This is a genomic window from Allobosea sp. Root483D1 (assembly GCF_001429505.1).
Taxonomy (GTDB): Bacteria; Pseudomonadota; Alphaproteobacteria; order Rhizobiales; family Beijerinckiaceae; genus Allobosea.
On record NZ_LMJW01000018.1, the window covers coordinates 412,671 to 460,887 of the forward strand.

Genomic DNA, 48,217 nt, shown 5'->3' on the forward strand with positions numbered 1-48,217 from the left:
ATCTCGACCAGCTCGGCCGCACCGCTCCGGCGCGCAACACGGAAGAGGACCAGCTCGAGATTCCGGCCTTCCTGCGCCGCCAGTCGAACTGAGTTGCCATATCCGGTTCAACCGGTTTAAACGAACGGCCCGGCGGAACCTTCCGCCGGGCCTTTTTTAACGCCTGAAAAACCATATACATCAATCAGATGGTTAAGGTTTTCTGGCTTTGTAAGCTCTGTTACAGAGCGAAAGAAAGCGTGATTTTGAAGCCTGCGTGCCTGCGCGTATCTTGCAGCGCATCACCGGGTAGGGGGATTCGGGATTAGTCCCGAGTTCGCTAGCAATCAGGGAACCGCGTCGGTCGTCGAACAGGTTGCGCCGCAAGGCGCCGGCCCGGAGATCGTCGCGCTTGAGACGGATACTGAGTATGATGGCTGAACGGCAGACGACCCTACGCTCGCCCGTGACCCTGCAAGGCATCGGCGTTCACTCCGGGGCTCCCGCCTGCCTGGCTCTGCGGCCTTCCACTGCGAATTCCGGCGTCGTCTTCCTGCGCAAGGGTCTCGAAGGCGGCCATGAGCAGCTGATCCACGCCCGCCACAACAAGGTCAGCGCCACCGAGCTGTGCACGGTGATCGGCGATCAGACATCCGGCTCCGTCGCCACGATCGAGCATCTGATGTCGGCCTGCGCCGGTCTCGGCCTCGACAACGTGCTGGTCGAGATCGACGGGCCCGAAATGCCGATCATGGACGGCAGTGCCGCCGAGTTCGTCTCCGCCATCGAGGCGACCGGCCTCGTCGCGCTCGGCGCGACCCGCCGCTACCTCAAGGTCCTGCGTCCGGTACGGATCGAGCATGGCCGCGCCTTCGCCGAGCTGGCGCCGGCCGAGAGCGGCTTCCGCCTCGATGTCGAGATCGACTTCGACACCCCGGCCATCGGCCGCCAGCGCAAGATCTTCGATCTCGACCCCGAGGCCTATGCCCGCGAGATTTCCCGCGCCCGCACCTTCGGTTTCATGCGCGATGTCGAGCAGCTCTGGAAAGCCGGCTTCGCGCTCGGCGCCTCGCTCGACAACACCGTCGCGATCGGCGAGGACAAGGTGATCAATCCCGAGGGCCTGCGCTACGCCGACGAGTTCGTGCGCCACAAGGTCCTCGATGCGGTGGGCGACCTTGCGCTCGCCGGCTACCCGATCCTCGGCGAGTTCCGTTCCTATTGCGGCGGCCATCGCATGAATGTCCGCATCCTCGAAGCTCTGTTCGCCGACCGCGCGAACTACGCGATCATCGAGGCGCAGCCGGTGTACGCCCACCAGGCGGTGCAGATGGCGGCCGGCCCGGTGCCTGCGGCGCTCGCGCCCGATCTGCACTGAGCAGGGTATTACGCGACGCCACGCCTTGCATTCGCCCGTTTCCTGTTGGAAACGGCGATCGCACTGCATGAAGCGCCCGTCACGCTTGGCGAAAAGGTTGCTTCTGAGCTAAAGCCATTTCGCGCGCTCTTCTCGAAGGGGCGTCACAAGGACGGATGAAGTGAGCGTCATGCGGCTGAAGACATTCAACTCCGGCGAATCGACGAGGGGCGGCAAGCGCCTCGCGCTGGCTTTCGCCCTCGCGGCTGCGCTCGGCGGCTGCGACACGATGAGCGCGCTCAATCCGTTCGACCGGCCCGAGACCTACAAGCCCGAAGTCGTGGCGGAGGTCCCGGCCGACAAGCTCTACAACGAGGGTCTCGCCCGTCTGCAGAACGGCGACACCGAAGGCGCGAACAAGAAGTTCGACGAGATCGACAAGCAGGCGCCGTTCTCGCCCTATTCGAAGAGGGGCCTGATCATGGCCGCCTATTCAAATTACGAGGCGCAGAAATACGACGACGCGATCACCGCCTCGAAGCGCTTCCTGGCGCAGAACCCGGCAAGCCCGGATGCGGCCTATGCGCAGTACATCCTGGCGATGTCCTATTACAACCAGATCCCGGACGCGACGCGCGACCAGGAGCGCACCGACCTGGCGCTGCGCGCGATGCAGGAGCTGCTCGACCGCTATCCGAAGTCGGAATACGTGATCGATGTGCGCGAGAAGATGCTGGTCGCGCGCGACCAGCTCGCCGGCAAGGAGATGAATGTCGGCCGCTTCTATCTCGAGAAGCGCAACTACACCGGCGCTGTCGGCCGCTTCCGCGACGTCATCACCAAGTACCAGACCACGCGCCATGTCGAGGAGGCGCTGATGCGCCTGACCGAGGCCTATATGGCGCTCGGCATCACCAACGAGGCGCAGACCGCCGCGGCGGTGCTCGGCCACAACTTCCCTGACAGCCCCTGGTACAAGGATGCCTATACGCTCCTGGAGAGCGGCGGCCTGCAGCCACGCGAGGATCGCGGCTCCTATATCAGCCGGGCCTTCAACGGTTTCACGCGCGCAGTTGTCGGGTTGACCGGTCTCGGCCGCCTCTAAGGCGGCCTGCTGGTGCTCCGGCAAGGTCATCTGCAGCCGGCACAAGGGGGCTGAGTCGCCATGCTCGCTCAGCTCTCGATCCGCGACATCGTTCTGATCGACCGGCTCGACCTGGGTCTCGAGGACGGGCTCAGCGTGCTGACCGGCGAGACCGGCGCTGGCAAGTCGATCCTGCTCGATGGTTTCGCGCTGGCGCTGGGCGCCCGCGGCGATGGTGGGTTGGTTCGCCATGGCGAGACGCAAGGCCAGGTCAGCGCCGTCTTCGACCTGCCGATGTCGCATCCTGCCCGCAAGCTCGCTCAGGCGCAGGAGATCGACACCGATGGCGACCTGATCCTGCGGCGCGTGCAATACGCCGACGGTCGCACCCGCGCCTTCGTCAACGACCAGCCGGTCAGCGTCCAGATCCTGCGCATGATCGGCGCTGCGCTGGTCGAGATCCACGGCCAGCACGACGACCGGGCCCTGACCGATCCGGCCCAGCATCGCACCATCCTCGATGGTTTCGGTGAGCTCGCGGAGCAGGCGGCTGGGGTCGCCCGCGCCAGTGAGACGCTGAAGAAAGCGCGCCAGGCCCTACAAAGCCAGCGCATCCGGGTCGAGACCGCCCGCAAGGAGGCCGATTTCCTGCGCCATGCCGTGGCCGAGCTCGGTAAGCTCGCGCCGGAGCCGGGCGAGGAGGAGGCGCTCGCCGCCAAGCGCCAGGGCATGATGGCGGCCGAAAAGGTGGCGCGCGACATCATAGAGGCATTCGAGGCGGTCGGCGGCACTGCGTCTCCGGTCGCGGCGCTGTCCGGCGTGCTGCGCCGGCTGGAACGGCGCTCCGCTCAGGCGCCTGAACTGATCGATCCTTCGATCGCCGCGCTGACCACGGCGGTGGTCGCGCTGGAAGAGGCGGGCGAGACTTTGCAGGCGGCAGCGCGTGCCGCCGAGTTCGATCCGCGTGTGCTGGAGCGGGTCGAGGAGCGGCTGTTCGCGCTGCGTGCGGCCGCGCGCAAGTTCGACGTTCCCGTTGATGCGCTGCCGGCGCTGGCCGAGACCATGGCGGCCGACCTTGCTGCGCTCGACGAGAGCGAGGGCTCGCTGAAGCGGTTGGAAGCCGAGCTGGCCGAGGCAGAGGCGGCCTATGTCGCGCTGGCGACAGTGCTCTCGGCCGGGCGCATCCGGGCGGCGACGGCGCTCGATGCCGCAGTCAAGGCGGAGTTGCCGCCGCTCAAGCTGGAGCGGGCGCGGTTCATCACGCAGATCGATAGCGATCCCGATGCACGCGGGCCGGAAGGCCTCGACCGCGTCGAGTTCTGGGTCGAGACCAATCCCGGCACGCGGCCCGGGCCGATGATGAAGGTCGCCTCGGGCGGCGAACTCTCGCGCTTCATGCTTGCGCTGAAGGTGGTGCTGGCCGAGCGCGGCTCGGCGCCGACGCTGGTCTTCGACGAGATCGACACCGGTGTCGGTGGCGCGGTGGCGGACGCGATCGGCGAGCGACTGGCGCGGCTGGCGGCGCGTGTGCAGGTGATTTCGGTGACGCATGCGCCGCAGGTCGCGGCCAAGGCCGGCCAGCATTTCCTGATCGCGAAATCGGCTGATGGCGGGGAGGGCGCGGACGAGCGCACCGTCACCCGCGTCTCGCCGCTTCAGGACGACAGCCGGCGCGAGGAGATCGCCCGCATGCTCGCCGGCGCCTCGATCACCGAGGAGGCGCGGGCGGCGGCCGGCAAGCTGCTCGATGCCACCGCGATGCGGGGCTGAGCTTGATCACGCCGGGATGAGTTCGTATCCGGCGCCGTGCTCGATCACCCGCCTGAAGCCCTCGATATGACCGCCCGAGACGAGCCAGCCTTCGCGCACAGCGCGCGCGAGGACGGCGCGGCGGGAGGCGAGGGCGGTGGTCGCGTCGAAATCATAGACGAAGCCGATCTCCGGCTCCGCTGCCTGCAGATCGGAGAGATGGAGCCCATCTCCCCAAAGCAGCAGGCTCTCTTCGCCTTCGATCAAATAGCCGCTATGGCCGACCGTGTGTCCGGGAAGCGGGACCAGTGTGATGCCAGGCCGTACTGTGCCGGCCGCGGCGGGGCTGATGCGGTCGCCATAATGCTTCTTCACCGCCGCCGTCACGGCGAAGCCTCCCTGCCGATTCTGCGGTGTCTGCGCTCGGTTGGCCTCGTCTCCGAAGAAAGCGAAATCCGCCTCGGGCACGATGATCGCGGCATTGGGGAAACGGGCGCGATCACCGTCAAAAAGGCCGAGCGCATGATCGCCGTGCAGATGCGTGATCAGGACATGCTCGACCTCATCGGGAGCGATCCCGGCTCTCGCCATGGCGGCGGGCGCATGGCCCATAGCTTCGCCCCAGGAGGGACCGGTGCCAGCATCGACGAGCGTGATCCCGTCGGCTGCCCTAAGGGCGAAGCAGTTGACGGGGATGCTGACCTTCGGCTTGCCCCAGCGCGCCACGGCCTCGTCGCGGGCGGTCTCTCCGCCAGCGTGGATCAGGACGTCGAGCGGCGCCTCGAAGATTCCGTCACGGAGCGTGAGCACCTCGTAGGAGCCGAAACGCCGCCAAGTCTCGCCCATGTCGATTGTTCTCATTGCCGACGCCTTCTTGCTTCAAAGAGCGCGAGTCGTCCCGGGCGACCGAAGGGGGATCCGGGACCCATTCCGGAACCTTATTCGGAAAGGCTCCGGAATCGATCCCGGATCGGCGCGGCTACGCCGCTTGTCTGGGATGATATCGTGATGAATGCCGACGGCCGAGTTCTCAGGATGAGGGCTGCGCATGGCTTGTTATCTCAGAACGCCGGCCACGCCATTCCCTTTTCCCGCGATTTCCTCTATGTGCAGCGCAATATCGCGGTGCCGCGTCCGGCGCCGCCCCTCGTTATGCGTGCTGCCGACCCGCCAGCTGCAATCTAAGGCCTGACATCCATGTCCTTCATTTCCACGAGTGCGCCGCTCGCGCGTGCGCTCGCCGACCGCAATTACAGTGAGCCGACGCCCGTCCAGGCTGCCGTGCTCGAGGAGACGGCCGCCGGCCGCGACCTGCTGGTCTCGTCGCAGACCGGCTCGGGCAAGACGGTGGCCTACGGCCTCGCCATTGGCGCCGACCTGCTCGGCGAGGCCGAGGCCCTGCCGCGGGCCGAACGGCCGCTGGCGCTGATCGTTGCGCCGACGCGCGAGCTTGCCCTTCAGGTTCAGCGCGAGCTCAACTGGCTCTACAAGCAGACCAATGCCCGCGTGATCTCCTGCGTCGGCGGCATGGACCCGCGCCGCGAAGCGGCCCTGCTCGACGAGGGCGCGCATATCGTCGTCGGCACGCCCGGCCGTCTGCGCGACCATATCGAACGCCGCCGCCTCGACGTGTCGGGCCTGCGGGCGGTCGTGCTCGACGAGGCCGACGAGATGCTCGATCTCGGCTTTCGCGACGATCTTGAATTCATCCTGAAGTCCGCGCCGGAAGAGCGCCGCAGCCTGCTGTTCTCGGCGACGCTGCCGAAGGCGATCATCGCCCTGGCACGCAGCTATCAGCGCGACGCCCTGCGCATCGAGGTCGCCGGCGGCGAACGCGGCCATGCCGATATCGAGTACCGCGCGATTCGCGTCTTCCCGAAGGAAGCCGAGCTCGCGGTCGTCAACCTGCTGCGCTTCCACGATTCGCCGACCGCGCTGGTGTTCTGCAACACCCGCAATGCGGTGCGTCATCTCGAGGCGATCCTGCTCGAGCGTGGCTTCTCGGCTGTGGCGCTCTCGGGCGAACTCAGCCAGAGCGAGCGCAATTCGGCGCTGCAGGCGTTGCGCGACGGACGGGCACGTGTCTGCGTCGCGACCGACGTCGCGGCGCGCGGCATCGACCTGCCGGGCCTGACGCTGGTCATCCATGCCGAGCTGCCGAACGATCCCGAGGTGATGCAGCATCGCTCGGGCCGTACCGGGCGCGCCGGCAACAAGGGCACGAGCGTGCTGCTGGTGCCGGCCTCGCGCCGGCGCAAGGCCGAGATGCTGATCTCCGAGGCCAAGATCGAGGTGAGCTGGGCCGGCCCGCCGACGCAGGACGAGATTCGCGTGCTCGACGAGCAGCGCCTGCTGAATGACCCCCTGCTCTCCGGCGAGGCGAGCGAGGACGATGCGCCGATGGTCGCGGCCCTGCTTGCAGGGCGCTCGACGGAGGAGATCGCGGCGGCGCTGGTCCGCGTCTATCGCTCGCGCCTGCCGGCGTCCGAGGAGGTCGGCGATCCCAATTTCGGTCGTGACGAACGCCGTCCCGTGCGCAGTTCCGAGGATTACGCAAGGCCGCGCGAGCATGGCGGGGCCGAGCGGCCGGAGCGCCGCGAGAAATCCGGGCCGCGCGGCGATACCGTCTGGTTCCGCCTGAACATCGGCCGCAAGGATGGCGCCGACCCGCGCCAGCTCCTGCCGATGCTGTGCCGGCGCGGCAAGATCACGCGCGACGAGGTCGGCGCGATCCGCATCTTCGACAAGGAGACCAAGGTCGAGATCGATGCCGAGGTCGCCGAGCGTTTCTACGAGCTCGCCAAGGCGGTCGACCGCGACAAGATCATCATCGAGCCGGTGACCGGCGAGGACGAGCGCCGCCCGGCCAAGCCCTTCGCCGAGAAGGCGAGCCACGCACCGCGTGCGCCCTATCAGCCCCGCGAGCAGCGTGACGAGCGTTCGTCCGCCCCGACGCGCAAGCCTTATGAAGGCAAGGGCAAGCCTTATGAAGGCAAGGGTAAGCCGTTTGGCGCCAAGCCCTACGATCCTGCACGGCGCGACCGCGAGCCGGCCTATGAGGAAACCGCGATCCTGCGGCCCGAACGGCCTTTCGACAAGAAGGCCGAGCACGGCGGCAAGCCGTTCGCCGGCAAGTTCAAGGGCGGCAAGTTCGAGGGTGGCAAGAAGCCGTTCGGAGCGCCGCAAGGTGGCGAGCGCCCGGCTGCCGGTGACGCAAGGCCTGCCGGCAAGAGCTTCGGCGATAAAAAGCCGTTTGGAGCCAAGAAGCCCTTTACCGGCAAGAAGCCGTTCGGAGCAAAGAAGCCGCGCCGCGACGACCGCTGAGGCGGGGTTTCTCCCTTCTCCCCCTGCGGGAGAAGGTGGCCCGAAGGGCCGGATGAGGGGGCGCTGAGCTACCCGTCATGCTCGCCCTTGTGGCGAGCATCCACGTCTTGAACACTGTCCTCGATTACGGAAGACGTGGATGGTCGGGACAGGCCCGACCATCCCGGCGAAGCGCTGCGTGACCCCTCACCCTAGCCCTCTCCCGCAAGGGGAGAGGGGAGCTGTTGCGTCTGTCATCTCGGTGATTGATGGCTCGAAATCGTTTCCGCGCGATCAGCGCAGGCCGAGGAACGACAGAATCGCCAGGACGACAACGACCAGGCCGACGATGTAGATGATGTTGTTCATGGTGGAGCCCCCTCCGGTTGCGGTGCCGTCGCATCTGCACGGCTGACGGTGCGTGCGATCTTGCCGCAGCACTCTCGCAACGCGATGCATGGCGGGATTGTTCCGGAATCGTCGTATCCCTGTTGCACTCGCGCGCCATCCGCTCCCACAATGCCCGCCCGGGCAGAGACTCGGACGGGGGAACGCTATGAAATCGATCGCGAGGGCGCTGGGCGCCGTCTTCATGCTGGCAGGCCTGGCTTTGCCCGCCGCCGCGCAGGACCGGCTGGTGATCGCCGGGCGCGATGCCGGCTTCGCGCCGGCCCTGGCCAAGATGGTCGAGCTTTATCAGGCCAAGAATCCGAATTTGAAGATCGAGCGGCTCGAGCTCGGCGGCGGCCCGCTCTATGAGCGCCTCGCGGTCGGCGCGCGTGAGAAGACCGCGGCGACCGATGTCGCGATGCTCGACGACATCTGGGCGCCCGAGTTCATGGCGCGCGGCTGGCTCACCGATCTCGGCACGGTCGGCGGCCTGCCGGGCGAGTTCGTCAAGTCGGCGATGGACGTCTCGCGCCATGACGGCAAGCTCTATGCTGCGCCCTTCGTCGGCAACATCGCGATGTTTGCCTATCGCAAGGACCTGCTCGCCAAGCACGGCTTCGAGCGGCCCAAGACCTGGAGCGACGTCGTCAAGGCGGCGCAGGTGATCCAGGACAAGGAGCAGGGCGTTTCCGGCCTCGTCTTCCGCGGCATCAAGGGCAACCCGATCGTCACTTCCTTCCTGCCGGTGCTGTGGGCGCATGGCGGCGACGTCGTCAGCGCCGACGGCAAGGCCGTGCTCGACACGCCCGCCGCCGAGAAGGCGCTGACCCAGTTCCTGTCGTTCAAGGCGCTCGCGCCGAAGGGCGTCGAGACCTACAACGCGACCGAACTGCGCGATGCGATCCAGCAGGGCCGCGCCGCGATCGCGGTCGAGATGTGGTCGTCCTGGGCCGGCACGCTCGACGGTAGCGCCTCGAAGGTCGCGAACCAGGTCGAGGTCGTCGCCACGCCCGGCGAGGTCAAGGGTCCCGCGCCGATGCTGGGTGCCTGGCTGCTCGCGATTCCCTCGGACTCGCCGAACAAGGCGCGCGCCGCCGACTTCATCCGCTTCGTCACCTCGCCTGAGAACCAGAAGCTGATCGCGCTCGAGACCGGCAACCCGCCGACGCTCACCGCGCTGTTCAACGACAAGGACCTCGTCGCCAAGTACCGCTGGTACCCGGCGCAGCTCGAGGCGCTGAACGTCGCCCAGGCCCGTCCGCGCATCAGCCAGTGGGCCCGCGTCGAGACCATTCTCGGCGACTATCTCCAGCTCGCGCTGATCGGCCAGATGCAGCCCAAGCAGGCGCTGACCGAGGCTAACGCCCAGATCGCCCGCGCCCTGTCGCGCTGACCCTAACGCGGGCCGTCTCCCTGCGAGCCGGCCCGCTTTTGTCTGGACGTAATGACCGCTTCACGCCGCCTGCTGCCCTGGCTCCTGTTGACGCCGGCGCTCATCATCTTCGCCGGGCTGACGCTCTATCCGCTCGGGCGGACGCTGGCGCTTTCGCTGTTCGCCACCGATTACGGCTTCGAGAACGCCAAGTTCATCGGGCTGGAGAACTTCCAGGAACTCTGGGACAGCCGCTTCTTCCGGCAGGCGGTGACCAACACCGTCGTGTTCACGGTGGTCGCGACCGTGCTCGAAGTCGCGGCGGGGCTTGGGCTGGCGCTGCTGCTCAACCGCGCCTTTCCCGGCCGCACGCTGGTGATGACGCTTTTGCTGGCGCCGTTCGTGCTCTCGACCATGGTGGTCACCGCGATCTGGCGGGCCTGGTTCCATTTCGATCTCGGCTTTCTGAATAACCTCTTGCGCACAGTCGGCCTGCCGGGCGTGCCCTGGCTGTTCGATCCCAATCTCGCGCTCTGGTCGATCGTGCTGGTCGATCTCTGGCAGACCGCGCCCTTCGCCTTCCTGATCATCTTCGCCGGGCTGCGGCTGATCCCGCAGGATGTCTACGAGGCCGCCCGCGTCGACGGCGCCGGGCCGTGGCGGCGTTTTCGCGACATGACGCTGCCGCTGCTCGCGCCCTATCTCTTCGTCGCGGCGCTGCTGCGCTCGGTCGACAGCTTCAAGCTGTTCGACAAGGTCTACGCCATGACCGGCGGCGGGCCGGGCCAGTCGACCGAAACGGTCTCGATGTTCGTCTACCGGCAGGGCTTCCGTTTCTTCGACATCGGGCTGGCTTCCGCGGCTGCGGTGGTGATGATCGTCGTCGCTGGCCTGCTCGCGGTCGTCTATGCGGCGTCGCTGCTGCGAGGAGCGGGCCGATGATCCGGATCATCGCTGCCTTCGGCCTTTGCGCGCTCTCGCTGATCCCGCTCGTCTGGATGGTCGCGACCTCGTTCAAGCCGCCAGCCGAATATGTCTCGACCTCGATCGCGCTCTGGCCGCAGGACCCGACGCTGGCGCATTACCGCGTCTTGCTCGACGGCGGAATGTGGCGACTCGGGCTCAACAGCGTCGTGGTGGCGTTCGGCACGGTCGCGCTCTCGCTGCTCGCCGGCCTGCCGGCGGCCTACGCGCTGGCGCGCTTCGAACTGCCCAAGCGCTTCGACATCGTCTTCCTCGGCTTCGTGCTGGTGATCAAGCTGGCGCCGCCCATCGCGCTCGCGATCCCGCTCTACCAGGTGCTGCGGGCGCTCGGCCTGCTCGACACCCATCTCGGCCTGATCCTCGCCAACCAGATCCTGGCGCTGCCCTTCGCGATCTGGATGCTGCTCGGCTTCGTCCGCGACGTGCCCTATTCGTTCGAGGAGGCGGCGATGCTCGACGGGGCCGGCTTTGTGAGGCGGCTGCTCCAGATCGTCGTGCCGCTGCTGATGCCGGGACTGGTCGCGACGGCGGTCTTCGTCGCGATCATGAGCTGGAACGAGTTCCTGTTCGCGCTGCTCTTCATCCAGACGCCGTCGAAATTCACCTTGCCGGCCTTCATCGCGACCTTGATCAACGAGGACGAGACGCTCTGGGGCAGGCTTTCGGCGATGGGGCTGATCGCCTCGCTGCCGGTGCTGCTCGCGGTCGGGCTGGTCAGGCGCGGGCTGACGCGCGAGGTATCGATCGACCAGCACTGACGGAGATCGTCATTCTCGGGCGCAGCGGAGCGCAGACCCGAGAATCTCCGGACGACGAGGCGCCCCCATCAGCGCCTCATCCGGCCTGAGATGCTCGGGTCAAGCCCGAGCATGACGTGGTGTGGCTTACCGCGGCACGACCTTGCGGTAGAGGTGCCAGCTGGCGTGGCCGAGGATCGGCATGACGATGATCAGGCCGACCAGGACCGGCAGCGAGCCGAGCACCAGCAGCGCTGTGATCGTCAGGGCCCAGTACAGCATTCCTCGCGGGCTCTTCTCGACGGCGGCCATCGAGGTCTTCACCGCGGTCGCCATGCTGACATGCCGGTCGAGCATCAACGGGAAGGAGATGACCGTCATCGCGAACACCAGGATGGCGAAGAGCAGCCCGAGCGCATTGCCGAGTATGATCATCGTCCAGCCGTTCGCCGTGGTCAGCAGCGGCATCATGAAGCCCTCGAGGGAATCGAGCGGGACATCGCCCATCAGCCAGCCGTAGATGATCCAGGCGCTGAACAGCCAGGCGAGGAAGACGCCGGTGAGCAGCGCGCCGAGCAGCGCGATCTGGCCGATGCCGGGCGAGTGCACGACATCGAGCGCATGCTTCCAGGAGGTGTCCATGCCGAGCTCGCGACGGCGGCTGATCTCGTAGAGACCGATCGCCGCGAAGGGGCCGAGCAGGGCAAAGCCGGAGGCCAGCGGGAACAGCAGCGGGAAGATATTGTAACTTACTGTCAGGCGGGCGAGCAGGACGCCGGCGATCGGATAGATCAGGGCGATGAAGAGCAGATGGCTGGGCTGGGCCATGAAGTCGGAATAGCCCTGCCTGAGGGCGTCCTTGATATCGGCGATGCCGATCTCGTTGACGGGCAGGGCATCGGCGGGCGCAGCATCGTTCGCCGCCATCTGGGGATGATGGATATGGGTATCGGCCATGGCGTTCTTCCCGGTTCCGCCCGGTTCGCCTTAGCGGTCCTGACGCGATCCTCCGGTCAAGACCTGCGAGGCGTCGAGCATTTCAGCGAGGGAAGCCTACACCCGACCCGCTCCTGCCACAAATCGGCGTACCCAAATCGTGAAACTGGAGCTTCGCAGGATACTTCCCCTGAACTAGAACTGCGCCATGGCCGACACTGTTCCCAACCCCGTCGAAGATCTGACCCCCGAGGCTGCCCGCGCCGAGCACCAACTGCTCGGCCCCGAGATCGCGGCTGCGAACGAGGCCTATCACAGCGACAGCGCGCCGATCATGGACGACGCGACCTTCGACGCGAAGTTCCGCCGGCTCACGGCGCTGGAAAGCGCCTTCCCCGAGCTCAAGGGCAGCGAGGCGCTTTCCGACAAGGTCGGCGCCAAGCCCTCGGGCAGGTTCGCCAAGATCCGGCATCGCGTGCCGATGCTCTCGCTCAACAATGCCTTCGCCGATGAGGACATCGCCGATTTTGTCACGCGCGTGCGGACCTTCCTCGGCCGCAAGGACGACCAGCCGATCGCCTTCACCGCCGAGCCGAAGATCGACGGGCTTTCGCTGTCGCTGCGCTATGAGAAGGGCGAATTGGTCAGCGCCGCGACTCGCGGTGATGGCGAGGAGGGCGAGGACGTCACGGCCAACGCCCGCACCATTTCCGAGATCCCGCACCGACTGAAGGGCAAGGACGTGCCTGAGGTCGCCGAAGTCCGCGGCGAGATCTATCTCGGCCATGCCGATTTCGCCGCGATCAACCAGCGCCAGCGCGAGAAGGAAGAGCGCGAATTCGCCAATCCGCGCAACGCGGCGGCGGGCTCACTGCGCCAGCTCGACGTCTCGATCACCGCGAGCCGCCCCTTGCGCTTCTTCGCCTATGCCTGGGGCGAGATGCCGGAGCTGCCGGCGCCGACACAGTTCGGCGTGGTCGAGGCGTTCGCGCGCTGGGGCTTCAAGACCAACCCGCTGATGGCCCGCTGCGAGAGCGTCGAGGCGCTGCTGGCGCGTTACCGGCTGATCGAGACGCAGCGCGCGACGCTCGGCTACGACATCGACGGCGTGGTCTACAAGGTCGATGAGCTCGCGCTGCAGGCCCGGCTCGGATTCGTCGCGCGGGCGCCGCGCTGGGCGATCGCGCACAAGTTCCCGGCGGAGCTCGCGACCACCGTGCTGGAGGCGATCGACATCCAGGTCGGGCGCACCGGAGCGCTCTCGCCGGTGGCGCGACTGAAGCCGGTGACGGTCGGCGGCGTCGTCGTCACCAATGCGACGCTGCACAACGAGGACTATATCCGCGGCTTCGACTCGAAGGGGCTGCCGATCCGGGACGGCAGTGACATCCGCATCGGTGACACCGTGACGGTAAAGCGCGCCGGCGACGTGATCCCGCGCGTCGAGGCGGTCGACCTGACGAAGCGTCCGGCTGACGCGCAGCCTTATGTCTTTCCGACGACCTGCCCGGTCTGCGGCTCGGATGCGGTGCGCGAGCACAATCCGCGCTCGGGCAAGGAGGACGCGGTGCGCCGCTGCACCGGCGGGCTGATCTGCGAGGCACAGGCGGTCGAGCGTCTCAAGCACTTCGTCTCGCGCGACGCGCTCGATATCGACGGGCTCGGCGACAAGCAGATCGAGTTCTTCCACGACGATCCCGATTTGCCGGTGCGAGAGCCGGCCGACATCTTCACGCTGGCTGAGCGCGATGCGGCGAACTTCAAGAAGCTGAAGAACAAGGAAGGCTTCGGCACGACCAGCACCAAGAAGCTGTTCGCGGCGATTGACGACCGGCGCAAACCACCGCTCAACCGCTTCCTCTTCGGGCTCGGCATCCGCCATATCGGCGAGACCAATGCCCGGTTGCTGGCGCGCCATTACGGCTCGTTCGAGGCGCTGCAGGCGGCTTGCCTCGCCGCCGAGAACCCCGAGAGCGAGGAGCGGGCGGCGCTCGATGCGATCGATGGCGTCGGCCCGACCGTGGTCGAGGCGCTGCTGCAGTTCTTCGCCGAGGAGCACAATCAGCAGATGCTCGGCCGGCTGCTGGCGCAGGTCACGCCGCAGCCGCTGGAGGCGGTGGCCTCGTCCAGCCCGGTCGCCGGCCAGATCGTCGTCTTCACCGGCGCGCTCGAACGCATGACCCGCGACGAGGCCAAGGCGATGGCCGAGCGGCTCGGCGCCAAGGTTGCCGGCTCGGTCTCGTCGAAGACGGATCTGCTGGTGGCAGGGCCGGGCGCCGGCTCGAAGCTCAAGGACGCCGCCAAGCACGGCGTCAAGGTGATCGACGAGGCCGGCTGGTTCGAATTGGTTGGCGGGTAGGACGATACCGTGCTGCTACCAACATAAGGTCGAAGGGCACGGGGAACCCTTCTCCCGTGTGGGAGAAGGGCAGGGATGAGGGCCTGCCCTTTCCGCAGAAGGCTCAACGGCTCCGTTGCATTCCAATAATCAGCGGCGGTCCCTCACCCCTACCCCTCTCCCATCCGGGAGAGGGATCCCGCGCTTGTTCAGGTCACTTTTAGCCCCGCTCCGCCGCCAGCGTGCAGATCATCCGCGCGACATCGTAGGACTTCTCGAAGGCCGGGACCGGCAGGAACTCGTAGCGCGAGTGGAAATTATAGGCGCCGGTGAAGAAGTTCGGTGTCGGCAGGCCGCGGGCCGAGAGCGCCGCTCCGTCGGTGCCGCCGCGCATCGGGATCTGCTTCTTCCTGATCTGTAGCGCCTCCAACGCGCCGAACAGCAACTCGACCGGGCGGTGGTCGTCACCGAGGCTGTCATGGATGTTGCCATAGGTGTCGCTCACCACGCATTCGACCCGGCCGGTCGGATAGAGCGCGGCGATCTCGGCGGTAACCTCAATGAGGCGGCGCTTGCGCGCTTCGAAGCTTGTCCTGTCGAAATCGCGGATCAAGGCGCCGAGCCTTGCCTCGCTGGCATTGGCGGTGATGGTATTGAACCAGACATAGCCTTCGCGGCCTTCGGTGTTCTCCGGCGTCTCAGCCCGGTCGAAGCGGCTGATGAAGTCCTGCGCCATCAGCACCGGGTTCACCAGCACGCCCTTGGCCGACATCGGATGGGTGCTGACGCCGGTGAGGGTGATTTCGGCGGCGGCGGCGTTGAAGTTCTCGATCACGACTTCGCCGAGCTCGCAGCAATCGATCGTGTAGGCGAAGTCGCAAGGGAAGCGGGCGAGGTCGAGGACCTTGGCGCCGCGCAGGCCGATCTCCTCGTCCGGGACAAAGGCGACGGTGATGTCGCCATGGCGATCCTGCGGGCCGAGATTGGCGAGCAGGGTCATGATCACCGTGATCGCCGCCTTGTTGTCGGCGCCGAGCACGCTGTTGCCGTCGCTGGCGATGATCTCGGCGCCAGCCCAGTCGCGCAGTTGCGGATGCTCGGCGACACGCAGCCAGATGTCCTGATCGCGGTTGAGGCAGAGGTCCTCGCCTTCGAAGCGCAGCAGCTGCGGGTGGATATCGGGCGAGAGACCGGCGTCGAAGGTGTCGAGATGGGCGATGAAGCCGATCTTCGGCGCACCTGCCACGGTGCCGCGCTTCACAGCCGTGACGGTGGCGCGGTCGTCGATGACGACGTCGTCGAGGCCGAGCGCGCGCAGCTCGTCAGCCAGCAATTGCGCCAGGCGCTGCTGGCCCGGCGTGCTGGGCAGCGTCGTGGCCTTGATGTCGCTTTGGCTGGTGACCGAGAGATAGCGGAAGAAGCGCTCGATCAGTTGCTGGCGGATGCTCATCTCGGCGTCGTCCGGCTAGTAGGGCAGTTGCCGGGACGATAGAGCGCTTTTCCTCAGGCCGCGACCGCCGGCTCGCCGATCGTGACGGTAAGCGAGCCGAGTGTCTCGATGCTGCCGACGAGGACGTTGCCGGGTAAGACGGCGCCGACGCCATGCGGCGTTCCGGTCATGATCACGTCGCCCGGCTCCAGCGAGAAGTAGTTCGAGAGCGTGGCGATGATCTCCGGCGTACGCCAGATCATCAGCGACAGGTCGGAATCCTGGTGGGCGACGCCATCGACCTCGAGCCTGATGCCGCCCGAGGCGGGATGGCCGACCTGCTCGACCGGGTAGACCGGCCCGCACGGCGCGGAATGGTCGAAGGACTTCTTCAGTTCCCAGGGGATGCGCGGCCCGTCCGGCGTGTTGAGGAGGCGGCGGCGGGTCATGTCGAGGCAGATACCGTAGCCGAAGACGTGGGACAGCGCCTGGTCCTGCGGGATGTTGTAGCCCCCGGACTTCATCGCGACCATGAGCTCGAGCTCGAAATGGAAATCGTCGGTCATCGGCGGATAGGGCACGGTGCCGCCATCCTGCACGACTGCGTCGATCGGCTTCTGGAAGATCAACGGGAAGTCGCGCGTCTCGTCGCCACCCATCTCGCGGACATGGGCGACGTAGTTGCGGCCGACGCAGTAGATTCGCCTGACCGGAAAGCGCGCCGACGAGCCGATGATCGGCAGGGTCGGTTGGATCGGGGCGGGGACAGCGAGATTTACGAGCGTGGTCATCGAGCGGCCGTGGCTAGGTGGCGAATACATCGAGCATAGGACGCGCCCATCCAGTGTCCATATAAATCTGCATATTTTTATGTCCTCATAATAAATATGAATTTAATTGACATAGAAAGTCGATGATGCATCGTTGTCTCGCTCACGTCGAAAAACCAAGGGGAACGGGATGAAGCGTAGGCAGTTCATCGCGGCGGCCGCAGGGCTGCCCTTCGCACTCGCGGCTCCCCGGGCGCTGTCGCAGGCGCTGGACGAGTTGACGATCGTCTACCCGAGCCCGGGCGGGCTGGGCTATTTCGCGCTCTATGCCGCAATCGGCGAAGGCTACTTTGCCGAAGAGAAGCTCAAGATCACACCGCGCAGCGTCAACGGCTCGGCAGCGGCGATCCAGGCGCTGCTTGCCGGGCAGGCACAGCTCGCCCACCCCGGGCCGGGACCGTTGATGGCGGCGAGGGATCGCGGCCAGGACCTCGTCTACATCTACAATTACTTCACCCGCAGCCAGTTCAACCTCGTCGTGCCGGAGACCTCCGCCTTCCAGAAGCCGGCTGACCTGAAGGGCAAGGTCATCGGCGTCGGCACCGCCGACGGTGCCGAGGTCGCCTTCGTCCGCTCGATCTTCGACGCCGAGGGCATGAAGGAGGGCGCCGACTACAAGTTCATTACGGTGGGCGAGGGCGGCATGGCGGTCGCCGGCTTCATGCAGAAGGCGATCGACGCCTATGCCTCCGATACCGCCGGCGCTGCGACGCTGAGCCTGCGCGGGATCAAGCTGCGCTCGCTGACGCCGCCGCGCTTCCAGTCCTATTTCGGCAATGGCTATGTCGTCACCCGCAAATATCTCGACGAGAACCGCGGCATGCTCGAACGTTTCGGCCGTGCCCTGGTCAGGGGCACCAAGTTCGGCCTCGACCCGGCCAACAAGGCGGCGGTGCTGAAGCATGCGCGCATGGGCAATCCGCAGCAGCTGGAGAACATGCCCTTCGCCGAGGCGCTGATGGAGGTCTACTATCGCCTGACAGCGCCGCTCGATCCGGCCAAGGGCTTCGGCTACAACAGTCCCGAAGCCTGGGAGATGTGGCAGAAGACACTGCTCGCCTCGGGCGACCTCAAGAAGCCGCTCGACGATCTCAGCAAGGCCTATTCCAACGACCTGATCGCCGCCTGGAACGCGCCGAAATGACATTGGCGACGGCCGAAGCGGCCGGGCATCTCGCCCGGCCGGTCTATGAGCTCAGCAGGGTTTCGAAGGTCTATGGCGAAAGCGTCGTCGCGCTGGAGAGCGTCGACCTGACGCTGCGCCAGGGTGAATTCCACGCGGTGATCGGCTCCAGCGGCTGCGGCAAGTCGACCTTGCTCAAGATCATGGCCGGGCTGACACCGCCCTCGACGGGCAGGGTGATGCTGGCCGGGACGCCGGTGCTGGGTGCGCGCGCCGATATCGGCATGATGTTCCAGCAGGCGACGCTGTTTCCGTGGCGCACGACCCTGCAGAACATCCTGCTGCCGATCGAGGTGCGCGAGGGTCGTGCCGCGGCCGAGGCCGCTGCGCCGCGTGCGAAGAGCCTGCTCGAACTCGTCGGCCTTAAGGGCTTCGAGGCGACCTATCCCTCGCAGCTCTCCGGCGGCATGGCCCAGCGCGCCGCAATCTGCCGGATGCTGATCTCCGAGCCAAACGTGCTCCTTCTCGACGAGCCGTTCAGCGCGCTCGACGAGATCACCCGCGATTTCATGAACATGGAGCTGCAGCGCATCTGCCGCGAGCGCAACGCCTCGGCCTTCCTGGTGACGCATTCGATCGCGGAAGCGGTCATCCTTTCCGACATCGTGCATGTGATGTCGGCCCGGCCGGGCCGGGTCGTGCGCAGCATCGCGATCGACCTGCCGCGGCCGCGCACGCTCGAGATGACGACGCTGCCGCAGTTCGGCGCCTATGTCGGCGAGATCCGCGGCCTGCTCGACAAGGGGGCGTTCCTGTGAGCGACGTCGTCGACAAATCAGCCGTTTCAATGCCCGCCGATACGGTCTGGGCCGAGAAGGTCTCGTTCACCTCGAAGCTGCCGCGCTGGATCTCGATGCTCGGCCTGCTCGTCCTGTTCCTCGGGCTCTGGCAAGGCGTGACCTCGTCGGGGATCGTCTCGCCGCTGATCCTGCCGACGCCGGCCGAGACGATCCGCGACATCGGCTTCGTCGGTCGCAACCTCTCCTCCGGCGACTACATGCTGCCGGCCTTCTGGGTCACGGCGAGCGAGGTCGTCTGGGGCTTCGTCGTCGCGCTGACCATCGGGGTCACGCTCGGTATCCTGGTCGGCGAGACCAGCTTCGGCGAGCGGGCGGTGATGCCCTATATCGTCGCGATCGACACCATGCCGAAGCTGGCCTTCGCGCCGCTCTTCGTCGCCTGGCTCGGCTTCGGCATCATGTCGAAGGTGGCGCTCGCGGCCTTCATCTCGGTGTTCCCGATCATCGTCGGCACAGCCGCCGGCCTGCATGCGGCGGACGAGAATGCGCGCATGCTGTTCAAGAGCATCGGCGCCTCGCGCCTGCAAACGCTGGTCAAGCTCAAGATCCCGACCGGGCTGCCGCAATTCTTCACGGGGCTGAAGATCGCCGCGATCAGTGTCGTCTCGGGCGCGATCGCCGGCGAGTTCCTCGGCGGCGGGGCGGGCTTCGGCGAACTGATCCGGGTCGCCGCCTCGCAGCTCGACACGCCGCGGGTGTTCTCGCTGATCATCTATCTCAGCCTGCTCGGGCTTGCCATGTTCGGGCTGGTCTCATGGCTGCAATACCGGTTCGTGTTCTGGCAGCGTTCGCGTAACAGCATCACCACGAAGACGCCGCGCCCAGCGGCCTGAACCCGAGAACACGCATGGCGAAGGTGAGCGAAAAGACCACGCTGTCGACGACGGTCTACCAGAAGCTGCGCAGCGACATCATCCAGGGCGAATTCCGCCCGGGCGAGAAGCTGCGGATCGAGCCGATCGCCGCGACCTATGGCGTCGGCAGCAATGCGGTGCGCGAGGCGCTCTCGCGTCTCTCGGCGGAGCGGCTGGTCGAGCGCTATGAGCAGCGCGGTTTCGCCGTGCCCGCGATCGCGCTCGACGACTGGCGCGTGCTGGTGCGCACGCGCTGCTGGCTCGAGACCAAGGCGCTCGAAGAGGCGATGGCCAATCGCGACGAGCACTGGGAAGAGGGCATCGTGCTCGCTTTGCACCGCCTGTCGCGCTTCCGCTCGGACCGCCCGGAGGAGAGGGCCGGCTGGGAGGATGCGCACCGCAACTTCCACCGGGCACTGCTCGCCAATTGCGGCTCGCCCTGGCTGCTCGAGTTCTGCGACATCCTCGCCGACCATGCAGCACGCTACATCTCGATCTCGCACGCTTATGGCAATATGCCACGGAACGGCCAGAGCGAGCACGAGGCGCTGATGAAGGCTGTCCTGAACGGCACAGCCGCGGATGCCGGTGCGTTGCTGGTGGCGCACTACACCAAGACGCTGCAGACCATCGAGGAGCTGTTCGCGCAGGGACGCTTCGCGCCGCTCACCGAGCCTCGTAGCGGGCGGGCCGAAGCGCTGGCCGACTGAGCTTCCCCGTTCGGAGGGCTATTCGGCCAGACTTCGCGGTGACGCATCGATAGGCCGCGCCGCGGGGATCGGCGGCTCGGCGTTGCGGAAATGGCTCGGCGACTTGCCGATCACCCGCTTGAAGGCGCGGCTGAACGAGGCTTCCGAATCGTAGCCGAGACGGCGGGCCACGGCCGAGATCCGCATCCGGTCGCGCACCAGCCACTGCCTAGCCTGATGCATCTGGACCTGCAGGACATAGCGCGCCGGCGTCTCGCCGACGACCGCGGCGAAACGCTCGGCGAAGGCGGAACGCGAGGCGTGCATCACCCTGGCGAGCGCATCGACAGTCCAGTCCTCGCTCGGGTTGAGGTGGATCGCGGCGAGGACGCGGCCGATGTCGGGATCGCGGGCGGCGGCGACCCAGCCGGTGGCGCTGCCGCAGCCGCGCTCGACCCAGGACCGGATCAGGGCGGCGGCGACCACGTCCGCCAGCCGCGTCAGGATGCCGCCCGCGCCGACGCGATCCAGAGCAAGTTCACATGCCATGGTGGTCAGCAGCGCCGGGATCGCCGGCTCATGCACCGCCATCTCGTGGACCCACATCAGCTCCGGCATCATCCGCAGCATCGGGTGCTGGGCGTCGACGTTGAAGCAGAGGCTGGCGCTGAAGAACAGCGTCGCTTCGCCGTCGTCGCCTTCTGCTGCGCCGCCGCCGCGCGCCTCGGCGATCTCGCCGCAACAGGCCTGGAAGGCGCAGCGCCCGGTCGGCTTCGCCGACAGGCCGGGCTCGCTGGCGAGTACATGCTCGACGCCGCGCGGCATCAGCACGGCGTCGCCCTGTTCGAGCCGAACCCAATCGCCCTCGGGCGCGCGCAGCCAGCAGCCATGCTCGGCCATGAAGTGAAAACGCGCTGCCGGCTGGGCCGGAAACAGCAGGCACCAGGGCGTGGTCATCTGGTAGCGAGCGTAGTCGACGCCTTCGAGCCGGAGACCGCGAAGCATCTCGGTCAGCGGGTCAGGTCCCGATCTTCTGGACGATTGGTCAAGCATATCGGGTTTTCTAGCATGGAAGCTCCAGGCGGTCACGCCTAACTCCGGTGTCCATTCTTCCTGGAGCGACCCATGTCGGATTCCTTGTCAGCCACAGCCGATGCCGAACTCGTCGGCATCGTGCCCGACGAGCGTACCGCCGCCTGGCCGGCGGTCTTCGCGCTCGCCATGGGCGTGTTCGCCCTGGTCAGCGCCGAGTTCCTGCCCGCCAGCGTCCTGACCTCGATCGCCGCCGATCTCTCGATCAGCGTCGGCGCCGCCGGGCAGACCGTCACGGTGACCTCGCTGGTCGGCGTCGCCGCCGCCATCTTCACCCCGATCCTCACCAGCCGCTTCGACCGGCGCCTGGTACTCTGGACGCTGTTGTCGCTCCTGGCGGTATCGAGCCTGGTCACGGCCATGGCCAACGGCTTTGCCATGCTCCTGGCCGCGCGCTTCCTGCTCGGCATCGCCCTCGGCGGCTTCTGGTCGATGGCGCCGGCGCTGACGCTGCGGCTGGTGCCGGCCCAGTCCGTGCCGCGGGCGCTGGCGATCATCTCGGCCGGCGTTTCGGCCGCCTTCATCGGCGGCGGGCCGCTTGGCGCCTATCTCGACGCCCTGATCGGCTGGCGGATGGTGTTCGGGCTGTCGGCCGGGCTGGCCGGCGTCGCCCTGCTGGCGCTGCTGACGTCGATGCCGCCTCTGCCGCCGCAAACGACGCCGCGGCTGGGCACATTGGTGGAACTGCTCTCGCGGCCGAGCGTGCGCCTGATGCTGCTTTCGGTGCTCGTGATCATCTCCGGGCAGTTCACCGGCTTCACCTATATCCGACCCTTCCTCGAGCACGCTCCGCAGCTCGGCGTCACAGCGATCACCTTCGTGCTGCTTGGCTATGGCGTCGGCAACGTCATCGGCAATTTCGCCGGCGGTGCGGTCGCGGGACGTGGCGTCAAGCTCGCGATCGTTTCGTTCGCGCTGACGATCGGCATCCTGGCGCTGGTCATGATCCTGTTCGGCGCTTCGTCGCTCGTCGCAGGGATCACCGTCGCGCTCTGGGGCTTCGCGTTCGGCTTCGCGCCGGTTGGGTTCCAGAGCTGGATGGTGCGCATCGCGGCCGATCATGCCGAGGCGGCGAGCGGGCTCCTGACCGCGGCCTTCCTGGTCGCGATCGCCAGCGGCGCGGTGTTCGGCGGCCTGCTGGTCAACTATGTCGGCGGCCTTGGCCCGATCGGCTACATGGCGGTGGCGACGCTCGCCGGCGCGCTGCTGGTGCTCGTCGCCGGCAAGGAGCCGCCACGCCCCTGACTCCTGACAGATGGCGACGTGCTTTGCGTTGGCGCGATTTCTCGCCGCTCGGCTGTGAGCAGCCGAACGGAAAGCGCGCTGGCGTGATCGTCGCCATCACTTTTCTTCAAGACACGAAGGGCGGCTTCCGCTCTATCTTGCGCCATGGATCTGATCAGCCAGGGCGACGCATTGCTGGAGATGCCGCTCCAGACGGGGGAGCATGCCCGCCTGTTCACGGCGGCGCGCTTCTCCGGGCTGGAATGCCTGTCGGCGAAGTTCTCGACCCACACCTATTCGCCGCACGCCCATGAGACCTATGCGGTCGGCACGATCCTGTCGGGCTGCGAGCTCTGGCATGCCCGCGGCCGCACGCTCTTCGCCCGCAGCGGCGACCTCGTCTTCAACCATCCGCTCGATGTCCATGACGGCGCGCCGAGCGAAGGCGGCTATCGCTACCGGATGACCTATCCAACGATCGAGCTGATGCGCGAGGTCGCGATCTCGCTCACCGGTGACGAGAGCATCGGCACCCCGTTCTTCCCCGAACCGACCGTGCAGGACCCGGAAGGCTCGGCCCTGTTCTCGGAGGCGCATCGCGCGCTGGAGGAGGGTGGGGACGCGCTTGCCGGAGAGGAAGGCCTGCTGCGCGCCTATGGCTGGTGCCTGTCGCGACATGCCGATCTCTCCATCCGCGAGATCGGGCGCGAGCACGGGCCGATCGCAAAGGCGAGGGAACTGCTCGAGCAGCGCTATGACGAGGATTTGTCGCTGGCCGATCTGACGCGGCGCTCAGGCCTGCCGCGGCATCACCTGATCCGAGCCTTCCGGCGCGAGACCGGGCTGACGCCGCATGCCTATCTCGTCGATGTCCGCGTCCGTCGCGCCCGCGAGCGGCTGCGGCGCGGCGAATCCCCCGGCGCGGTCGCGGCCGCCACCGGGTTCTGCGACCAGGCGCATCTGACCCGCGCCTTCAAGGCGAGGCTCGGCGTGACGCCGGGCGTCTTCCGCGCCGCCCATCACGGCTGACGACATCAGGAAACTCCATGTCCTGGAAAGATGAAGCCCGTGCAGGGCTGAATGACATCTGGCCGGCTGCGTTGGCGGCGGTGCCGATCGGCCTGCTCTTCGGCGCGCTCGCCGCCGGCAAGGGGCTCTCCCCGCTCGAAGTCTTCCTGATGAGCGTGCTCGTCTTCGCCGGCGGGGCGCAGTTCGCCGCGGTCGAGCTCTGGGCGAGCCCGGCGCCGATCGTCGCGCTGGTGTTCTCGACGGCGCTGATCAATGCCCGCCACATCCTGATGAGCGCCTCGATCGCGCCGAAGCTCAAGGGCTTCTCTACGGCCCAGATCTTCGGCGGGCTCTACTACATGGCCGACGAGAACTGGGCGCTGGCCGAGAAGCGGGCCCGAACCCATCCGGTCACGCCGGCCTACTGGTTCGCCATGATCGTGCCGTTCGTGCTTGGCTGGCTGACGACCTCGACCACGGGCGCGATCATCGGCGCTGCGCTCGGCGACCCCAAGCGCTACGGCGCTGACTTCGCCTTCACCGCGCTGTTCATCGCCCTGACCGCAGCCTTCTGGAAGGGCCGCGTCACCGCCTGGACGGTGGCCGCGGCCGGCCTCGCCTCGGCGCTCGCCTACAAGCTCGCCGGACCGCCCTGGCATGTGCTGGCGGGCGCGCTCTGCGGCCTCGCCGCCGCCTGGATCGCCGCTGGCGACATCGCGGAGAAACCTGTCGAAAGCCCGGCCGAATGACTGTTGATCCGATCAATCTCGCCGCCTTCCTCGGCATGGCGCTGGTGACCTATCTCACCCGCATCGCCGGCTTGGCACTGGTCGGCCGCCTCAACCTCTCGCCGCGGGCGCAGGCCGCCTTCGACGCGATCCCGCCTGCCGTGCTGATCGCGGTGATCGCGCCGAGCGCGCTCGCGACCGGTTGGCCGGAGACGGTCGCAGCATTGGTCTGCGGCCTGGCGGCAACGCGCCTGCCGCTGCTCGGTGTGGTTGCCGTGGGCGTCGCAACCGTGGTTGCCTTGCGCATGGTGGCCTGAGGCTGGCCGAGGGAGAACACATGCGTCCCGTGATGAATTCCGTGGTCGAGGCGATCGGCGACACGCCGCTGGTCCGGCTCGACCGGCTGACGCGGCATCTCGGCGCCAACGGGATCATCCTCGCCAAGCTGGACTATCTCAATCCCGGCTTCTCGAAGAAGGACCGGGCCGCGCTGGGGATCATCGAGGAGGCGGAACGCGCCGGCACGCTGAAGCCAGGGCAGACCGTGGTCGAGCTCACCTCCGGCAATATGGGCACCGGGCTTGCGATCGTCTGCGGGATCAGGGGCTATCCCTTCATCGCAGTGATGTCGAAGGGCAACTCGGAAGAGCGCGCCCGGATGATGCGGGCGCTCGGGGCCGAGGTGGTGCTGGTCGACCAATTGCCCGGCTCGGTGCCCGGGCAGGTTTCGGGCGGCGATCTCGAACTCGTCGATCGGGAAGCGAAGCGGATCACCGGGGAGCGCGGCGCCTTCCGCGCCGACCAGTTCCACCGCGACGGCAACTGGCTGGCGCACTACCGCACGACCGGGCCGGAGCTTTGGGAGCAGAGCGGCGGGGCGCTCGACGCTTTCGTCGACTTCATCGGCTCGGGCGGCAGCTATGCCGGGGTAACCAAGGCGCTGAAGGAGCGCAGCCCGGCGCTGCGCTGCTATGTGGTCGAGCCGGCCGGCGCTGCCGCTGCGGCGGGCGAAGTGGTCACAAGGCCCGACCATCCGATCCAGGGCGGCGGCTATGCGATGGCCGATCTCGCCTTTCTGAAGGATGTGCCGGTCGACGGCTATCTGCAGGTGGCGGGAGACGAGGCGCGGGAGATGACACGGCTACTCGCGCGCCATGAGGGGATTTTCGGCGGGTTTTCTGCCGGGGCGAATGTTGCGGCGGCGCTGCAACTGCTTGGTGGGGCTGAGGCCGGGAAGACGGTTGCCGTCATCATCTGCGACTCGGGCCTGAAGTACCTGTCGACTGATTTGTGGGGGTGACGCGCAGTCATGCTCGGGCTTGACCCGAGCATCTCAGGCCGAGGAGGCTCCATTCAGTGCCTTTCCCGTCATGAGATTCTCGGGTCTGCGCTTCGCTTCGCCCGAGAATGACGGTTGCTACAACGGCAGACACGCCTGCTCCAGCCAGGCTTTTGCCTCGCCCTCGACCAGTGGCGCGAGATTGCTCCAGACCTGCGCGTGATAGGCGTTGATCCAGGCGAGCTCGCCCTCGTCGAGCAGTGAGAGGTCGATCAGCGCGCGCTCATAGGGGCACCAGGTCACGGTCTCGAAGCCGTACATGGTGCGCTCGGCGCCGGGGATCTGGCGCTCCTCGACGATGATCAGGTTCTCGATGCGGATGCCGTAGGCGCCTTCCTTGTAGTAGCCGGGCTCGTTCGAGAGGATCATGCCGGGCTCGAGCGGCGTGGTGCCGAGCTTGGAGAGGCGCTGCGGGCCTTCGTGCACCGACAGATAGCTGCCGACGCCATGGCCGGTGCCGTGGTCGAAATCGAGCCCGGCCTGCCAGAGCGGGGCGCGGGCGAAGGCGTCGAGCTGGGCGCCCGACGTGCCTTTCGGAAAGACCGCCCGCGAGATCGCGAGATGGCCCTTGAGCACGCGGGTGTAGCGGTCGCGCATCTCCGCCGTGGGCTCGCCGATCGCCATGGTGCGGGTGATGTCGGTGGTGCCATCCTCGTATTGCCCGCCGGAATCGACCAGAAAGATGCCGGGCTCGATCCGGCGGTTGCTCGCTTCGGTGACGCGGTAATGCGGCAGGGCCGCGTTTGGGCCGGCGCCGGCGATGGTGGTGAAGGAGACGTCGCGTAGTTCGCCGGTCTTCAGCCGCTCGGCCTCCAGCGCCGCGACAGCGTCGATCTCGGTCAGTCCGCCCTTAGGCGCCTCGCGTGCCAGCCAGGACAGGAAACGGACGATCGCGGCGCCATCGCGCAGGTGTGCCCGCCGGCTGCCGCTGAGCTCCGTTTCGTTCTTCTTCGCCTTCATCAGCGCAATCGGGTCGGTGCCGGCGTCCGGCGTGCCGCCGGCATCCCGGATCAGCGTGGCTAGCGCGGCAGCGGCGGTGCTGGAATCGAGCCTGACCTTGGCCTTGGCCGCGCCGAGCGCCTTGAGCTGCTGTTCGAGCGCCTGCGGCGGCGCGATCTCGCCGAGCGCGCCGATGGCGTCGCCGGCCTCGTTGGTGATTTTCTCCGGCGCGAGGAAAACGGTCGGGCGGCCCTCGCGCGGCACGATCGCATAGCCGAGCGGCAGCGGCGTGTGCTCGACATCGCCGCCGCGGATGTTGAAGACCCAGGCCAGCGCATGCGGGTCCGAGAGGACAAGCGCGTCGACCTTGGCCTTGGCGAGCTCCTGCCGGATGCGGGCGAGCTTGCTGGCGCTGCTCTCGCCGGCATAGGCAGCCGGATGTGCCTTGACCGGAGCCGTCGGGGGGGCAGGGCGGTCGCTCCAGAGCGCGTCGATCGGGTTCGGCGTCACCGGGACGAGCATGCTGCCCGCCGCTGCGGCCGCTTTCTCCAGCCTGGCGACGCCGTCGACAGTGTGGAGCCAAGGATCGTAGCCGAGCTTGCCGCCGGCCGGGAGATTGGCCTCGACCCATTTGTCGAGCGGCGTTTCCTCCATCTTGGTCGGCGTCACGACGCTCGTGTCGGTCTGCGCCGCCGACTGGATGGTGTAGCGGCCGTCGACGATCAGGGCCGCTTTATCTGCGAGCACGATGGCGTTGCCGGCCGAGCCGGTGAAGCCGGTGAGCCAGGCGAGGCGGGCCATATGGGCGGGGACATACTCGCCCTGGTGCTCATCGGCTCGCGGGATGATGAAGCCGTCCAGCCCTTGCCTGGCCAAGGCGGTGCGCAAGGCTGCGACGCGCGGCGCGACTTGCGACGGATCGCTCGGCTCGGAGAAGGACTGAAAGCGGGAGGCGGTCGATCGCGATTCGGTCATGGAGGGCTCTGAGGCTGGATTTCGGCCATGCTCGCCTCCATGTGCCGGAAAGGCCAGTGCAAAACTGCCGGTTGGCCCCTGCTTTCGAAGCGGGCGCGCATTGGCTCGCATTTGAGCTGATTGCCTCTTGGCTATGCGAATTGCGCAGTCGTTAACGGATATCTGTTTTCGGTATGCGTTTTTTGCATGTTGTGCATATGCGAACGTATCTTCTCGCAAGTGCGAAGACGGCCCACTTTAGCCGCATAAGAGAACGAGGAAGCGACCGGGACTGTCCTTCGTGATCTGAGGAGAGACCCTATGACCTACGTACTGAATTCCACCGATGTCCTGCCGGCCGCGACCCGCGCCGCAGCGACGGAGACGAAGGCCGCCGGCCAGGGCTTCTGGCAGCGCCTCTACGCCGCGATGATCGAGAGCCGCCGCCGTTCAGCCATGCGCGAGCTGCGCGCCCATAGCTACCTGGTGCGCGAGAGCGAGCTGGTGCTTGGCGGCTTTCCGGCGACGACGCTGAAAACCGACGCCGAGTTGCCCTTCAACCGCTGACTTCAATCGCCGCAGGCTGCGAACCGCGCCGCGCGCATCGAAAAAGGAACCAAGACCATGATCGCCATCGTCAAGCACGCCTATGACGCCGTCGTCGACGCCGCCAAGTTCGCCGCCGCCGTCTGGAACGATGCCCGCGCCATGCAGGCGCAGGCCGAAGAGAAGTACGGCCATCTCGGCTTCTGATCCGGCGGCGAGCTTCGCCGCCATGCCGGCCGCCTGACGCGGCGTTCTGCGCTTCCGGTGCTCACGGACTTGATGTCCGCTCCGGTTCGCGCACGCCACGCCATTCGGCCCGGCCTGACGACAAATCCCTGCTCGCCGTCTTTCAAAGCGTAGGGCCTAGTAGAGGCGGCGCGGCCTGACGGCTGCGCCGCCTCTTTTCATGACCAAAGTCGCCCAGCCCTCCCGCGAGGTGCGCCGCGCCAGCGCCAATCCCTGGTGGCGATAGGCCGAGACGACGCCGGCGACGTCCATTTCCAGCAATCCCGACAGGATCACCGTGCCGTCATTGGAGAGGGCGCGGGCGATCGCGGGCGCGAGCTTGCGTAGCGGGCCGGCGAGGATATTGGCGAAGATCAGGTCGAAATGGCGCGGCCGGTTCGCCTTGGCGTGGCGCAGGCCCGGCGCGACATAAAGGTCGAGTGCCTGCGGTGCGTGGTTGATCCTGGCATTGTGAGCGGAAACCTCGATCGCGATCGCGTCGATGTCGCCGGCGACGACCTTGCGCTTGACCTGCTTGGCGAGCGCGAGCGCCAGGATGCCGGTGCCGGTGCCGACATCGATGGCGTGCTTCGGCCGGCGCTTCTTCAATTCGGCATCGAGCGCGAGCAGGCAGCCGGCGGTGGTGCCGTGATGGCCGGTGCCGAAGGCGAGCGCCGCCGCGATCTCGATGGCGACGTCGTTGACGCGCACCGCCTCGCGATCATGCGAGCCGTGGACGAGGACGCGCCCCGCGCGCACCGGCTGCAGGCCGTCCAGGCTGGCAGCGACCCAATCCTTCTGGTTCACCGTAGTGAAGGGCGTGGAATCGATGCCGTCGCCGACGATCGGGCGCAGCATGTCGCGCACCGCGTCCTCGTCCGGATGCGTCGCGAAGTAGACCTCGACCTTCCAGGGCGCGTTCAGCGAGAGCGTGGTGACGCCGGTCTCGACCTCGAAAGCGGAGACGGCCGTCTCGGTCGGGTCGAAGACCTCGCCGAGCAGCTCGGTCAAGGCGCGTGCCTTGTCGCCGCTGGTTTCGAGTTCGAGGACGGTCGCGACCGTCGATGGCAGGAGGCCTTCGCGCATGACGGGGAATTAGCAGGGCGATGGCGGCTTGTCATTCGGTTGCCGCCACCTCTCTCTGTCGTCCCGGACAAGCGGCGAAGCCGCGCCGATCCGGGACCCATGCCTGAACCGTTCCGGAATGGGTCCCCCTTCGTCGCCCAGGACGACTTGCAAGGGGCAGGGCGATTGCCCTCAGCCGTGCTGCGCGTTCAGCTGGGCGAAGATCGCGGCGATCTGGCCGTTCTCGGCGGCGAAGCGCAGCGGCTTGCAGCGCTCGACGATGATCTCGCCCGAGGTCGGACGCGCCGTCGGTGGCATCAGCCAAAAGATGCTGACCAAGACGCTGCGCGAGATGGAGCGCGACGGGCTCGTCGTCCGCACCGTCCACCCGGTGATCCCGCCGCATGTCGACTACACGCTGACCGAGCTCGGCCGCGAGCTCAGCGCTGCGTTCTGTGGCGTGTGGACCTGGGCCGAGACCTATCATGCGCAGGTCTCGGCGGCGCGAAAGGCGTTCAGGGAACGGGAGGAGAGGTCGGGGCGCCTACTACCCTGAGATCATGAACGCTGCGCTTTCCGTCATGGTCGGGCTTGTCCCGACCATCCACGTCTTCCTCCAGGCAGTGCGGTGTTCAAGACGTGGATGCTCGCCACAAGGGCGAGCATGACGAAGTGGATTAGCGGACAGCGAGTCCCTCGCAGCGCAACTGGTCGCGACCGCCTTCACAGCGGCGGCGATTGCCGTGCTGCATGTTCTTGTGATCGGCACAGCAGCCGTTCGCCTTGTGTGGCTTGCAAAGCAAGCAGCCGGCGCGGGCGCTCTTCGGACGTTTGCGTTTGTGGTGCATGGTGACCTCTCGGCTCCGAATTACCACAGCCAAACCACATGATCACAATAGTCCGTTGTCGTCCTGGGCGGAGCGCAGCGTAGACCCGGGACCCATTCCGGAACGTTTTTCGGCAAGGCTCCGGAATGGATCCCGGATCGGCGCGGCTTCGCCGCTTGTCCGGGATGACCCTCGTTGTGAGGTGCAGGCTCGCTATCCCGTCTTCTGCACGAAGCTATCCAGCACCATCTTCCTGCCCGCCTTGTCGAAATCGACGGTCAGCTTGTTGCCGTCGACGCTCGCGACCGAGCCGGGGCCGAACTTGACGTGGAAAACGCGGGCGCCGGGGTCGAAGGCCGAGGTGCCGGTCGATTTCGCTGTCAGCTCGCCCTCGATCAGCATCGGGCCGCGCTGGCGAGAGCCGAAGCCGCGCTGGCCGGCGTCGGAGAAGCCCGAGTTGCCGCCGCCCGAATTGAACTTGGCCTTGTTCTCCTGCGCGCGCTGCCAGCCCGGCGTCTGGTAGGAGGAGCCGAAGCTTTCCATGCGCTCGAAGCGCGAGGCGCCATAGCCGCCTTGGCTGTAGGTCGACGCCGCCTGGACGACCTCGACATGGTCCTCCGGCAGTTCGTCGATGAAGCGCGAGGGCAGGCTCGACTGCCAGAGGCCATGGATGCGGCGGTTCGAGGCGAAGAAGAGCTTCAGCCGCTTGCGGGCGCGGGTCAGGCCGACATGGGCGAGGCGGCGCTCCTCCTCGAGGCCGGCGCGGCCGTTCTCGTCGAGCGCGCGCTGGCTCGGGAACAGCCCTTCCTCCCAGCCGGGCAGGAAGACGGTGTCGAACTCCAGTCCCTTGGCGGCGTGCAGCGTCATGATCGAGACGCGGGCGCCGCCATCGCCGCTGTCGGCGTCCATCACCAGCGAGACGTGCTCGAGGAAGGCCGGCAAATCCGGGAACTCGTCGAGCGAACGGACCAGCTCCTTCAGGTTCTCCAGTCGTCCGGCGGCATCGGCGGAGCGGTCCTTCTGCCACATCTCGGTGTAGCCTGATTCCTCAAGCACCAGCTCGGCTAGCTCGCCCTGCGGCATGGCTTCGGCCCGGGCCGACCAGCGGGCGAAGGCCTCGACCAGTTCGCGCAGGGAGGTGCGAGCCTTGGGCTTGAGCTCGTCGCTCTCGACGACGACGCGGGCCGCCTGCAAGAGCGAGAGCTGCGCGGCGCGGGCATAATTATGGAGGATCTGGATCGTTGCGTCGCCCAGCCCGCGCTTGGGCACGTTGACGATGCGCTCGAAGGCGAGATCGTCAGTGGGGCTCACCACGCAACGCAGATAGGCCATCGCGTCGCGGATCTCGGCGCGCTCGTAGAAGCGCGGGCCGCCGATGACGCGATAGGGCACGCCGACATGAATGAGCCGCTCCTCGATCTCGCGCATCTGCGCCGAGATGCGGACGAGGATGGCGACCTCGGCGAGGTTCTCGCCTTTGCTTTGCATCGCCTCGACCTCATCGGAGATCAGGCGGGCTTCCTCCTGGCTGTCCCAGGCGCCGGTGATGGTGACCTTCTCGCCGGGCTCGTCCTCGGTGCGCAGGGTCTTGCCGAGGCGGCCCTCATTGCGGGCGATCAGCTTGGAGGCGGTGGCGAGGATATGGCCGGTCGAGCGGTAATTGCGTTCGAGACGGACCACGGTCGCGCCCGGGAAATCGTGCTCGAAGCGCAGGATGTTGTCGACCTCGGCGCCGCGCCAGCCATAGATCGACTGGTCGTCGTCGCCGACGCAGGCGATGTTGCGCCGGCCCTGGGCGAGCAGGCGCAGCCAGAGATACTGGGCGACGTTGGTGTCCTGATACTCGTCGACGAGGATGTAGCGGAAGCGCTCGTGATAGCTCGCCAGCACGTCCGGATGCTCGCGGAACAGCGTCAGGCAATGCAGCAGGAGATCGCCGAAATCGACGGCGTTCAGCGTCTTCAGCCGGTCCTGATAGGCGGCATAGAGCTTGCCGCCCTTGCCATTGGCGAAGACACCGGCCTCGCCCGGCGGCACGTCCTTGGGCGCCAGGCCGCGATTCTTCCATGAGTCGATGAAGCCCGCCAGCATGCGGCCGGGCCAGCGCTTCTCGTCGATGCCTTCCAACTGGATCACCTGCTTCATCAGGCGGATCTGGTCGTCGGTGTCGAGGATGGTGAAGTCGGAGCGCAAATCGAGCAGCTCGGCATGGCGGCGCAGCAGCTTGGCCGAGATCGAGTGGAAGGTGCCGAGCCAGGGCATGCCCTCGGCGACCGGGCCGACGAGATGGGCGACGCGCTCCTTCATCTCGCGCGCCGCCTTGTTGGTGAAGGTCACCGACAGGATCTGCGAGGGGAAGGCGCGGTTCGTCGCGATCAGATGGGCGATGCGGGTAGTCAGCACGCGGGTCTTGCCGGTGCCGGCGCCGGCCAGAACCAGCACGGGGCCGTCGGTGGCCTCGACTGCCAGGCGCTGCTCCGGATTGAGGCCCTGCAGATAGCCGGCCGCCGGCTGCGCCGCCGCGCGCGATGCGAGGCCGCCGGGGCGGGGCAGGGGGGCCGAGGTGGTGTGGTCTGACAAGGGATCTGCTTGCGTGATCGTGATTCGTTCTCGGTCAATATAGGGGCAGGCGTGGCGGATTGCTCGCCGTCGCGGATGGTTTTCCGCCACGGCGAGCGCGTCACTATAAACCCAGCCGCGTCAGCGCGCTGGCAGCAGATATCTCAGTCCCTGCGTGAAGCCGCGCGGTGCGACGGAGAGGTGATCCTCGTCGTTCAGGACCACCGATTTCACGCTCAGGCCCGGATACTTCCGGCCGCGCAACGCCGCTTCCAGGGTCTGGTTATCGGCGACCATGTCGACGCTCTGGCTGTAGCGCCGGTCGCCTTTGCGCAGCGCCTCGTACTCGCCGACATAGAGGAAGACCTTGGCCGGCAGATCGCGGTTCTTGGCGGCATAGCTCGCCTCCAGCCCGAGGATGTGGCGCTTGTCGTACCAGAGCGACGGGCTGCCGAGGATGTAGCCGCTGAATAGGCCTGGCTCGGTGAAGAGGATCTGAGCGCCCAGCAACGACCCGTAGGAGTGGCCGAGAAAGAGCGCTCTCGCCGGATCGGTGCGGTAGCGGGCGGCGATGAACGGCTTCACCTGGTCGCGTAGATAGGTCTGGTAGGCCTGTCCTTGGCCGTGGATCGCGCCTGATGGTGCAGTGCTCGGCCCGTTCGGCGTCGGCGTGTAGTCGCGTCGGCGGCTGACCGCGCCGTCCTCGCCCTTGCCATAGGACAGGCCGACCAGAATGAACTCCTCGACCCTGGGGCCGTCGAGGTTCAGGCGGCGGTTGATCTGGCGGATGATCGGGAAGGCGTAGTCGGCATCGGTGACGTAGAGCACCGGATATTTCCGCTGCAGCTCCTTCCCATAGGACGGCGGGAGGGCGACGAAGACCTGATAACCACGGCGCGAGACCGGATCGGGCACATCCCAGACCTCGCTGTCGGCGATCTCATAGGGACGGCCTTCGCCCGGCTGCACTTTCGGAACGGATTGCGTCTGGGCTTGCGCCGGGACGGTCGCAAGGCCGAAGCCGGCGGTAAGAGCGATGACCAGGGTACTCAGGGCGCGTCGCAGCACGTGTAGGCTCTCCATAGGCCCGCGCCGATGGCGGCGCGCCGGGCGAGGTACGAGGAGAACTCGGGCGGCAATCGGGCAGGTTCGCAATTCCGGAGCGCCGGCATAGGCTGGTGGTTAATGACGGGGCGGTTCGCGGATCGGAAGGGAAGGCCATGACCCAGGCATCGCACGCCCATCAGGTCACCAATCAGGTGCCGCCGCTGGCCGATTACGATGCCTATGCCGCTGACCCGGTGCTGAAAGCCGTTATCGCGGCCTTCGACGCCGGCTGGGCCGATGAGCGGCTGCATGAGGCGGGGCGGACGGTCGGCGCGGCCGAGACGATCGAGATGGCGCGGCTCGCCAACCGGCATGGGCCGGAATTGCGCAGCCATGACCGCTTCGGCAACCGCCTCGACCAGATCGAGTTCCACCCGGCCTGGCATGCGCTGATGGCCCGCGCCATCGGCCAGGAGACGCATGCGCTCGCCTGGAACCGGCCCGGCCCGGGAGCACAGGTGGCGCGGGCTGCCCTGCAATATCTCTGGTATGGCTGCGAGAGCGGCATCTGCTGCCCGATCTCGATGACCTATTCGGCGATCCCGGTGCTGAAGCAGGACCGGGCGCTCTGGGCGCAATGGGGCGCGCTGATCTCGTCGAAGACCTACGACAAGCGCCAGGGGCCTGCCGCGGGCAAGCTAGGGGGGACCGTTGGCATGGCGATGACCGAGACCCAAGGTGGCTCGGACCTGCGCCAGACCCAGACCATCGCTTATGACAATCGCGACGGCACCTATTCGCTGCATGGGAGCAAATGGTTCTTCTCGGTGCCGCATTCCGACCTCTTCCTGACGCTGGCGCGCAACGAGGAGGGCATCTCCTGCTTCGTCGTGCCGGGCTGGCGGCCGGATGGCGAGCGCAACGGCATCGCGATCCAGCGCCTCAAGGACAAATGCGGCAACCGCTCGAACGCCTCCTCCGAGGTCGAGTTCAGGGGGGCGATCGGCCATATGCTCGGCGATCCCGGCCGGGGCCTGCGCACCGGCCTGTCGATGAACCACAATACGCGGCTCGACATCGCCGCGGCGTCAGCCGGGCTGATGCGGCAGGCGGTGATGCTCGCCGGCCATCACGCCCAGCATCGTACCGCCTTCCAGCGCCAGCTGATCGACCAGCCGATCATGCAGAACGTCCTCGCCGACCTCGCCATCGAGGCGGAGGCCGCGGCCTGGCTCGCCTTCCGGCTGTTCGCCGCGGTCGACCGGCAGGAGCAGTCGGAAAGCGAGAAGCTGCTGGCCCGGATCGGCGCGCCGCTGGCGAAATACTGGGTGGCCAAGCGCACGCCGGCGGTCGTGGTCGAGGCGCTGGAATGCCATGGCGGCAACGGCTTCATCGAGGAGAACCCGATGGCGCGGCACTATCGCGAGGCGCCGCTGAACTCGGTCTGGGAAGGCTCGGGCAACGTCATCTGCCTCGACGTGCTGCGCTCGCTCGAGCGCGAGCCGGGCTCGCTGCAGGCGCTGCGCGCCGAACTGCACGCGGTCTCGGGCCAGGACCGGCGCTACGATGCGGCGCTGCAGGGCTTGGATACGGACCTGCATGAGATGATCCGTCATGAAGGCCAGGCCCGGCGGCTGACCGAGCGGCTGGCGCTGATGCTGCAGGGCGCGCTGCTGATCCGTCACGCGCCGCATGCGGTGGCCGATGCCTTCGTGGCGACACGGCTCGGCGGGCACTGGTCCGGCCATTTCGGCGACTTGCCGCTGGCGGTCGATACGGCGACGCTGGCGCGGAGGGCGGTGCCGGAGGGCTGACGGCAGGCGGAAACTCGATCTTTTCTCGCTTGCGCCCGCGTGCGAAGGAACCAGCAGCCGGCGCCGCGCATTCTGTCGTGTCGGAGCAGTTCAGCCCGACATTGCGGAACGATCGACGTGCACAGCGACGCCGGCCTCATTGCCCCCATCCTGACGCAGATGTTCGAGCAGGCGCCGACCTTCATGGCGCTGCTGCGCGGTCCGGATCACCGCTTCGATCTCGCCAATCCAAGTTATCTCAGATTGATCGGCGATCGCGAGGTCGTCGGCCGCACCCTGGCTGAGGCGCTGCCGGACGCCGTTGCGCAGGGTGTCGTGGACATCCTCGACGACGTCTATCGCACCGGCGTGCCCTACACCGCGAACGGCGCACGCTTTCTGATCCAGGCCCAGCCCGGCGGGCCGAGCGAAGAACGCTTCCTCGACTTCGTCTACCAGCCGCTGCGCGATGCCGACGGCAAGGTCAACGCTATCTTCGTCGAGGGCGCGGACGTCACCGAGCGGACCTTGTCGGAGCGGGCGAGGCGCGACAGCGAAGCGCTGTACAAGGGCCTGTTCGACGCGATCGATGAAGGCTTCTGCATCATCGAGTTCCTGTACGGGCCGGATGGTCCCGACAGCGACTACATCCACATCCAGGCCAATGCCGCCTACGAACGCCATGCGGGCATTCCGAACGTGGTCGGCCAGAAACTGCGCGAAATGGTGCCGGACGAGGCGGACGCATGGGTGGCGCGTTATGGCGCCGTGCTGCGCACCGGCGAAGCGATCCGCTTCCAGCAGGAACTGGTCGCGACCGGTCGCCATCTCGAGCTTGCGGCGGTCCGCATCGAGCCGGCAAGCCGCAAGCAGGTCGCCGTCATCTTCCAGGACATCACTGCGCGCCGCCGGGCCGAGATCGCCCTGGCCGAGCTCAACGCCACGCTTGAGCAGCAGGTCGAGAAGCGTTCGGCCGAGCTGCTGGCCGCCGAGGAAGCCTTGCGCCAGAGCCAGAAGATGGAGGCCGTCGGCCAGCTCACCGGCGGCATCGCCCACGACTTCAACAACATCCTCGCCGGCATCGGCGGCAGCCTCGAAATGGCCCAGGCGCGGATCGCGCAGGGCCGGATCGCCGATACCGAGCGTTTCCTGACCGGTGCAAAGAGCGCGGTGCGACGAGCCGCCAGCCTGACCGAGCGATTGCTCGCCTTCTCGCGGCGCCAGACACTCGCCCCGAAGCCGGTCAACGTGAACGGCCTGGTCAACGGCATGCTCGACCTGATCACGCGCAGCGTCGGGCCGACGATCGCGATCGAAGCGGTCGGTGCGGCGGGCCTGTGGACCGTCCATGCCGATGCCAGCCAGCTCGAAAACGCCCTGCTCAATCTCTGTATCAACTCGCGCGATGCCATGCCCGATGGCGGCAGGCTGACGATCGAGACGGCCAATCGCTGGATGGATGAGCGGGCGGCGCGATCGCGCGACCTGAAGCCGGGGCAATATGTCTCGCTCTGCGTCTCCGACACCGGCACGGGCATGACGCCGGACGTGATCGAACGCGCCTTCGATCCGTTCTTCACGACCAAGCCGATCGGCCAGGGTACCGGGCTTGGCCTGTCGATGGTCTATGGCTTCGCCGGGCAGTCCGGCGGTGCGGCGCGGATCTATTCGGAGCCCGGCAAGGGCACGATGATCTGTATCTACCTGCCCCGCCGTGCCGGTGACCTTGCTAGCGAGGGCGAAGCACTGACGGACCAGGCCCACCCGCAGCCGGCTGCGGGTGGCGAGACCGTACTGGTCGTCGACGACGAGCCCCTGGTCAGGATGCTTGTCGTCGAGCAACTGGAAGAACTCGGCTATCTCGTCGTCGAGGCGGACGACGGGCCCTCGGCACTGAAGATCATCGACACGAAACAGCCGATAGATCTTCTCATCACCGATGTCGGCCTACCTCGCGGCATGAACGGCCGCCAGTTTGCAGACGCCGCGCGCGCGCGGCGTCCAGGCCTCGAAGTGCTGTTCATCACGGGCTATGCCGAGAATGCCGTGCTCAACCACGGCCACCTCGATGCGGGCATGCACATCATGACCAAGCCGTTCGAGATGGAGGTTTTCGCGCGGCGCGTACGCGAGCTGCTCGACGGTCGCAGGTCGGCGAAGATCTGAGGGTCTTCGCTCCTCGCCGGGCGGTTGGCGAGAAGGGCGCTACCATAAGCGTTCCTGATCCTGGCATCCAAATTCGGGATTTCTATAGCGCAGGCGATTCTGCGAGCCTTTTCGATATGTCATGCGAGGCATTCGAAATGGACAAGAGACAGTTGACCGGCATTCTCCTGCTCGTGATCGCGCTCCAGATCCTGCCAGTCTCGGATACGCTCGCGAAACATCTCTCCGCGTCGTTGCCTGTGCTGCAGGTGATCTGGGCGCGTTTCTTCTTTCACTGCCTGGCGACGGGTCTCTATAGCTCCTGGCGCTATGGCCCGCGCCTGCTGCTGCCCACGGTTTCCTGGGTCCTGACCGCCAGGAGCGCCGCGCTCTTTTTCGCGGTTGCGCTGTTCTATGTCGCGATCCACCAGATGCCGCTGACCACGGCGCTGACGCTGTGGTTCGTCGAGCCCTTCCTCCTGACGATCCTCGCCATGCTCGTCTTCAAGGAGAAGGTCGCGCCGCTGCAATGGCTGGCGATCGCCGTCGGTTTCCTCGGCATCGTCCTGGCGATCAGGCCGAGCGCCGACAACTGGCAGTGGAGCTATCTCATCGGCCTTGGCGCCGGCATGGGTTATGCCGTCTTCCTGCTGCTGACGCGGGTGGTCGAGAGTAAGATTCCGGCGATCGTCTCGGTCTACCAGACCGGCCTCGTCGGCTGCGTCCTGTCGAGCATCGCGGTGATCCCGGTCTGGCAAACGCCGAGCGCCGTCCAATGGCTGCAGCTGATGGCGACCGGCTGCGTCGCCGCAAGCGCGCATTTCCTGATCATCAAGGCCTTCGAACGGGCGCAGGCGAGCCTGCTCGCTCCCTTCACCTATGCGGAGGTTATCACCGCGACCATGCTCGGCGTTCTCGTCTTCGGCGACGTGCCGGATCGCTGGGCCTATGCGGGACTCGCGATCATCATCCTGAGCGCGATTGCCGTGGTCCCGCGCGAGCCGCGACGCGAGGAGGCGCCTCAGGCGTGATGATGGGCTTGCGGCTCGTATCGGAGCGGCGCCGGCGCGAGACCGATCCGGATCTCGTCGGCGAGCGCATCGAGGACTGGCGAGGTGCTGGCCCGGTTGAGCTTGAGGCAGAGGTGGACGGGGGCGAGCGGGGGCAGGCCTTCGGCCTGACCCAGAATCCGCACGCCCGCCGGAGCGAGGCTGCGCTCGACGGCGCTGACGCCCATGCCGGAACGGACCGCAGCGTGGATCGCCCCGATATTGTCGCTGCTGAAGCCGATCCGCCAGTCGCGCCCGGCGGCATCGAGAGCCTCCGCCATCGTCGCCCGGCAGACGCAGCCGTCGGGAAACACGGCCAGGGAGAGAGGGCGGCTCTTTGCCTGGGATGGTGTCGCTGCGATCCAGACAAGCTCTTCCGTCCGGATCAGCTCCTCCTCCGCGACCGCGCCGCGGCTGGCGACGAGCGCGAGGTCGATCAGCCCGTCCTTCAGCCTGCGCTCGATGGCGACGCCGTTGTCGCAGACGACATCGATCTGAACCCCGGCTTGAGCCTCGGCGAAGCGGCGCAGGATCTCGGGCAGCAGGATGTTGGCGTAGTCGTCGGAGGTGCCGATGCGGACGATTCCCGACAGATCGGCCTGGCCGATGCGGCTCATGGCCTCGTCGCTGAGCGAGAGGATGCGCCTGGCGTAGTGGAGCAAGAGTTCGCCTTCCCGCGTCAGCTGGACCTGGCGTTTCGTCCGGTCGAAGACCTCTTTGCCGAGCGCCTCCTCCAGCCGCCTGATCTGCATGCTGATTGCCGGCTGGGTCCGATGCAGCCGGTCGCCGGTGCGCGTGAAGCTCTGCGTCTCGACGATCGTGACGAAGGTCTTGAGCAGTTCGGTCTCGATCGGCGGCCGCATCCTGGCGCTCCGGCATCAGCTGTCGGGCGAGGCTACAGGATGAAGGGGAAATCGGCTATCGGCGGCAGCTGTCGTCATGGTCGGGACAAGCCCGACCATGACGGGGAGGCGTCAACCCACTTCCGGCGCGAAATCCATCGCCACGCCGTTGATGCAGTAGCGCAGGCCGGTCGGGGGCGGGCCGTCGGGGAAGACGTGGCCGAGATGGCCGCCGCAATTGGCGCAGTGCGCCTCGACCCGGTGCATGCCGAAGCTGTAATCCTCGCTCTCCTCGACCGCGCCTTCGAGCGGCTGATCAAAGCTCGGCCAGCCGGTGCCACTCTCGAACTTCTTGTGCGACCTGAACAGAGGCTGGCCGCAGCCGACGCAGGAGAAGGTGCCGGCGCGCTTCTCGAAGTTCAGTGCGCAGGACCCGGCCCGCTCGGTGCCGTGGCCGCGCAGGACCCGGTACTGCTCCGGCGTCAGCTTCTCGCGCCATTCAGCGTCGCTGAGCTGGAAGGGGAATTCGCGTTCCGCCGGCTTCCCCGTTTTGGCGAACATGTCCATCAGGCCCATGCGAGGCTCCTTTCCGCGTGCTCTGGTCGGATTGTCGCGCGAGATATGGGGATTTGTCTTCCGGATTTCACGGGGGCGCAATGCGGCCTGTTTCACGTTCGTGTTCGGCGGCGACCGCTCTCTTCTCCGGTGTCGCCCCGCGTCACCCAACCGTCACGCGACTCCTCTAGTCGGCTCGCCATCGCAACGGGCGCAGACGAGGGGCCTCGTGACGCAGACGATCCGCGCAGTGAAGCGCACGACCAATCTCGGCCTGACCACCGCCGTCCATCGCAGCAAGCCCCTTTCGCGAGCCGGCCTGCTCGAGCGGATGTTCACGCTCGCCTTCTCCGGACTGGTCTATCCGCAGATCTGGGAAGATCCGGTCGTCGACATGGAGGCGCTGGCGCTGCAGCCCGACGACCATCTCGTCGCCATCGCTTCCGGCTCCTGCAACATCCTCTCCTATCTCACTGCCGATCCCGCGAAGGTCAGTGCGATCGACCTCAACGGCGCCCATATCGCGCTCGGGCATCTCAAGCTCGCGGCGCTGCGCGAGATCGACGATCACGCGATTTTCCGCCGCTTCTTCGGGCAGGCGCAGTCGAAGGCCAATGTCGAGACCTATGACCGATTGATCGCGCCGCGGCTCGATGCCGTCAGCCGGGCCTATTGGGATGGGCGCAACCTCGTCGGTCGCCGCCGCATCGAACTCTTCGCCCGCAACTTCTATCGCTACGGCCTGCTGGGCCGCTTCATAGGCACGGGGCATTTTCTGGCGCGCCGGCTCGGCTGCGATCCCAGGGTCATGCTGCAGGCGAAGACGATTGAGGAGCAGCGGGCGCTGTTCGAGCAGCATCTGGCGCCGGTCTTCGACAAGAGACTCGTGCGTTGGCTGGTGCGCCAGCCGGCCTCGCTCTACGGGCTCGGCATTCCGCCGGCGCAGTACAAGGCGCTTGCCGCCGATGGCGATACCGGAATCCGGGGCGTCCTGCGCCACCGGCTGGAGCGGCTCGCCTGCGGCTTCGACCTGAAGACCAACTATTTCGCCTGGCAGGCTTTCGGCCGCGGCTATGGGCCGGAGCCGGATGCGGCGGTGCCGCCCTATCTCGAGCGCAGCAATTTCGAGACGGTGCGGGCGCGTGCCGGCCGCGTGGCCTACCATCAGAGCGCGATCACCGCTTTCCTCGAAAGGCAGCCGGCCGAGAGCTGCAACGGTTTCGTGCTGCTCGATGCGCAGGACTGGATGAACGATGCAGAGCTGACGGCTTTGTGGACGCAGGTGACCCGGAGCGCCGCGCCCGGAGCGCGCGTGATCTTCCGCACAGCTGCCGACGAGCGTTTGCTGCCCGGCCGGGTGCCGGAGGCGATCCTGTCGCAATGGCAGTATGACGAGCCGCGCAGCCGTGAGCTCGGTGCCCGCGATCGTTCCTCGATCTACGGCGCCTTCCATCTCTATGTCCGCGGGGCTGCGGCGTGATCGACGAGTCTGGAGCTGGATCTGAGCGAAAAACCGGCTCCCACTTTTTCGTATCCAGCTCAGGCAGCGGGACGGATGCCGCCGGCCTGATGGACCGGATGTATCGCGTCCAGCGGCACATCTACGATGCGACCCGCAAATTCTATCTGCTCGGCCGCGACGGGCTGATTGCTGGCTTGAAGCCGCCGCCGGGCGGCGCGGTGCTGGAGGTCGGCTGCGGCACGGGCCGCAACCTGATCAAGATCGCGCGGCGCTATCCGCATGCGCGCTGCTATGGGCTCGATGTCTCCGAGGAGATGCTGCGCACCGCGCGCCAGCAGGTGGCGAAGGCCGGATTGTCCGAGCGGATAGTGCTGGCGCAGGCTGATGCGACGGATTTCGACCCGCAGGCCCTGTTCGGCCGAGCCGGCTTCGAGCGGGTGGTGATCTCCTATGCGCTCTCGATGATCCCGCCCTGGCGCGAGGCGCTGGCGCAAGCGCTTGCTGTCGTCGCGCCGGGTGGCGCGCTCCATATCGTCGATTTCGGCGACCAGGCGCATCTGCCCGGTCCGTTCAGGGCGGTGCTGAATCGCTGGCTGGCGCTGTTCCATGTCACGCCGCGCCGGGATCTCGATGCGGTCGTGACCGATCTCTGTGCCGAGGCCGGCGTGATCGGCGGCACCACGCGGCTGTTCGGCGGCTATAGCGTGCAGGCGGTCGCAATCAGGCCGGCTTGAGCGCTGGGGCTGGACGCCATCGCTGCCACGCTGCTACGTCGACTGGATGAGCGCAGCCGCCGATCCCGACGACAGCAGTGGAAGCTCTGGGCTGCGCGACCGGCTTCGGCAGCTCTATCACGGCCGTACTCCCGCGGCGCTGCGCTTCCAGTTTGCGACGCTGATCGTCGACCTCCTGATCATCGGCTTCTTCGTGGCGACGCCGGTGCTGCGCGACCGGCCGGAATTCCTCTGGCTCGACTATACCGTCGCGATCATCGTCATCGCCGAGATCGCGGCGCGCTTCCTCGCCTCTTCGAACATGCTGCGGCTGCTGCGCCAGCCGACCATGCTGCTCGACCTCTTCATCCTGGCGACGCTGCTGGCGCCGCAATGGCTGGAGAATTTCGGCTTCCTGCGTATCTTGAGGCTCTGGTCGCTGTCGCAGCGCGGGTTGATCTGGGCGCAACTGCGGCAAACGCGTTTCCGCGACTGGGAGGACGTTGCCAAGGCCCTGGTCAACCTCGCGACCTTCCTCTTCGTCGTCACCGGCTTCGTCTACACCTTCTTCTTCATGAGCCGGCCGGGGCTGGAGGGCTATGTCGAGGCGCTCTACTTCACCGTCGCGACGGTGACGACGACCGGCTTCGGCGACATCACCCTGCCGGGCATCGCCGGCAAGCTGACCTCGATCGTGGTGATGATCATCGGCATCTCGCTGTTCGTGCGATTGGCGCAGGCGGTGTTCCGGCCGCACAAGGTGACCTTTCCCTGTCCGCAATGCGCCCTGCAGCGGCATGAGCCCGATGCCGTGCACTGCAAGGCCTGCGGCCACCTGCTGAAGATACCGGACGACGACGATTGATCGGCGGGTCTCGGTGCTGACACGCGCGAGCCGGCTCGACGCCTAGAGGAGGGGGCTTTCCGGTCATGTCGAGAATTTTGGAGTAGCGATGGCGCCGGTGGTGGTCGATCCTGAAAAGGTCCGGGAGTTCGAGGATGCCGCGCGCTTCTACGAATGGCTCGGCGAGCATCATGACCGGGCGGACGAAGTCTGGATCAAGATCCACAAGCTCTCGTCCGGCTTGCCGTCGATCACGCCCAAGGAGGCGATCGACGTCGTGCTGTGCTGGGGCTGGATTGATGGCGTCAAGAAGGGGTTCGACGAGCGCAGCTATCTGCAGCGCTACACGCCGAGGACTGCGAGAAGCATCTGGAGCCAGATCAATGTCGACAATGTCGCCCGCCTGATCACGGAGGGGCGCATGACCAGCCACGGCCTGGTGCAGGCAGACGCGGCCAAGGCCGATGGCCGATGGGCACGCGCTTATGGCGCCGGCCAAAACCTGAAGATCCCCGATGATCTCCAGGCAGCGATCGACGCAGAGCCTCTTGCCCGGGAGATGCTCTCGAGGCTGAGCGCGCAGAACCGCTTCGCGCTGGCGTTTCGTGTCCACAATCTCAAGACGGAGGCCGGGAGGCGAAAGAAGATCGCGGCCTTCGTCGAGATGCTCAAGCGCGGCGAGACGATCTATCCGCAGCGCTAAGAGGGTCCGACCCGGCTAGTGCCGCGTCTCCGTCTCGTGCTCCGCTTCCCGTTCGCCAGTCGGCTCGCCGAGCGTGATCGCGCTCTTCTGCGGCATGCCGATCATCCGGCCGACCGTGGCAGGGCGCGGCATCTGCGCATGCGCCGCCTTCATGATCGCGAGATTGGCGAGGATGTCGGCCGGGAAGGGCGTGACCTTGCGATTGGCCATGTCGACATGCAGGGACAGGTTCTCGGAGGTCGCGGCGAGCCAGCCTTCGCTGGCATGGCGCATTTCGAGATAGTAGTGCAGGCGCTTGTCGTCGAAGGCGATGAGTTGCGCGGTGACGCGAACCAGATCGTGCGCCGACAATTCGCGCTTGTAGAGTACATGGCACTCTGCAGCGAAGAACGACGCCTTGCGGGCCTGGACATAGTCCTGGTTGAGGCCGACCAGCGAGAAGACCTCGTCGACCGCACGATCGAACAGGACATGGTAATAGGCCATGTTGAGATGGCCGTTATAATCGATCCATTGCGGCTCGACCCGCATTGGGGACGAGACAAAGGGAGCGAAGAACAAAGCGGGCGTGCGAATTTCGTCCGGCATCGGCTCCTCCTTTCGGTCCGTCTCTCGTCGATGCGTAGGCGGCTCTGCGCCGCCGGCTCTTGCAGGCGCGAGCAGGGCGCGTGAAAACAACACGAGCGCTGCTCCAAAGGCCGAACCCTTCCAGACTAGGCGAAGTTCTCCAGCCATGACAATGCCTTCTACCGCTTCCGTGCCCCCCCATGCTCGGGCTGCAGAGCTGCCGCCGTCGCCGCAGGCTGTCGCCGCGTTGACGCGGGAGCTGGCCGCGCTGGTCGGCAACCGGCTCGTCACCAGCCTCGCGGTCCGGCAGCAGCACGGCCACACCCTGACCTGGATTCCGAACCAGCCGCCGGATGCGGTGGTTTATCCTGAGAGCACCGAAGAGGTGGCCTCCATTGTGAAACTTTGCGCCAGGCATGGGGTTCCGGCGATCGCCTTCGGCACGGGCACCTCGCTGGAGGGCCATGTCAACGCGCCCTTCGGCGGCGTCTGCATCGACATGAGCCAGATGAAGCGGGTCGTCGCGGTGCATGCCGAAGACCTCGACTGCACGGTCGAGGCCGGCGTTACCCGCAAGGAGCTGAACGAGCATCTGCGCGACCAGGGCCTGTTCTTTCCGATCGATCCCGGCGCCGACGCCTCGATCGGCGGCATGGCGGCGACGCGCGCCTCCGGCACCAACGCCGTGCGCTATGGCACGATGAAGGACAATGTCATCGCCCTGACCGCGGTGATGGCCGATGGCGCGATCGTCAAGACGGCGAGCCGGGCCCGCAAATCCTCGGCCGGCTACGATCTCACCCGCCTTCTCGTCGGCTCGGAAGGCACGCTTGGCATCATCACCGAGGTGACGCTGAAGCTGCACGGCATTCCCGAGGCGATGTCGGCGGGCGTCTGCCCGTTCCCGTCGGTGAAGGCGGCCTGCGATGCGACGATCATGACGATCCAGTCCGGCCTGCCGGTGGCGCGGATCGAGTTGGTCGACGACGTGATGATGCGCGGCGTCAATCTGCATTCCAAGCTCGGCCTGCCGGAGACGACGATGCTGTTCGTCGAGTTCCACGGCTCGCAGGACGGGGTGAAGGAGCAGGCCGAGCGCTTCGGCGAGATCGCCGCCGAGTTCGGCGGCGGGCCGTTCGACTGGGCGACCAGGGCGGAGGATCGCTCCAAGCTGTGGCAGGCGCGGCACGACGCCTATTGGGCGGCCCGCGCGCTCCGCCCCGGCGCGGAATCGGTTGCGACCGATGTGTGCGTGCCGATCTCGCGGTTGGCGGAATGCGTCGACGAGACCAAGCGCGACATCGAGGCCTCCGGCCTGATCGCGCCGATCGTCGGCCATGTAGGCGACGGCAATTTCCACACCCAGCCGCTGGTCGATCTCGCTGATCCCGACGAGGTCGCGCGCTGCGAGGCCTTCATCGACCGGCTGGTCAAGCGGGCGCTCGCCATGGAGGGAACCTGCACGGGTGAGCATGGCGTCGGCCAGAAGAAGATGAAATACCTCACGATCGAGCACAGCCCCGCCGCGCTCGACACGATGCGGCTGATCAAGCGTTCGCTCGACCCGCAGAACATCCTCAACCCCGGCAAGATTATCGCCTTCTGACATCCAAACGGGTTCTCCAGCGGTATTACTCACAAGAATGTCGTGATCCTGCCGCGACTTGCGTGCATGATCGCGCCGTCGACATTTCGAGGATTGATGCAAGAGCGTGCGTGAGGCCCTGACCTTTCTGGCCGGGCTGCTCGTCGCGGCGTTGCTGGCCGCGCTGCTAGGGCCAAGCTTCGTCGACTGGCGCGAGTACAGGCCCCATTTCGAGCAGCGCATCAGCGCCGCGCTCGGCGTGGAGACCCGCGTCGCCGGCGATATCGGGCTGCGGCTCCTGCCGTCGCCGCGGCTGAGGCTGGGCGAGGTGCGCCTCGGTTCCGGCGAGAGCGGGACGAGCAGCGCCAGCATCGAGACGCTGACCGTCGAGCTCGCGCTGGCGCCGCTGGCGCGCGGCGAGTTCCGGCTGGTCGAGGCCGAGGCCGACGGGCTGACGCTCAATCTGACCGCCGACGAAAGCGGCGCCATCGCTTTGCCGGCCCGCCAGGGCGCGGGGATTCCAGGCGAGACGGCGATCGACCGGCTGGCGATCCGCCGTTCGGCCGTGGTCTGGCGCGAGCCCGGCAAGGCGGCGCAGACGCTGGCGCCGATCTCGGTCGATGTCTCCGCCGTCAGTCTGCACGGGCCCTGGCGCGTCGAAGGCGAGATCGCCGGCTCGTCCCTGCGCTTCGCCACCGGTGCGATCGAGGCAGACGGGCGGCTGCGGACCAAGAGCTCGATCACAGGCGAGCAGGCGCAGTTCAGCTTCGACGGCTCGCTGATCCTTGGCGGCGCCGAGCAGCGTGTCCGGCCCGGGCTGGAAGGCAGCTTCACGATCGCGCCCGGCGGGGCCGTCAGCCTGGCCGGCCGGGTCAGCGGCGACAGCCGGCGCCTCGACTTCGCCAGCCTCGCCATCGAGATCGCCGGTGGCGCCGCGCGGCTGGAAGGCGAGGGCTCGTTCAATCCGGCGGATAGCAAGGGCAGCGTCCAGCTCAAGGCGCGCCGGCTCGATGCCGATGCGCTGAGCGAGGCGCTGGCCCAGCGGCCGGGCTATCAGCGCGCCCTGCAGGCGCTGCCGGGGCCGGTCGATCTTGCGCTGGAGCTCGACCAGATCGTCTGGCGCGGCGAGGATTTCAGCGGCTTTGCCCTGCGCGGCAAGCTCGATGGTGACGGGCTCGATGCGGGCAGCGCCACGGTCAGGATCGCCAATGCCGTGCTCGACGCCCGCGGCACGCTCGACGGCCAGGGTTTCCGCGGCACGGTCGAGGCGAAGGCGCCCGATGCGCGCCGGGCGGCGCTGGCCCTGGCACGGCTCGGCGTCGAGGCCGGGCTGGCCGACAGCTTCGCCGCCCTGCGCAGCTTCGACGGCACGGCCGTGCTGGACTGGAGCGACGAGCGTCTCGCGATCACCCGCATCACCGCGCGGGCAGGCTCTGGGCCGCGTCTCGAAGGCTCCGGTGCGATCACGTCCAGCCGGCTCGACGCCAAGCTGACCCTGAACGGGCTCGATCTGTCGACCTTGCCACCGGGCGACAGCCTGAACGCGCTCACCGGCCGGCGCGACCTCGCGCTCGATCTCACTTTGAACGGTTTGCGCTACCTTTCGGCCCCGCCGGGCTCGGCCCGGCTCGCGCTGACGCGGCAAGGCAGCGACTGGCGCCTCAGCCGCCTGGCGGTCGACGGCTTCGGCGGCGTCAAGGTCGAAGGCGAGGGCGCGCTGCTGCCGGGCGGCGGCGAGATCGCCGGGCGCGTGCGCGCCCCGCGCTTCGCCGCACTGACGGCTTTGGCCGGCCCCTTGCTGCCGGAGGGCTTGCGGCGCGTCTTGCCACGGATCGAGGACGGGCTTGCCGGCATCGATGCCGGCTTCAAGCTGGCACGCGCCTCGAATGGTGAAACCAGCGTCATCGCCGAGGGCTCGGCCCAGGCTGGTCGGTTGGCGCTCAACGGCAAGCTGGACGCAGCCGGCCAGTGGAGCGGAGGCGATGTGAAGCTTTCGCTCGACGACCGTCGCCGCGCCTTCGCCGCCTTCGGGCTGCCGCGCCCGGCGCGGGGCGGACCGGGCGAGCTTACGCTCAGTTTCGGCGCAAGCGGACCGGTCGGCTCGCTCACCGGGCCCGGGCTGATGCTGGTGCTCGAAGGGGCGGGCGAGGCGGCGCGGCTCAGCCTCCAGGCCGACGGGCCGGGGCAGGTGCTGCCGGAGGGGCTGGCGCGGCTCGTCCCGGACGGGCTGCTCGATGCGCATGGCCGCGTCTCTTTCGGCGAGGAGGCGAGGCTCGACGATCTCGTGGTCAACGCTGGCGGCAAGGTGGCGCGCGGCGCACTGACCTTCTCGGCCGAGCGTGGTATCGGCGGGCGGCTCGACCTGCCGTATTTTGCGTTGCAGCCCGCACTC

The 48,217-nt window shown here is 67.1% G+C and carries 42 protein-coding genes and 1 pseudogene; 29 read left to right on the top strand and 14 right to left on the bottom strand.

What is annotated here, in order from left to right; genetic code table 11:
* Positions 1-409 precede the first annotated feature (409 nt).
* The 3 genes from lpxC to recN all read left to right on the top strand — a co-directional run bounded on the left by lpxC (position 410) and on the right by recN (position 4,190).
* The gene (gene lpxC / locus ASE66_RS17320; RefSeq protein WP_057190926.1) at positions 410-1,357 is read left to right on the top strand and encodes a UDP-3-O-acyl-N-acetylglucosamine deacetylase; all 948 of its coding nucleotides are present in this window, start codon (positions 410-412) and stop codon (positions 1,355-1,357) included.
* A gap of 169 nt (positions 1,358-1,526) precedes the next feature.
* Positions 1,527-2,441 carry an outer membrane protein assembly factor BamD gene (locus tag ASE66_RS17325; protein WP_057190927.1) on the top strand — a complete coding sequence of 305 codons (915 nt, stop codon included), beginning with the start codon at positions 1,527-1,529 and terminating at the stop codon, positions 2,439-2,441.
* A 60-nt stretch (positions 2,442-2,501) separates the two neighbouring features.
* Positions 2,502-4,190 carry a DNA repair protein RecN gene (gene recN, locus ASE66_RS17330; RefSeq protein WP_057190928.1) on the top strand — a complete coding sequence of 563 codons (1,689 nt, stop codon included), beginning with the start codon at positions 2,502-2,504 and terminating at the stop codon, positions 4,188-4,190.
* Between the two features lie 6 nt (positions 4,191-4,196).
* Here recN and aidB read toward each other — a convergent pair whose 3' ends face one another.
* Positions 4,197-5,030 (bottom strand): AidB family quorum-quenching N-acyl homoserine lactonase, encoded by an 834-nt coding sequence (aidB, locus tag ASE66_RS17335; RefSeq protein ID WP_244494962.1) that lies wholly within the window; start codon positions 5,028-5,030, stop codon positions 4,197-4,199.
* A 336-nt stretch (positions 5,031-5,366) separates the two neighbouring features.
* On the opposite strand from aidB, the gene ASE66_RS17340 reads away from it, so the two are divergent.
* A complete protein-coding gene (locus ASE66_RS17340) occupies positions 5,367-7,493 on the top strand; it encodes a DEAD/DEAH box helicase (RefSeq protein WP_057190930.1) in 2,127 nt (708 codons plus the stop codon).
* A 273-nt stretch (positions 7,494-7,766) separates the two neighbouring features.
* On the opposite strand, the gene ASE66_RS32130 is transcribed toward ASE66_RS17340, so the two are convergent.
* Positions 7,767-7,931: a hypothetical protein gene (locus ASE66_RS32130; RefSeq protein ID WP_156412202.1), complete on the bottom strand. Its 165-nt coding sequence runs from the start codon at positions 7,929-7,931 to the stop codon at positions 7,767-7,769.
* Between the two features lie 97 nt (positions 7,932-8,028).
* Between ASE66_RS32130 and ASE66_RS17345 the strand changes: the two genes are divergently transcribed.
* From ASE66_RS17345 to ASE66_RS17355, 3 genes are read left to right on the top strand one after another with little or no spacing between them, the layout of a single operon-like run.
* The gene (locus ASE66_RS17345) at positions 8,029-9,255 is read left to right on the top strand and encodes an extracellular solute-binding protein (protein WP_057190931.1); all 1,227 of its coding nucleotides are present in this window, start codon (positions 8,029-8,031) and stop codon (positions 9,253-9,255) included.
* Positions 9,256-9,306: 51 nt separating this feature from the next.
* On the top strand, positions 9,307-10,176 hold the full coding sequence (locus tag ASE66_RS17350) for a carbohydrate ABC transporter permease (protein WP_057190932.1): 870 nt from the start codon (positions 9,307-9,309) through the stop codon (positions 10,174-10,176).
* Positions 10,173-10,976 (top strand): carbohydrate ABC transporter permease, encoded by an 804-nt coding sequence (locus ASE66_RS17355; RefSeq protein ID WP_057190933.1) that lies wholly within the window; start codon positions 10,173-10,175, stop codon positions 10,974-10,976. The genes ASE66_RS17350 and ASE66_RS17355 overlap by 4 nt, the downstream gene beginning before the upstream one ends.
* 126 nt (positions 10,977-11,102) lie before the next feature.
* Here ASE66_RS17355 and ASE66_RS17360 read toward each other — a convergent pair whose 3' ends face one another.
* Positions 11,103-11,882 (bottom strand): DUF2189 domain-containing protein, encoded by a 780-nt coding sequence (locus ASE66_RS17360; RefSeq protein ID WP_413814279.1) that lies wholly within the window; start codon positions 11,880-11,882, stop codon positions 11,103-11,105.
* A 217-nt stretch (positions 11,883-12,099) separates the two neighbouring features.
* On the opposite strand from ASE66_RS17360, the gene ligA reads away from it, so the two are divergent.
* Entirely contained in the window at positions 12,100-14,250 is a 2,151-nt protein-coding gene (gene ligA, locus ASE66_RS17365; RefSeq protein ID WP_057190935.1) for an NAD-dependent DNA ligase LigA, read from the top strand.
* A gap of 199 nt (positions 14,251-14,449) precedes the next feature.
* Here the strand turns inward: ligA and pepT are convergent, their stop codons facing one another.
* Both pepT and ASE66_RS17375 read right to left on the bottom strand, forming a co-directional pair.
* On the bottom strand, positions 14,450-15,679 hold the full coding sequence (pepT, locus tag ASE66_RS17370; RefSeq protein WP_057190936.1) for a peptidase T: 1,230 nt from the start codon (positions 15,677-15,679) through the stop codon (positions 14,450-14,452).
* 53 nt (positions 15,680-15,732) lie between these two features.
* On the bottom strand, positions 15,733-16,449 hold the full coding sequence (locus ASE66_RS17375) for a fumarylacetoacetate hydrolase family protein (RefSeq protein ID WP_057190937.1): 717 nt from the start codon (positions 16,447-16,449) through the stop codon (positions 15,733-15,735).
* Positions 16,450-16,618: 169 nt separating this feature from the next.
* Here ASE66_RS17375 and ASE66_RS17380 point away from each other — a divergent pair, with 169 nt between their 5' ends.
* Genes ASE66_RS17380 through ASE66_RS17395 form a run of 4 tightly spaced genes read left to right on the top strand, consistent with a single transcriptional unit; the run spans position 16,619 to position 20,035 of the window.
* The gene (locus ASE66_RS17380; RefSeq protein ID WP_057190938.1) at positions 16,619-17,632 is read left to right on the top strand and encodes an ABC transporter substrate-binding protein; all 1,014 of its coding nucleotides are present in this window, start codon (positions 16,619-16,621) and stop codon (positions 17,630-17,632) included.
* Complete coding sequence (locus ASE66_RS17385) at positions 17,629-18,429, top strand: ABC transporter ATP-binding protein (protein ID WP_057190939.1); 801 nt, start codon at positions 17,629-17,631, stop codon at positions 18,427-18,429. Before ASE66_RS17380 ends, ASE66_RS17385 begins: the two co-directional genes overlap by 4 nt.
* The gene (locus tag ASE66_RS17390) at positions 18,426-19,304 is read left to right on the top strand and encodes an ABC transporter permease (protein ID WP_244494963.1); all 879 of its coding nucleotides are present in this window, start codon (positions 18,426-18,428) and stop codon (positions 19,302-19,304) included. The genes ASE66_RS17385 and ASE66_RS17390 overlap by 4 nt, the downstream gene beginning before the upstream one ends.
* 14 nt (positions 19,305-19,318) lie before the next feature.
* Positions 19,319-20,035, top strand: a complete 717-nt coding sequence (locus ASE66_RS17395; RefSeq protein WP_057190940.1) for a GntR family transcriptional regulator — start codon at positions 19,319-19,321, stop codon at positions 20,033-20,035.
* A gap of 18 nt (positions 20,036-20,053) precedes the next feature.
* Here the strand turns inward: ASE66_RS17395 and ASE66_RS17400 are convergent, their stop codons facing one another.
* Positions 20,054-21,067: an AraC family transcriptional regulator gene (locus tag ASE66_RS17400; RefSeq protein WP_057190941.1), complete on the bottom strand. Its 1,014-nt coding sequence runs from the start codon at positions 21,065-21,067 to the stop codon at positions 20,054-20,056.
* A 72-nt stretch (positions 21,068-21,139) separates the two neighbouring features.
* Between ASE66_RS17400 and ASE66_RS17405 the strand changes: the two genes are divergently transcribed.
* The 5 genes from ASE66_RS17405 (at position 21,140) to ASE66_RS17425 (ending at position 25,366) form a co-directional block, all read left to right on the top strand.
* Positions 21,140-22,351, top strand: coding sequence for an MFS transporter (locus ASE66_RS17405; protein WP_057190942.1), 1,212 nt, complete (start codon positions 21,140-21,142; stop codon positions 22,349-22,351).
* Between the two features lie 144 nt (positions 22,352-22,495).
* The gene (locus tag ASE66_RS17410) at positions 22,496-23,359 is read left to right on the top strand and encodes an AraC family transcriptional regulator (RefSeq protein WP_057190943.1); all 864 of its coding nucleotides are present in this window, start codon (positions 22,496-22,498) and stop codon (positions 23,357-23,359) included.
* Between the two features lie 17 nt (positions 23,360-23,376).
* The gene (locus ASE66_RS17415; protein ID WP_057190944.1) at positions 23,377-24,087 is read left to right on the top strand and encodes an AzlC family ABC transporter permease; all 711 of its coding nucleotides are present in this window, start codon (positions 23,377-23,379) and stop codon (positions 24,085-24,087) included.
* Positions 24,084-24,383 carry an AzlD family protein gene (locus ASE66_RS17420; protein ID WP_057190945.1) on the top strand — a complete coding sequence of 100 codons (300 nt, stop codon included), beginning with the start codon at positions 24,084-24,086 and terminating at the stop codon, positions 24,381-24,383. The genes ASE66_RS17415 and ASE66_RS17420 overlap by 4 nt, the downstream gene beginning before the upstream one ends.
* Before the next feature lie 20 nt (positions 24,384-24,403).
* Positions 24,404-25,366, top strand: a complete 963-nt coding sequence (locus ASE66_RS17425) for a PLP-dependent cysteine synthase family protein (protein WP_057190946.1) — start codon at positions 24,404-24,406, stop codon at positions 25,364-25,366.
* Positions 25,367-25,483: 117 nt separating this feature from the next.
* Here ASE66_RS17425 and ASE66_RS17430 read toward each other — a convergent pair whose 3' ends face one another.
* A complete protein-coding gene (locus ASE66_RS17430) occupies positions 25,484-27,319 on the bottom strand; it encodes an aminopeptidase P family protein (protein ID WP_057190947.1) in 1,836 nt (611 codons plus the stop codon).
* Between the two features lie 300 nt (positions 27,320-27,619).
* On the opposite strand from ASE66_RS17430, the gene ASE66_RS17435 reads away from it, so the two are divergent.
* Together ASE66_RS17435 and ASE66_RS33710 are read left to right on the top strand one after the other, a co-directional pair.
* On the top strand, positions 27,620-27,865 hold the full coding sequence (locus ASE66_RS17435; RefSeq protein WP_057190948.1) for a hypothetical protein: 246 nt from the start codon (positions 27,620-27,622) through the stop codon (positions 27,863-27,865).
* 57 nt (positions 27,866-27,922) lie between these two features.
* A complete protein-coding gene (locus ASE66_RS33710) occupies positions 27,923-28,051 on the top strand; it encodes a hypothetical protein (RefSeq protein ID WP_274532960.1) in 129 nt (42 codons plus the stop codon).
* Between the two features lie 156 nt (positions 28,052-28,207).
* Here the strand turns inward: ASE66_RS33710 and ASE66_RS17440 are convergent, their stop codons facing one another.
* Together ASE66_RS17440 and ASE66_RS33715 are read right to left on the bottom strand one after the other, a co-directional pair.
* Positions 28,208-29,155: a 50S ribosomal protein L11 methyltransferase gene (locus ASE66_RS17440; protein ID WP_057190949.1), complete on the bottom strand. Its 948-nt coding sequence runs from the start codon at positions 29,153-29,155 to the stop codon at positions 28,208-28,210.
* 171 nt (positions 29,156-29,326) lie between these two features.
* Entirely contained in the window at positions 29,327-29,452 is a 126-nt protein-coding gene (locus ASE66_RS33715; RefSeq protein WP_274532964.1) for a hypothetical protein, read from the bottom strand.
* Here ASE66_RS33715 and ASE66_RS33275 point away from each other — a divergent pair.
* Positions 29,403-29,690 (top strand): annotated as a pseudogene (locus ASE66_RS33275) (winged helix-turn-helix transcriptional regulator); the annotation flags it as partial. The gene ASE66_RS33715 and the pseudogene ASE66_RS33275 overlap by 50 nt on opposite strands.
* 484 nt (positions 29,691-30,174) lie before the next feature.
* Here ASE66_RS33275 and ASE66_RS17450 read toward each other — a convergent pair.
* Both ASE66_RS17450 and ASE66_RS17455 read right to left on the bottom strand, forming a co-directional pair.
* Complete coding sequence (locus tag ASE66_RS17450; protein ID WP_057190950.1) at positions 30,175-32,541, bottom strand: UvrD-helicase domain-containing protein; 2,367 nt, start codon at positions 32,539-32,541, stop codon at positions 30,175-30,177.
* A 120-nt stretch (positions 32,542-32,661) separates the two neighbouring features.
* On the bottom strand, positions 32,662-33,588 hold the full coding sequence (locus ASE66_RS17455) for an alpha/beta hydrolase (RefSeq protein ID WP_244494964.1): 927 nt from the start codon (positions 33,586-33,588) through the stop codon (positions 32,662-32,664).
* A 152-nt stretch (positions 33,589-33,740) separates the two neighbouring features.
* Between ASE66_RS17455 and ASE66_RS17460 the strand changes: the two genes are divergently transcribed.
* From ASE66_RS17460 to ASE66_RS17470, 3 genes are all read left to right on the top strand, one after another.
* Positions 33,741-35,381: an acyl-CoA dehydrogenase family protein gene (locus ASE66_RS17460; RefSeq protein ID WP_057190951.1), complete on the top strand. Its 1,641-nt coding sequence runs from the start codon at positions 33,741-33,743 to the stop codon at positions 35,379-35,381.
* 117 nt (positions 35,382-35,498) lie between these two features.
* Positions 35,499-37,526, top strand: coding sequence for a PAS domain-containing sensor histidine kinase (locus tag ASE66_RS17465; RefSeq protein WP_244494965.1), 2,028 nt, complete (start codon positions 35,499-35,501; stop codon positions 37,524-37,526).
* A 137-nt stretch (positions 37,527-37,663) separates the two neighbouring features.
* On the top strand, positions 37,664-38,536 hold the full coding sequence (locus tag ASE66_RS17470) for a DMT family transporter (RefSeq protein WP_200964610.1): 873 nt from the start codon (positions 37,664-37,666) through the stop codon (positions 38,534-38,536).
* Here the strand turns inward: ASE66_RS17470 and ASE66_RS17475 are convergent.
* Together ASE66_RS17475 and msrB are read right to left on the bottom strand one after the other, a co-directional pair.
* Complete coding sequence (locus ASE66_RS17475; RefSeq protein WP_057190953.1) at positions 38,527-39,417, bottom strand: LysR substrate-binding domain-containing protein; 891 nt, start codon at positions 39,415-39,417, stop codon at positions 38,527-38,529. The genes ASE66_RS17470 and ASE66_RS17475 overlap by 10 nt on opposite strands.
* A 111-nt stretch (positions 39,418-39,528) precedes the next feature.
* A complete protein-coding gene (gene msrB, locus ASE66_RS17480; protein WP_244494975.1) occupies positions 39,529-39,963 on the bottom strand; it encodes a peptide-methionine (R)-S-oxide reductase MsrB in 435 nt (144 codons plus the stop codon).
* A gap of 217 nt (positions 39,964-40,180) precedes the next feature.
* Here msrB and ASE66_RS17485 point away from each other — a divergent pair, with 217 nt between their 5' ends.
* The 4 genes from ASE66_RS17485 (at position 40,181) to ASE66_RS17500 (ending at position 43,673) form a co-directional block, all read left to right on the top strand.
* Positions 40,181-41,431 carry a DUF3419 family protein gene (locus tag ASE66_RS17485; RefSeq protein WP_244494966.1) on the top strand — a complete coding sequence of 417 codons (1,251 nt, stop codon included), beginning with the start codon at positions 40,181-40,183 and terminating at the stop codon, positions 41,429-41,431.
* A gap of 98 nt (positions 41,432-41,529) precedes the next feature.
* Positions 41,530-42,147 carry a class I SAM-dependent methyltransferase gene (locus tag ASE66_RS17490; RefSeq protein ID WP_082613524.1) on the top strand — a complete coding sequence of 206 codons (618 nt, stop codon included), beginning with the start codon at positions 41,530-41,532 and terminating at the stop codon, positions 42,145-42,147.
* Positions 42,148-42,193: 46 nt separating this feature from the next.
* Positions 42,194-42,991, top strand: coding sequence for a potassium channel family protein (locus ASE66_RS17495; protein ID WP_057190955.1), 798 nt, complete (start codon positions 42,194-42,196; stop codon positions 42,989-42,991).
* Between the two features lie 88 nt (positions 42,992-43,079).
* Positions 43,080-43,673, top strand: coding sequence for a YdeI/OmpD-associated family protein (locus tag ASE66_RS17500; protein ID WP_057190956.1), 594 nt, complete (start codon positions 43,080-43,082; stop codon positions 43,671-43,673).
* 15 nt (positions 43,674-43,688) lie between these two features.
* Here ASE66_RS17500 and ASE66_RS17505 read toward each other — a convergent pair whose 3' ends face one another.
* Positions 43,689-44,261: a thioesterase family protein gene (locus ASE66_RS17505; RefSeq protein WP_057190957.1), complete on the bottom strand. Its 573-nt coding sequence runs from the start codon at positions 44,259-44,261 to the stop codon at positions 43,689-43,691.
* 151 nt (positions 44,262-44,412) lie between these two features.
* Between ASE66_RS17505 and ASE66_RS17510 the strand changes: the two genes are divergently transcribed.
* Both ASE66_RS17510 and ASE66_RS32510 read left to right on the top strand, forming a co-directional pair.
* Positions 44,413-45,846, top strand: coding sequence for an FAD-binding oxidoreductase (locus ASE66_RS17510; protein ID WP_156412219.1), 1,434 nt, complete (start codon positions 44,413-44,415; stop codon positions 45,844-45,846).
* Between the two features lie 106 nt (positions 45,847-45,952).
* Positions 45,953-48,217, top strand: a 2,265-nt coding sequence (locus ASE66_RS32510; RefSeq protein WP_162262500.1) for an AsmA family protein, incomplete at its 3' end; no start/stop codon positions are given.

Coding starts and splice junctions, on each gene's coding strand:
- lpxC (WP_057190926.1), top strand. CDS start 410: ATGATGGCTGAACGGCAGACGACCCTACGCTCGCCCGTGACCCTGCAA.
- ASE66_RS17325 (WP_057190927.1), top strand. CDS start 1,527: ATGCGGCTGAAGACATTCAACTCCGGCGAATCGACGAGGGGCGGCAAG.
- recN (WP_057190928.1), top strand. CDS start 2,502: ATGCTCGCTCAGCTCTCGATCCGCGACATCGTTCTGATCGACCGGCTC.
- aidB (WP_244494962.1), bottom strand. CDS start 5,030: ATGAGAACAATCGACATGGGCGAGACTTGGCGGCGTTTCGGCTCCTAC.
- ASE66_RS17340 (WP_057190930.1), top strand. CDS start 5,367: ATGTCCTTCATTTCCACGAGTGCGCCGCTCGCGCGTGCGCTCGCCGAC.
- ASE66_RS32130 (WP_156412202.1), bottom strand. CDS start 7,931: ATGCATCGCGTTGCGAGAGTGCTGCGGCAAGATCGCACGCACCGTCAG.
- ASE66_RS17345 (WP_057190931.1), top strand. CDS start 8,029: ATGAAATCGATCGCGAGGGCGCTGGGCGCCGTCTTCATGCTGGCAGGC.
- ASE66_RS17350 (WP_057190932.1), top strand. CDS start 9,307: ATGACCGCTTCACGCCGCCTGCTGCCCTGGCTCCTGTTGACGCCGGCG.
- ASE66_RS17355 (WP_057190933.1), top strand. CDS start 10,173: ATGATCCGGATCATCGCTGCCTTCGGCCTTTGCGCGCTCTCGCTGATC.
- ASE66_RS17360 (WP_413814279.1), bottom strand. CDS start 11,882: ATGGCGGCGAACGATGCTGCGCCCGCCGATGCCCTGCCCGTCAACGAG.
- ligA (WP_057190935.1), top strand. CDS start 12,100: ATGGCCGACACTGTTCCCAACCCCGTCGAAGATCTGACCCCCGAGGCT.
- pepT (WP_057190936.1), bottom strand. CDS start 15,679: ATGAGCATCCGCCAGCAACTGATCGAGCGCTTCTTCCGCTATCTCTCG.
- ASE66_RS17375 (WP_057190937.1), bottom strand. CDS start 16,449: ATGACCACGCTCGTAAATCTCGCTGTCCCCGCCCCGATCCAACCGACC.
- ASE66_RS17380 (WP_057190938.1), top strand. CDS start 16,619: ATGAAGCGTAGGCAGTTCATCGCGGCGGCCGCAGGGCTGCCCTTCGCA.
- ASE66_RS17385 (WP_057190939.1), top strand. CDS start 17,629: ATGACATTGGCGACGGCCGAAGCGGCCGGGCATCTCGCCCGGCCGGTC.
- ASE66_RS17395 (WP_057190940.1), top strand. CDS start 19,319: ATGGCGAAGGTGAGCGAAAAGACCACGCTGTCGACGACGGTCTACCAG.
- ASE66_RS17400 (WP_057190941.1), bottom strand. CDS start 21,067: ATGCTTGACCAATCGTCCAGAAGATCGGGACCTGACCCGCTGACCGAG.
- ASE66_RS17405 (WP_057190942.1), top strand. CDS start 21,140: ATGTCGGATTCCTTGTCAGCCACAGCCGATGCCGAACTCGTCGGCATC.
- ASE66_RS17410 (WP_057190943.1), top strand. CDS start 22,496: ATGGATCTGATCAGCCAGGGCGACGCATTGCTGGAGATGCCGCTCCAG.
- ASE66_RS17415 (WP_057190944.1), top strand. CDS start 23,377: ATGTCCTGGAAAGATGAAGCCCGTGCAGGGCTGAATGACATCTGGCCG.
- ASE66_RS17420 (WP_057190945.1), top strand. CDS start 24,084: ATGACTGTTGATCCGATCAATCTCGCCGCCTTCCTCGGCATGGCGCTG.
- ASE66_RS17425 (WP_057190946.1), top strand. CDS start 24,404: ATGCGTCCCGTGATGAATTCCGTGGTCGAGGCGATCGGCGACACGCCG.
- ASE66_RS17430 (WP_057190947.1), bottom strand. CDS start 27,319: ATGACCGAATCGCGATCGACCGCCTCCCGCTTTCAGTCCTTCTCCGAG.
- ASE66_RS17435 (WP_057190948.1), top strand. CDS start 27,620: ATGACCTACGTACTGAATTCCACCGATGTCCTGCCGGCCGCGACCCGC.
- ASE66_RS33710 (WP_274532960.1), top strand. CDS start 27,923: ATGATCGCCATCGTCAAGCACGCCTATGACGCCGTCGTCGACGCCGCC.
- ASE66_RS17440 (WP_057190949.1), bottom strand. CDS start 29,155: ATGCGCGAAGGCCTCCTGCCATCGACGGTCGCGACCGTCCTCGAACTC.
- ASE66_RS33715 (WP_274532964.1), bottom strand. CDS start 29,452: ATGCCACCGACGGCGCGTCCGACCTCGGGCGAGATCATCGTCGAGCGC.
- ASE66_RS17460 (WP_057190951.1), top strand. CDS start 33,741: ATGACCCAGGCATCGCACGCCCATCAGGTCACCAATCAGGTGCCGCCG.
- ASE66_RS17470 (WP_200964610.1), top strand. CDS start 37,664: ATGGACAAGAGACAGTTGACCGGCATTCTCCTGCTCGTGATCGCGCTC.
- ASE66_RS17475 (WP_057190953.1), bottom strand. CDS start 39,417: ATGCGGCCGCCGATCGAGACCGAACTGCTCAAGACCTTCGTCACGATC.
- msrB (WP_244494975.1), bottom strand. CDS start 39,963: ATGGACATGTTCGCCAAAACGGGGAAGCCGGCGGAACGCGAATTCCCC.
- ASE66_RS17490 (WP_082613524.1), top strand. CDS start 41,530: ATGTATCGCGTCCAGCGGCACATCTACGATGCGACCCGCAAATTCTAT.
- ASE66_RS17495 (WP_057190955.1), top strand. CDS start 42,194: ATGAGCGCAGCCGCCGATCCCGACGACAGCAGTGGAAGCTCTGGGCTG.
- ASE66_RS17500 (WP_057190956.1), top strand. CDS start 43,080: ATGGCGCCGGTGGTGGTCGATCCTGAAAAGGTCCGGGAGTTCGAGGAT.
- ASE66_RS17505 (WP_057190957.1), bottom strand. CDS start 44,261: ATGCCGGACGAAATTCGCACGCCCGCTTTGTTCTTCGCTCCCTTTGTC.
- ASE66_RS17510 (WP_156412219.1), top strand. CDS start 44,413: ATGCCTTCTACCGCTTCCGTGCCCCCCCATGCTCGGGCTGCAGAGCTG.